The organism is Labrenzia sp. ATLA3 (assembly GCF_057180185.1).
Map to the genome: position 1 here is coordinate 1 of NZ_JBXUKV010000015.1, position 55,604 is coordinate 55,604.

The 55,604-nt window shown below is 59.6% G+C and carries 55 protein-coding genes and 1 tRNA gene (1 of these 56 running past the window's edge); 31 read left to right on the forward strand and 25 right to left on the reverse strand.

Annotated features, from left to right (window positions below; all coding sequences use genetic code 11):
* Positions 1-306: 306 nt before the first annotated feature.
* The 3 genes from AC2A6O_RS28535 to trhO all read right to left on the reverse strand — a co-directional run bounded on the left by AC2A6O_RS28535 (position 307) and on the right by trhO (position 2,139).
* Complete coding sequence (locus tag AC2A6O_RS28535; protein WP_148586139.1) at positions 307-537, reverse strand: hypothetical protein; 231 nt, start codon at positions 535-537, stop codon at positions 307-309.
* Between the two features lie 82 nt (positions 538-619).
* Positions 620-1,207, reverse strand: a complete 588-nt coding sequence (locus AC2A6O_RS28540) for a hypothetical protein (RefSeq protein WP_148586138.1) — start codon at positions 1,205-1,207, stop codon at positions 620-622.
* 119 nt (positions 1,208-1,326) lie between these two features.
* Positions 1,327-2,139, reverse strand: a complete 813-nt coding sequence (trhO, locus tag AC2A6O_RS28545) for an oxygen-dependent tRNA uridine(34) hydroxylase TrhO (protein ID WP_148586137.1) — start codon at positions 2,137-2,139, stop codon at positions 1,327-1,329.
* 463 nt (positions 2,140-2,602) lie between these two features.
* Here trhO and AC2A6O_RS28550 point away from each other — a divergent pair, with 463 nt between their 5' ends.
* From AC2A6O_RS28550 to AC2A6O_RS28560, 3 genes are all read left to right on the forward strand, one after another.
* Positions 2,603-3,130 carry a PAS domain-containing protein gene (locus AC2A6O_RS28550; RefSeq protein WP_148586136.1) on the forward strand — a complete coding sequence of 176 codons (528 nt, stop codon included), beginning with the start codon at positions 2,603-2,605 and terminating at the stop codon, positions 3,128-3,130.
* Positions 3,105-4,436: a methyl-accepting chemotaxis protein gene (locus tag AC2A6O_RS28555; protein WP_498932100.1), complete on the forward strand. Its 1,332-nt coding sequence runs from the start codon at positions 3,105-3,107 to the stop codon at positions 4,434-4,436. Before AC2A6O_RS28550 ends, AC2A6O_RS28555 begins: the two co-directional genes overlap by 26 nt.
* Positions 4,437-4,568: 132 nt before the next feature.
* A complete protein-coding gene (locus AC2A6O_RS28560) occupies positions 4,569-5,843 on the forward strand; it encodes a malonyl-CoA decarboxylase (RefSeq protein WP_498932101.1) in 1,275 nt (424 codons plus the stop codon).
* A gap of 22 nt (positions 5,844-5,865) precedes the next feature.
* Here AC2A6O_RS28560 and AC2A6O_RS28565 read toward each other — a convergent pair whose 3' ends face one another.
* The 3 genes from AC2A6O_RS28565 to AC2A6O_RS28575 are packed head-to-tail and all read right to left on the reverse strand — an operon-like array spanning position 5,866 to position 9,545.
* Entirely contained in the window at positions 5,866-6,849 is a 984-nt protein-coding gene (locus AC2A6O_RS28565) for an FAD:protein FMN transferase (RefSeq protein ID WP_498932103.1), read from the reverse strand.
* Entirely contained in the window at positions 6,849-9,068 is a 2,220-nt protein-coding gene (locus tag AC2A6O_RS28570) for a PepSY domain-containing protein (RefSeq protein WP_498932104.1), read from the reverse strand. Before AC2A6O_RS28570 ends, AC2A6O_RS28565 begins: the two co-directional genes overlap by 1 nt.
* Before the next feature lie 15 nt (positions 9,069-9,083).
* On the reverse strand, positions 9,084-9,545 hold the full coding sequence (locus tag AC2A6O_RS28575; protein ID WP_006932831.1) for a DUF2271 domain-containing protein: 462 nt from the start codon (positions 9,543-9,545) through the stop codon (positions 9,084-9,086).
* A gap of 146 nt (positions 9,546-9,691) precedes the next feature.
* Between AC2A6O_RS28575 and AC2A6O_RS28580 the strand changes: the two genes are divergently transcribed.
* The 3 genes from AC2A6O_RS28580 (at position 9,692) to AC2A6O_RS28590 (ending at position 12,232) form a co-directional block, all read left to right on the forward strand.
* Positions 9,692-10,348 (forward strand): response regulator, encoded by a 657-nt coding sequence (locus AC2A6O_RS28580; protein ID WP_148586131.1) that lies wholly within the window; start codon positions 9,692-9,694, stop codon positions 10,346-10,348.
* The gene (locus AC2A6O_RS28585) at positions 10,345-11,691 is read left to right on the forward strand and encodes a sensor histidine kinase (protein WP_498932106.1); all 1,347 of its coding nucleotides are present in this window, start codon (positions 10,345-10,347) and stop codon (positions 11,689-11,691) included. The genes AC2A6O_RS28580 and AC2A6O_RS28585 overlap by 4 nt, the downstream gene beginning before the upstream one ends.
* Positions 11,692-11,968: 277 nt before the next feature.
* Positions 11,969-12,232 (forward strand): hypothetical protein, encoded by a 264-nt coding sequence (locus tag AC2A6O_RS28590; protein WP_498932108.1) that lies wholly within the window; start codon positions 11,969-11,971, stop codon positions 12,230-12,232.
* A 437-nt stretch (positions 12,233-12,669) separates the two neighbouring features.
* Here the strand turns inward: AC2A6O_RS28590 and AC2A6O_RS28595 are convergent, their stop codons facing one another.
* Positions 12,670-13,386 carry a hypothetical protein gene (locus AC2A6O_RS28595; protein WP_148586128.1) on the reverse strand — a complete coding sequence of 239 codons (717 nt, stop codon included), beginning with the start codon at positions 13,384-13,386 and terminating at the stop codon, positions 12,670-12,672.
* A gap of 420 nt (positions 13,387-13,806) precedes the next feature.
* Here AC2A6O_RS28595 and AC2A6O_RS28600 point away from each other — a divergent pair, with 420 nt between their 5' ends.
* Positions 13,807-14,226 (forward strand): toxin-antitoxin system YwqK family antitoxin, encoded by a 420-nt coding sequence (locus AC2A6O_RS28600; protein WP_498932110.1) that lies wholly within the window; start codon positions 13,807-13,809, stop codon positions 14,224-14,226.
* 128 nt (positions 14,227-14,354) lie between these two features.
* Here AC2A6O_RS28600 and AC2A6O_RS28605 read toward each other — a convergent pair.
* Positions 14,355-14,430, reverse strand: a tRNA-Lys gene (locus tag AC2A6O_RS28605).
* 706 nt (positions 14,431-15,136) lie between these two features.
* Between AC2A6O_RS28605 and AC2A6O_RS28610 the strand changes: the two genes are divergently transcribed.
* The 4 genes from AC2A6O_RS28610 (at position 15,137) to AC2A6O_RS28625 (ending at position 18,983) form a co-directional block, all read left to right on the forward strand.
* A complete protein-coding gene (locus tag AC2A6O_RS28610; protein WP_498932111.1) occupies positions 15,137-16,912 on the forward strand; it encodes an acetolactate synthase 3 large subunit in 1,776 nt (591 codons plus the stop codon).
* Positions 16,913-17,100: 188 nt separating this feature from the next.
* The gene (locus AC2A6O_RS28615; RefSeq protein ID WP_498932112.1) at positions 17,101-17,379 is read left to right on the forward strand and encodes a hypothetical protein; all 279 of its coding nucleotides are present in this window, start codon (positions 17,101-17,103) and stop codon (positions 17,377-17,379) included.
* Positions 17,376-17,948, forward strand: coding sequence for an acetolactate synthase small subunit (gene ilvN, locus AC2A6O_RS28620; RefSeq protein ID WP_148586123.1), 573 nt, complete (start codon positions 17,376-17,378; stop codon positions 17,946-17,948). Before AC2A6O_RS28615 ends, ilvN begins: the two co-directional genes overlap by 4 nt.
* Positions 17,949-18,170: 222 nt before the next feature.
* The gene (locus AC2A6O_RS28625; RefSeq protein WP_498932113.1) at positions 18,171-18,983 is read left to right on the forward strand and encodes an arylamine N-acetyltransferase family protein; all 813 of its coding nucleotides are present in this window, start codon (positions 18,171-18,173) and stop codon (positions 18,981-18,983) included.
* 61 nt (positions 18,984-19,044) lie between these two features.
* On the opposite strand, the gene AC2A6O_RS28630 is transcribed toward AC2A6O_RS28625, so the two are convergent.
* Positions 19,045-19,788 (reverse strand): hypothetical protein, encoded by a 744-nt coding sequence (locus AC2A6O_RS28630; RefSeq protein ID WP_498932114.1) that lies wholly within the window; start codon positions 19,786-19,788, stop codon positions 19,045-19,047.
* 276 nt (positions 19,789-20,064) lie between these two features.
* On the opposite strand from AC2A6O_RS28630, the gene serA reads away from it, so the two are divergent.
* On the forward strand, positions 20,065-21,309 hold the full coding sequence (gene serA / locus AC2A6O_RS28635; protein ID WP_148586120.1) for a phosphoglycerate dehydrogenase: 1,245 nt from the start codon (positions 20,065-20,067) through the stop codon (positions 21,307-21,309).
* 115 nt (positions 21,310-21,424) lie between these two features.
* On the opposite strand, the gene AC2A6O_RS28640 is transcribed toward serA, so the two are convergent.
* Positions 21,425-22,684, reverse strand: coding sequence for a GGDEF domain-containing protein (locus tag AC2A6O_RS28640; protein ID WP_498932116.1), 1,260 nt, complete (start codon positions 22,682-22,684; stop codon positions 21,425-21,427).
* Positions 22,685-22,892: 208 nt separating this feature from the next.
* Here AC2A6O_RS28640 and AC2A6O_RS28645 point away from each other — a divergent pair, with 208 nt between their 5' ends.
* From AC2A6O_RS28645 to AC2A6O_RS28670, 6 genes are all read left to right on the forward strand, one after another.
* Positions 22,893-23,384 (forward strand): thiol-disulfide oxidoreductase DCC family protein, encoded by a 492-nt coding sequence (locus AC2A6O_RS28645; protein WP_498932117.1) that lies wholly within the window; start codon positions 22,893-22,895, stop codon positions 23,382-23,384.
* Complete coding sequence (locus AC2A6O_RS28650; protein ID WP_498932118.1) at positions 23,377-25,086, forward strand: DUF4166 domain-containing protein; 1,710 nt, start codon at positions 23,377-23,379, stop codon at positions 25,084-25,086. Before AC2A6O_RS28645 ends, AC2A6O_RS28650 begins: the two co-directional genes overlap by 8 nt.
* A gap of 117 nt (positions 25,087-25,203) precedes the next feature.
* Positions 25,204-25,953 carry a pyridoxine 5'-phosphate synthase gene (locus AC2A6O_RS28655; RefSeq protein ID WP_498932119.1) on the forward strand — a complete coding sequence of 250 codons (750 nt, stop codon included), beginning with the start codon at positions 25,204-25,206 and terminating at the stop codon, positions 25,951-25,953.
* Positions 25,953-26,537, forward strand: coding sequence for an HD domain-containing protein (locus AC2A6O_RS28660; RefSeq protein WP_148586116.1), 585 nt, complete (start codon positions 25,953-25,955; stop codon positions 26,535-26,537). Before AC2A6O_RS28655 ends, AC2A6O_RS28660 begins: the two co-directional genes overlap by 1 nt.
* Before the next feature lie 46 nt (positions 26,538-26,583).
* Positions 26,584-27,207, forward strand: coding sequence for a LysE family translocator (locus tag AC2A6O_RS28665; RefSeq protein ID WP_498932120.1), 624 nt, complete (start codon positions 26,584-26,586; stop codon positions 27,205-27,207).
* Positions 27,208-27,297: 90 nt separating this feature from the next.
* Entirely contained in the window at positions 27,298-27,846 is a 549-nt protein-coding gene (locus AC2A6O_RS28670) for an NADPH-dependent FMN reductase (RefSeq protein ID WP_498932122.1), read from the forward strand.
* Between the two features lie 9 nt (positions 27,847-27,855).
* On the opposite strand, the gene AC2A6O_RS28675 is transcribed toward AC2A6O_RS28670, so the two are convergent.
* The 3 genes from AC2A6O_RS28675 to AC2A6O_RS28685 form a co-directional block, all read right to left on the reverse strand.
* Positions 27,856-28,488, reverse strand: a complete 633-nt coding sequence (locus tag AC2A6O_RS28675) for a DUF1826 domain-containing protein (protein WP_498932123.1) — start codon at positions 28,486-28,488, stop codon at positions 27,856-27,858.
* A complete protein-coding gene (locus AC2A6O_RS28680; protein WP_148586112.1) occupies positions 28,485-29,699 on the reverse strand; it encodes a GTP-binding protein in 1,215 nt (404 codons plus the stop codon). The genes AC2A6O_RS28675 and AC2A6O_RS28680 overlap by 4 nt, the downstream gene beginning before the upstream one ends.
* A 244-nt stretch (positions 29,700-29,943) precedes the next feature.
* Positions 29,944-30,423: an Lrp/AsnC family transcriptional regulator gene (locus tag AC2A6O_RS28685; protein ID WP_148586111.1), complete on the reverse strand. Its 480-nt coding sequence runs from the start codon at positions 30,421-30,423 to the stop codon at positions 29,944-29,946.
* Between the two features lie 142 nt (positions 30,424-30,565).
* On the opposite strand from AC2A6O_RS28685, the gene AC2A6O_RS28690 reads away from it, so the two are divergent.
* Positions 30,566-31,582, forward strand: coding sequence for a 1-aminocyclopropane-1-carboxylate deaminase (locus AC2A6O_RS28690; RefSeq protein ID WP_148586110.1), 1,017 nt, complete (start codon positions 30,566-30,568; stop codon positions 31,580-31,582).
* A 72-nt stretch (positions 31,583-31,654) separates the two neighbouring features.
* Here the strand turns inward: AC2A6O_RS28690 and AC2A6O_RS28695 are convergent, their stop codons facing one another.
* From AC2A6O_RS28695 to AC2A6O_RS28715, 5 genes are all read right to left on the reverse strand, one after another.
* Entirely contained in the window at positions 31,655-32,269 is a 615-nt protein-coding gene (locus AC2A6O_RS28695) for an MliC family protein (protein ID WP_498932126.1), read from the reverse strand.
* Positions 32,270-32,437: 168 nt separating this feature from the next.
* Positions 32,438-33,235, reverse strand: a complete 798-nt coding sequence (locus AC2A6O_RS28700) for a siderophore-interacting protein (RefSeq protein WP_498932127.1) — start codon at positions 33,233-33,235, stop codon at positions 32,438-32,440.
* Between the two features lie 234 nt (positions 33,236-33,469).
* Positions 33,470-33,964, reverse strand: coding sequence for a YHS domain-containing (seleno)protein (locus AC2A6O_RS28705; RefSeq protein WP_498932128.1), 495 nt, complete (start codon positions 33,962-33,964; stop codon positions 33,470-33,472).
* Between the two features lie 151 nt (positions 33,965-34,115).
* Entirely contained in the window at positions 34,116-34,724 is a 609-nt protein-coding gene (locus tag AC2A6O_RS28710) for a TetR-like C-terminal domain-containing protein (RefSeq protein WP_498932129.1), read from the reverse strand.
* Positions 34,717-35,085, reverse strand: coding sequence for a darcynin family protein (locus AC2A6O_RS28715; RefSeq protein ID WP_498932130.1), 369 nt, complete (start codon positions 35,083-35,085; stop codon positions 34,717-34,719). The genes AC2A6O_RS28710 and AC2A6O_RS28715 overlap by 8 nt, the downstream gene beginning before the upstream one ends.
* Before the next feature lie 156 nt (positions 35,086-35,241).
* Between AC2A6O_RS28715 and gatC the strand changes: the two genes are divergently transcribed.
* From gatC to mdoH, 7 genes are all read left to right on the forward strand, one after another.
* The gene (gene gatC / locus AC2A6O_RS28720; RefSeq protein WP_148586104.1) at positions 35,242-35,529 is read left to right on the forward strand and encodes an Asp-tRNA(Asn)/Glu-tRNA(Gln) amidotransferase subunit GatC; all 288 of its coding nucleotides are present in this window, start codon (positions 35,242-35,244) and stop codon (positions 35,527-35,529) included.
* 13 nt (positions 35,530-35,542) lie between these two features.
* Positions 35,543-36,016, forward strand: a complete 474-nt coding sequence (locus AC2A6O_RS28725; protein ID WP_498932132.1) for a GNAT family N-acetyltransferase — start codon at positions 35,543-35,545, stop codon at positions 36,014-36,016.
* Between the two features lie 12 nt (positions 36,017-36,028).
* Complete coding sequence (gene gatA / locus AC2A6O_RS28730) at positions 36,029-37,513, forward strand: Asp-tRNA(Asn)/Glu-tRNA(Gln) amidotransferase subunit GatA (RefSeq protein WP_498932133.1); 1,485 nt, start codon at positions 36,029-36,031, stop codon at positions 37,511-37,513.
* A gap of 396 nt (positions 37,514-37,909) precedes the next feature.
* Positions 37,910-39,040, forward strand: a complete 1,131-nt coding sequence (locus AC2A6O_RS28735; RefSeq protein WP_498932135.1) for an NAD(P)/FAD-dependent oxidoreductase — start codon at positions 37,910-37,912, stop codon at positions 39,038-39,040.
* 180 nt (positions 39,041-39,220) lie between these two features.
* Positions 39,221-40,813 carry an OpgD/OpgG family glucan biosynthesis protein gene (locus AC2A6O_RS28740; RefSeq protein WP_286192719.1) on the forward strand — a complete coding sequence of 531 codons (1,593 nt, stop codon included), beginning with the start codon at positions 39,221-39,223 and terminating at the stop codon, positions 40,811-40,813.
* Complete coding sequence (locus tag AC2A6O_RS28745; RefSeq protein ID WP_148586098.1) at positions 40,810-41,178, forward strand: hypothetical protein; 369 nt, start codon at positions 40,810-40,812, stop codon at positions 41,176-41,178. Before AC2A6O_RS28740 ends, AC2A6O_RS28745 begins: the two co-directional genes overlap by 4 nt.
* A 1-nt stretch (position 41,179) precedes the next feature.
* A complete protein-coding gene (gene mdoH / locus AC2A6O_RS28750) occupies positions 41,180-42,934 on the forward strand; it encodes a glucans biosynthesis glucosyltransferase MdoH (RefSeq protein WP_498932136.1) in 1,755 nt (584 codons plus the stop codon).
* Between the two features lie 99 nt (positions 42,935-43,033).
* Here the strand turns inward: mdoH and AC2A6O_RS28755 are convergent, their stop codons facing one another.
* The 4 genes from AC2A6O_RS28755 to AC2A6O_RS28770 form a co-directional block, all read right to left on the reverse strand.
* Complete coding sequence (locus AC2A6O_RS28755; protein ID WP_498932138.1) at positions 43,034-43,384, reverse strand: ribbon-helix-helix domain-containing protein; 351 nt, start codon at positions 43,382-43,384, stop codon at positions 43,034-43,036.
* Between the two features lie 244 nt (positions 43,385-43,628).
* The gene (locus AC2A6O_RS28760) at positions 43,629-44,222 is read right to left on the reverse strand and encodes a DJ-1/PfpI family protein (RefSeq protein WP_162530091.1); all 594 of its coding nucleotides are present in this window, start codon (positions 44,220-44,222) and stop codon (positions 43,629-43,631) included.
* A 473-nt stretch (positions 44,223-44,695) separates the two neighbouring features.
* Entirely contained in the window at positions 44,696-45,466 is a 771-nt protein-coding gene (locus AC2A6O_RS28765) for a class II aldolase/adducin family protein (protein ID WP_498932140.1), read from the reverse strand.
* Entirely contained in the window at positions 45,463-46,593 is a 1,131-nt protein-coding gene (locus AC2A6O_RS28770; protein ID WP_498932142.1) for a TauD/TfdA family dioxygenase, read from the reverse strand. The genes AC2A6O_RS28765 and AC2A6O_RS28770 overlap by 4 nt, the downstream gene beginning before the upstream one ends.
* Before the next feature lie 169 nt (positions 46,594-46,762).
* On the opposite strand from AC2A6O_RS28770, the gene AC2A6O_RS28775 reads away from it, so the two are divergent.
* Positions 46,763-47,677, forward strand: coding sequence for a LysR substrate-binding domain-containing protein (locus AC2A6O_RS28775; protein ID WP_498932144.1), 915 nt, complete (start codon positions 46,763-46,765; stop codon positions 47,675-47,677).
* A 342-nt stretch (positions 47,678-48,019) separates the two neighbouring features.
* Positions 48,020-49,699 carry a methyl-accepting chemotaxis protein gene (locus AC2A6O_RS28780; RefSeq protein ID WP_498932146.1) on the forward strand — a complete coding sequence of 560 codons (1,680 nt, stop codon included), beginning with the start codon at positions 48,020-48,022 and terminating at the stop codon, positions 49,697-49,699.
* A gap of 277 nt (positions 49,700-49,976) precedes the next feature.
* Here the strand turns inward: AC2A6O_RS28780 and AC2A6O_RS28785 are convergent, their stop codons facing one another.
* The gene (locus AC2A6O_RS28785; RefSeq protein ID WP_498932148.1) at positions 49,977-51,104 is read right to left on the reverse strand and encodes a transporter substrate-binding domain-containing protein; all 1,128 of its coding nucleotides are present in this window, start codon (positions 51,102-51,104) and stop codon (positions 49,977-49,979) included.
* 132 nt (positions 51,105-51,236) lie between these two features.
* Positions 51,237-51,677, reverse strand: a complete 441-nt coding sequence (locus tag AC2A6O_RS28790; protein WP_148586090.1) for a L,D-transpeptidase — start codon at positions 51,675-51,677, stop codon at positions 51,237-51,239.
* A gap of 270 nt (positions 51,678-51,947) precedes the next feature.
* Between AC2A6O_RS28790 and AC2A6O_RS28795 the strand changes: the two genes are divergently transcribed.
* From AC2A6O_RS28795 to AC2A6O_RS28805, 3 genes are all read left to right on the forward strand, one after another.
* A complete protein-coding gene (locus AC2A6O_RS28795) occupies positions 51,948-52,598 on the forward strand; it encodes a TetR/AcrR family transcriptional regulator (protein WP_148586089.1) in 651 nt (216 codons plus the stop codon).
* Between the two features lie 99 nt (positions 52,599-52,697).
* Positions 52,698-53,717, forward strand: a complete 1,020-nt coding sequence (ilvC, locus tag AC2A6O_RS28800; protein WP_498932150.1) for a ketol-acid reductoisomerase — start codon at positions 52,698-52,700, stop codon at positions 53,715-53,717.
* 321 nt (positions 53,718-54,038) lie between these two features.
* Positions 54,039-55,202 (forward strand): GGDEF domain-containing protein, encoded by a 1,164-nt coding sequence (locus AC2A6O_RS28805; protein WP_498932151.1) that lies wholly within the window; start codon positions 54,039-54,041, stop codon positions 55,200-55,202.
* Positions 55,203-55,240: 38 nt separating this feature from the next.
* Here AC2A6O_RS28805 and AC2A6O_RS28810 read toward each other — a convergent pair whose 3' ends face one another.
* Positions 55,241-55,604 carry the end of a D-alanyl-D-alanine carboxypeptidase family protein gene (locus AC2A6O_RS28810; protein ID WP_498932152.1) on the reverse strand. The gene runs 524 nt beyond the window's last position, so 364 of the gene's 888 nt are visible here — the last part of the coding sequence; its start codon lies beyond the right edge, outside the window — the gene reads right to left on this strand; the stop codon is at positions 55,241-55,243.

Below are 55,604 nucleotides of genomic sequence, written 5' to 3' on the forward strand. Positions count from 1 at the left end.
CCCATCCTTCGAGACGGGCCTGATCGGCCCTCCTCAGGATGAGGTCGAGGGAGTGGCCCGGTTTGAACTGCAGGGAAGGAATGCCGGGGTACAACCGACTTGCTTCGGTGCACCGCCTTCCTATCGCAAGACCAGCTTCCCTCACCAAGTCTCTCCCCTCAGCAACCACCCTCCCTCATCCTGAGGAAGCGCTTCAGCGCTGTCTCGAAGGATGGGCGGCAAACTCCGGCGGATTCGGCATATCCATCGAGGCGGAGGGATCGGCTCGGGTGGGACTTGGGGGATGAATCGTATCTTCCGTCCCCGCTATTCAACGTCCGTCTCTGGCTTGCAAGACCTCAGAGCTTCGATGATCTGCTCGGCCTTCACGCCCGGCACCGGGATCTTCGTTTCCCCGTAGAGGTGAACGACGGCCCCCTCGCCCTTTGCCGATTGCTCGTTAAAGATACGCACCGACTGGTTCTCGGGAATGAGCACAGCCATGGAACCGTCCTCCATGCTGAGAAGGATGGAAGACGCAATCAACGTGCAGATCATGTTTAAGCCCCACAACTGGTCAGGTAACCGGCTTTCAACCCGTTTCGAAAAACGGGCCAGCGCCTGATCTTGACCCAGCCACCTAGTAGCGGCAACCCCGAACCTTGACGGGCTTCCAGACAGTCTGCGCCGGCTGAACAAGAACCCGGCGGCTGACTGTTCGGTAGACCGCAGGTTTCTGCACCCGGTAACTTCTTGCCGGTTGCACCAGAACCTTTTCCTTCACGGAGCTGTAGAGGGCCGGTTGCCGCACGGCGACGCGGGAGGCCGACTGCACGAGCACCTTCTGGCTGACGGTGCGATAAACGGCAGGATTTTGCACCTTGCACAGGATCTTGCGACCGTTGAGAACCCGGTATTCCCATCCGATGCTGGCAGGCTGCACCAGAACCCGGCTCTGCCGAGTCTGGTAGACGGCTGGCGATGTGCGATAGCTGACCCGTTCGGGCTGCACCAGAACACGCCGTGTCTGATAGCTGTAGACAGCCGGTTTCTGCACCGTGTAGCTCGACGCCGGCTGCACGAGGACCCGTTCGTTGACCGTCTTGTAAACGGCCGGCACTGTCGCCTGTTCATAGCAGGATAAGGCATGTCCCCCCGCGAGCACGGACGTGCTGACCAACGGGGCGACGATCAGCGCGGCAAGCGCGCTCCAGAAGCTGTGACGCATGTACTTTCCCCCAGTCTGGCGCAGGAAGATCCTGCAACCATGACTTTAGGGAAGTTCCAAAAGGGGTTAAAGCCAAAAAGTTAATAAACGTTAAGAAACACCCGAGCCTCAGATGAGCCTCAGACCTTGTTCTCCGTCTCGGAACGGGCAGTCGTTTCGTAGTCAGTGTCCTCGTTGATGATGTGGCGTGCTTCTTCCGGCACCCACTCTCCCCAACGCGGCTGAAGCTGGTGGTCGACGGACACCCTGTCGTCGAATACGAAACATTCGCCTTTCCAGAGGCTGTCAGCCTCGGGCACCTTTTCCAGATAGTTCAGAATGCCGCCTTCCAGGTGGTAGACTTCCTCAAAGCCATTCTTCAGCATCCAGGCCGTTGCCTTTTCGCAACGAATGCCGCCGGTGCAGAACATGGCCACCTTCGGCTTTTTCTGAAGCTCGTCTTCGCCTTCCACCCAGTCGGGAAACTCGCGGAACGACTGGGTTTTCGGATTGAGTGCCCGCTCGAAAGTGCCAAAGGCAAATTCGTAGTCGTTGCGCGTGTCGATAACGACGACGTCCGGATCGGAAATCAGTGCGTTCCAATCCTCCGGCTTGACGTATTCGCCAACGATTTCGTTCGGATCGATCCCGTCGACGGCAAGCCGCACAATCTCCTGCTTCAGCCTCACCTTCATGCGCTTGAACACATGCCGGTGGGTCCAGGCCTCCTTGTGCTGCAGACCAGCCAGCCGCGGGTCGGACCGCAGATGCGCCAGCACCTCGCGTACACCGGCTTCCGGCCCGCAAATGGTGCCGTTGATGCCTTCGGCTGCCAGCAGCAAACTGCCGCGCACATCTCGTTCCTCACAATAGGCCTTGAGCGGGCTGCGCATCGCTTCGAAGTCATCGAGCGGTGTGAACATATAAAGGGCGGCAACGAGAAATTCGTTCATGGAGCTTGTTCTGTTTCTTGAAGGACGCCGGATCCCAAGGTGCGTCCCCTGGAGGCAAAGGCCATCACCCGGCTGATTGCGCCCTCTATACAGCCTAAGGGGCCTTGATGGAAAGTCCGCAGTTTCTCGGACCCGGCACGCGTTCAACCAGAAGACACCCCTCCGGGCACTCGCCGGAAAGGAAAAACGCTTCGCGAACCGGACATTCGTGAACCGGCGAAAGGAAGAACCAAAAAACTGAGGCGCTCAAGTCTTCAAGCGAACGCAAAGTCAGCTCTGAAACTTTATGACAGAGGCAAAAATCACCACCGGCAATCAGGTCTCAAAGAAAGACGAGATCGTGAGATATACGTCTGAATGCACAAGGTCAAAAAACGATCCCCATCCGCATTTATTTAAGGATCATTAAGCACACAACCGTACCCTTAACCTGGAATTGCCAAGTGGAGCAGGCGCACCAATAATGACCCAGTACAAGGTCACCCCGACAGGGGTGGAACGGTTCTTTTCCGAACGGGACCTGATCGTCTCGAAAACAGATACGCGCGGACGTATCACCTATGCCAACGACATCTTCCGGGATATTGCCGGGTTTGACGGTAAGGCCCTCGAGAATGCGCCACACAGCCTCATTCGCCACCCGGACATGCCCCGGTGTGTCTTCAAGCTGCTTTGGGACACCATCGAGGCCGGTGGAGAGATCTTCGCCTATGTGGTCAACATGTCCGCCAACGGCGATCACTACTGGGTGCTTGCTCACATCACACCGTCCTACGACGAGACTGGCAATATTATCGGCTATCACTCCAATCGCCGCGTGCCCAACCGGCGCATTGTCGACGATGTCATCACCCCGCTTTATGCCCAGCTAAGGCAGACAGAACAGCAGGCAGACAATCGAAAGACCGGCATGCAGGCCGGTCACGAACAGCTTGTATCGATCCTTCAATCGAAAGGCGTGAGCTATGACGAGCTCATTCACACTCTTTAACGCCACGCTCGCCTCTGGTGCCGCGATGGCTGCCGGTTCGGCGGCCATGGTCAGTGCCTTGCTTGAGCAGACGGCGGCAACCGTGGTGTGCGGTTGCCTCGTGATCCTCACCACGATGTTTGCGCTCACCGCTTTGCACCGGGCCCGGCGGGGTCTCAAAGCTGCGACGGAAGTCTGCAGCCAGGTCGGCTGGGGCAACTTCGAGGCGCGTGCCAGGGACTACACCGAAGTTGGCGAAGTTCGCGACCTGATGACCGCCATGAACCACATGATCGACCGGACGGACGCCTTCCTGCGCGAAGCCGCCGCCTCAATGACCGCGATCGAGAACAACCGCTATTACCGCCGCATCCAGCCCGGTGGCCTCAATGGCAGCTATCTGCAGAATGCGGAGATCATGAATACGGCCATCGAGACGATCAAGGGCCGTGTCGGCGCCTTCCGCCAGTCGACCGATTCCTTCGAGAGCCAGATCAGCGCGATTGCCCAAAGCCTGATGACGTCCGCTGACCAGATGACCGGAACGGCGGAAGAAATGGAAACCTCTGCCGTTTCCAACTCCGAAGTGGTGACCGCCATCGCCGACGCGGCCGACCTGACGGCGGAAAACGTGAACGCTGCAGCCTCGGCTGCAGATCACCTGTCGTCAACCGCCAGCGAGATCAGCGGTCAGATCCAGCGCTCCATCGAGATCGCACGCGCTGCCGTCGCCCAGGTCGCGCAAGGCCAGGACAAGGCAAACAGCCTGCGCACCTCGGCTGAAGCCATCGGCGAGATCATCAGCCTGATTTCTTCCATTGCCGATCAGACCAACCTGCTGGCCCTGAACGCGACCATTGAAGCTGCGCGCGCAGGCGAGATGGGCAAGGGCTTCGCCGTGGTTGCCGCCGAAGTGAAGGAACTGGCCACGCAGACAGCCAAGGCGACACAGGAAATCACCCAGTCTCTGGAAGAAGTCGACGCTGCAAGCCGCGATACGGCACAGTCCTTCGATACGATTTCCAAAACCATCACCGAGATCGAGTCGATCACCACGACGATTTCCACCGCATCTGTGAAGCAGGCCGAGGCGACGCAAGCCATTCAGGAAAACGTCACCAACACCGTAGCCTGTACTAACAGGGTCACCGGCATTGTCGACGGTGTCGCCCAGAACGCGGCAACCACCCACGCGGCCTCCAAGACGGTTCTCAGCTCGGCCGAAAGCATGTCTTCAAACGCCGGACAGCTTACCGAAGCGGTGACAGCCTTTTTCAAGTCGTTGAAAAAAGGCCCCCTCGACCAGCAGGACAGCGAAGCCGCCTGACGGCGACCTCTTGCAGGCCAACAGTCCGGGCGGTGCCGCCCGGATTGCCTCTTTTGGGGAGTTGGGTCGACGCCTCGTCCAACCTATCTTCAGGACAGAGCCCACCTCTCACCAGTTGTTCTGGAGGCCCCTATGACCATTCTCGGCGATCTGCTGTCGACCATCTTCGAGCGCCGATATCGCACGGCTACGCCCGCCCGTCGCGACAACCGGCCGACGGAAGAACTCGTAGACGCACTTGCCGGCACGGCCGGCGAAAGCACGGTCGCCGCGGCTGCCAGCACGCTCCTGCAACGGTTTCAGGATATGGAAGACGGCGAGAAGCTGCAGCTCTTCCATCACCTTGCCCACGACATGAATATCGATTCCGTTGCCGTGCGCACCGCGCTGGATGCTTACGAGGCAACGCCGAACCGGAAAACCTACACAGCCTTCATGGCAGCGGTTGAGCCCAAGCGTCAGGAACTGATCCGGCGGCTGAACCAGATCCCCGGCGCCACCGAGCAACTCGTGCGTATGCGCGCCAACCTCTTGCGCCTTGGCGGCTCCGATCCGGAACTGCAGGCACTCGACCAGGACTTTCGCCACCTGTTCATCTCCTGGTTCAACAGGGGGTTTCTGGTGCTGCGGCCGATCAGTTGGGAAAGCCCGGCGCACATCCTGGAGAAGATCATCGCCTATGAGGCCGTGCACGAAATCACGAGCTGGGAAGATCTGCGCAGCCGGCTTGCTCCGGGGGACCGGAGGTGTTTCGCCTTCTTCCACCCGTCCATGCCCGACGAACCGCTGATTTTCGTGGAAGTCGCGCTGACGGACGGCATTCCCGGCTCAATCCAGGATCTCCTGGCAGGCGAACGGGAACCGATCACGGCCGCCACGGCGCGCACTGCCGTCTTCTATTCGATTTCCAACTGCCAGGAAGGGCTGGCCCGCATTTCCTTCGGCAACTCGCTGATCAAACAGGTGGCCGCTGATCTTGCCGCTGAACTGCCGAACCTGAAGACCTTTGTCACCCTGTCACCGATACCGGGTCTAACGAAGTGGCTTTCGGCCGAAGGCATTGCCTATGAAGACGCGGACCCGAAGCAGCTGCGCACCCTTGCCGCGCATTATCTTCTGTCGGCCCGCCGCCAGGATGGGCAGCCGGCTGATCCGGTCGCCCGTTTTCATCTTGGAAACGGTGCCCAGGTGCATGCGGTCCATGCGGATGCCGATACATCGGCAAAGGGCCGGGCCCAATCTGCCGGTGTGATGGTGAATTACCTCTACGATCTCGGCAAGGTTGCCCAGAACCATGATCGCTACGCCGCCGACCGGGAGATTGCCGCGTCTTCGGACATCAAGGCCCTGGACGCAGGCGCAAAGAAACTGGATCTGCGCCCCAAGCAAACCGAACAGCAGGCCTGATCCGGTCCAGCCTCCCTTCGCATCAGGCAGCCAGCAGCTCCGGATCCGTTGCCAGGACGTCCACCGCTCCAACGGGCGTGCGCACCACGAAAATGGCGTCGAGACCGGCGTGCTGTGCGTGCGCCAGCGCTTTTTCACAGCCCATGACCATATAGGCCGTTGCCCATGCGTCGGCCGTCATGCAGCTCTCGGCAATCACCGAGACGGATAGAAGTTCATTGTTGACCGGCGCTCCCGATCGCGGGTTCATCGTGTGTGAGACCGTGCGCCCACCGGCGTTCCGGCTCTTGCGATAGGTGCCGGACGTCGCGATGGCGACATCGGAAACTTCAAGCCTCAGCGCCTCGCGGCGAACATTCGCTTCCGGCGCCTCCAAGGCCACCTGCCAGCCAACGCCACCGGCCTTGCGCCCGCTGGCCCGTATCTCGCCATCGATGCTGACCAGATGGTCCGGAAAGCCCCAGCGATGCATCACCTGGCTGAGGCGATCGACCCCGTAGCCCTTGGCGATACCGCAAAGGTCCAGCCGACAGGTCGCCGGACGGCGCAAACGTCGGTTTTTCCGGTCGAATTCCACCTCTCGCTTGCGGCTATTCCAGTCGCCTTGCAACTGCTTGGCCTTGCTCAGGTCCGGGGCGTCCGTTTCCGGTCCGAATCCCCAGGCGGACACGAGGTCGCCGACAAACGGATCGAATGCCCCCTCGGACTCCACGCATGTCAGAAGCGCAGACTCACAGACCTCGAAAGTTTCGTCCGGCAGATCGATCCAGCTTGCCGGCTCCATGCGATTGATTTCACACAGGATCGAATCCGCTTTCCAGGGCGACATCTGCCCATCCACCCGGTCGACCGCTTCTTGAAGCTCGCGCTGAAGGGCTTCGGCGTCAAAGTCGAACTCGGAATAAAAGACCACCGAATAGCGGGTTCCCATGGTTTCTCCGCTGATGACATGCCGTCCGGGAACTGAATTGGACGGGATTGCCGGAGTGCCAAGCATCTGAAACATCAATAGACATCCTCCTGATAACGACCGTCGGCCCGCAGTTTCTGAACGGTCAGGCCGAGCGGACCCAACACATCGTCAAGCGCCTTGCCCACGCCCTCGGCCATGCTGGTGCCACCACAAATCATGATGTCCGCTCCTTGCCGGACCATCCGGCGCAGCTCCTCCGCATTGGCGCGCAAAGCGTCCTGCACATAGGCGCCGCCCGGAACACGGGAAAAGCTGTAGCTGACGTTCCGGACCCGGCCGGATTTTCTGAAAGTGTCGATCTCTTCCCGGTAAAGCTGATCGGACTGCGGATCCCGGCTTCCGGCGAACAGATAGGCAGGTTTGAGAGCGTCATTTGCCCGCACCATGCCGACCAGTGGCGCAACACCCGTGCCTGCTCCGATGAGGATGACCGGAGCTTTGCCCCTGGGCATGTTGAAGCGTGCATTCGGCTGGATGAAGCCCGCTATCCGGTCGCCGGGACCAAGATCGCACAATTGCCCGGAGCACAATCCGCCCGGGTGCTTGCTGACGGCGATTTCAAGGAAACCGTCGCTGGCGCTGGAGGCGAGCGAATAAAAGCGCGGCACGTCGGATCCCTTCGGCAGGATGCCGATCAGGTCGCCAGCCTTGAAGGACGGCCCTGCTGCGCGGGAAAGACCGAACTTGCCGGGCTTCGTCTGCACCGCGCGAAATCTCAGGATGGATTTCGGCGTCTGATAGGCTTGGCCGAAGTCCTTGCGGGCAACACATTCCCATTCCTTCAGATCCGGCAGATCTGCCGTGTGCTCCACATGAAGGTCGATGCCGATCGCCTTGCCCAGATCGTGGCTCCAGGCGGCAAATTGCTGCGTTGACTGCCGGTCGACCGTGGCCATCGGCAGCAGTTCTGCGACACCCATATCCTTCAGAGCTCCCTCGACCTGTCTGGCATAGGCGCAAAACGCCGGGAAGCTTCGATCGCCGAAGCCGACGACACTGACGGCCAGATCCGTCTGGCTGCTGAACCCGGTCAGACGCGACAGAAAGCGGGAAGCAGACGCAGGTGCATCACCGTCTCCGTAAGTCGCAGCAAGGACGATCAACCGCCTTGCGGAGGGATAGGAACCGGCAAGATCGTTCATTGACGCGGTATGGACCACCAGCCCCTGCGCCTTTAACGCCGCATGAAGGCTGCGGGCGAAGCCCCAGGTGGAATTGCCTTCGCTGCCAACCAGGATGACCGTGTCCGCCCGTCCGGCAGGTACATTACCGGCAATGCGAACACTGCGCCGCACGCGGCGAACCCACGTCGCCATGCCCGAGACGAAAAGCACCGGCACACTGAGCCCGGCAATTCCCAGCACAAGCGCATAGCCCCAGGCCCCCTGCCCCGTGTGAAGCGTGTAGGCGAGCTGATAAAGGCTTTCCGCAGGCGTATTGGCACTGAAGCTCAGAAAGTCACCAGTTGCCTGGTCGATAAAGCCCGACCCTTGAGCGACCGTCAGGCCAAAGACATCCAGGGCATCGCCCTTTGCCGGAAAGACCAGTTCGCGAAGATCCGCAATGTCCACGTTTTGCAGCGCCGGCATGTCGGCAACGGCAAGGGCCGGCCCACCGGAGGATTCGGCAAATGACAGGAAGCTGTCCTCAGCCGGTGCACCGATCAGCCCGAAAGACGTCAGGGACATGAACAGACCCGTAACAGCAAGAATGCCCAGCCCGGCAACGGCAATACGGCCGGCTTCAACATGAAGACGCTGAGCAAATGTGCCGCTCGACGGTTTCAGGAGTTTGCGCCAGCCGCCGTTGCGCGTCACCAGAAGCAGGACACCGCCGACAGACAGCAGGATCATGACAGCCGCGCCGATACCAGTCGCAATCCGCCCGGTTTCACCAGCAAACAGCGAGCGGTGCAGTTCGGTAACCGTCTGGAAAAACGCTGAAGGCTGATAGGCCCCAAGGCTCACCCCCGTCGCCGGATCGACCAGATCTGCCGCAAAGCCATCGGCGTTTTCGTGATAGACAACAACCTGCCCACTTGCCCTGCGCACGATCTTCTGCGGATCGCTGAAATGCGAAACCACCCCGCTTGCAAGCGACGCGACCGTCGTGTCCTCGGCGACGGTCTGGCCAGCTGGCTGGGAAAAGCGTGCCACGGCGGGTTCCAGAGACAGAACAGCGCCAGAAATGGCCATGACTGTCACGAGAACGCCCGCAAGCAGCGTCGGCCAAGTGTGAAGGATCCTGAGCATGGGCGGTAGCCTCCGTTACATCTTGACCGACAGCTTGCCAACGAAGCCGGATCCGCCAGCACTGGCACCATTGACCAGCGGCACGGCGGCATCGTGTGGCCGGTCGCCCCAGTCTTCGACCGCGGAATCGACGACAACCTGATAACCGGCATTGATGAGCGCATCGGCGATATTGGCCCGGACCGTCAGCGAACGTCCGCTGCCGACGCTGGGTCCGGTCAGGCCGTCAATCGATCCGCCTGTGCTGGAAACGCCGCGCGCCCAGCCTTTCAGGTGGCGGTAGTATTTCGACTTCCTTCCGGCGACCCAGAGGGTCTGCTGGAACTGGCCCGCTCCGTCGACCAGATAGACGGCCAGATAGGCACCCGGACCGCCATAGGACTTCATGTCGACGGTCACATTGACGTCCTTGGCCATCGCGGTGGCGGGCATCACCAGGGCCGTTGAAAGCAGGAGAGCGCAGGCGATATTCTTCATGGCGAGTTGATCCTCGTTGCGTTAGACGCCACAAGAAGACGGGATCAAACTGACAGGCACCTGAAGCCAACCCGGAAATCCGTTCAGGCTGGTGTCAGGTTTCCATGTCAGGTGCGCCTGTCGGATGCCTAAAACGGGAGAGCGCCTTGCGCGTATTGCTGATCGAGGACGATGCCATTCTGGGCGAAGCGATCCACGACCATGTGGTCATGCAGGGCCACGGTGTGGACTGGGTCAAACGCCTTGACGAAGCCGCGCTTGCCCTCGACGCCGTGCCCTATGAACTGATCCTGCTCGACCTGAACCTGCCGGACGGGCTCGGCTTGAATTTCCTGAAGACGTTGCGCCGCGGCGGCAACCAGGTGCCGGTCATCATCGTGACGGCTCAGGACCAGGTGGCCATGCGCATCGAAGGCCTCGACAGCGGTGCGGACGATTATCTGGTCAAGCCGTTTGATCTTGCCGAACTGCGGGCCCGGCTTTCCGCCGTCGCCCGCCGCTATGCCGGCGCCCCCAATCCCGAAACGACACTCGGCGACATCACCCTGGATCTGACGCGCAAGAGCGCTGAACGGGCCGGCAAGCCGGTGGACCTGACCGCTCGTGAATGGGCTGTTCTGGAACGCTTGCTGCGTCACCGCGGCGGCATCGTCTCGAAATCCGATATCGAGGAAAGCCTCTACGCGTTCGGCGCGGAAGTCGAAAGCAACACTGTGGAAGTTTACGTCAGCCGCCTGCGCAAGAAGATCGGTGCCGATGCCATCACCACCGTGCGCGGGCTCGGCTACAAGGCCGGCGCATGAGACGGCCGCCTTCGATAACCTTCCGGCTGGCGCTGCTGCTTGGCCTGTCGACACTGCTGCTCTGGCTGGGCGCCGCCGCCATTGCCGCGCTCGTGCTGAAGCACGAGTTGACGGAAACCTTCGATGACACCCTGCGTCAGAGTGCGCTGCGCCTTCTGCCCCTTGCCGTCCATGACCTGCGCGAAAAGGAAGACCACGAGGAGCGCGAAGAATTTCGCGTGCCGGGCTTTGACGGGTTCGAAACCGAAAAATTCGGCTACCTCATTCGCGACAGGCGAGGCCGGACCCGGCTGGTCTCCGGCAACATGCCGCCTGAAAGCGCCTTTCCCGACCCGATCCCCAGCGGGTTCTTCGAAGTGGACGGCAGACGCGCCCTGTCGTTGCGCGAACGCAAGCGGGGCTACAGCATCGTGCTGGTAGAAACCGGTGATCACCGAAAGACAGTCCTGATGGACGCAGCGGGGGCCCTGCTCCTGCCGCTTGCAGCCCTGCTGCCGTTGATTGGCCTCGGCATCTGGCTGACCGTTCGGATCGCCATGCGGCCGGTTGAACGCCTGCGCCGCGAAATCGCCGAGCGCGGTCACACCAATCTCGATGGGATCGACATCGAAGGGCATCCTAAGGAACTGGCCCCGATTGCCAACGAGGTTGCCAGCCTGCTCGATCGGTTGCGGTCTGCTCTCGACGCGGAACGGGCATTTTCCGCCATGAGCGCCCATGAATTGCGAACCCCGATCGCCGGTGCTCTTGCCCAGGTGCAACAGCTTTCCGAAGAACTTGCGAACCTGCCGCAACGCGCCAGGGCACAATCGGTAGAAGCTGCGCTGAAGAATCTGTCGGCGCTTTCGGAGAACCTCCTCCGTCTCGCCCGTCTGGAAGCGGGCTTTGCTCGGGCCGACCGGGAAACAGACCTCATGCCGATCCTGAAGTTCCTTCTGCGCGATGCGCAAGATGTGAGCCTTTCGATCCATCCGAACGCCGATCTCACCATCGCAATCAATCCGGATGCTTTCAGCATCGTGATCTCGAACCTCGTTGAGAATGCTCGCCGGCACGGCGGCGATAAGGCCCTCATCACCGTGATTGCGGGGCCAGGCAAGAAGCTCGCCGTTGCCAATACAGGCACGGTAGTTGCCGCTGAAACCCTTCGAAAGCTTGGCGAGAAATTCGTCCGCGGCGAAACACAGGCGCGTGGAACCGGCCTCGGACTTGCGCTGGTAAAGACAATTGCCGACCAGACCGGCGGCACATTGGCGCTGGCCTCCCCGCGGCAAGGCCACACAGACGGTTTCGAGGTGATCTTGTCCTGGCCGGGACCTTCCGTAGGGTCAATCCACAAGTGATATGGGGCCAGACCATAGGCTTCCCGGTTCACTACTAAGGGAAGTTGAAGAAGAATACTCGCCTGCCGCGAATTTGTTTGATAATCTGAGATTGGCGAGAGGAGATCCTTGCTATCCCGGATTGAAGCGGCCTCTGCACATTTGGGGACGCCCGGAGACCATTGCCGGTGAAAAAGCCAGCAACCTCCAGGCGCGCAGACCGCTTATGGGACCTCGTCACGCCGGAAATTGTCCGAAAGGCAAAACAAAAATGACATGTTATGACAAGGCGACTGGGATGAGCGAAGACCAATATACAAAAGAGCAGCTCGAATTCCTGGAAATATTTGAACTTGCAGCAAGATATGACTGTCTGTTCCTGCTGGACTTCCATTGCTTCGATCTCTTCGATCACGACCAGACCAGTCGGCTGAGTGACGGCGAACGTGCCCAGTTGGCGGCGGCGGCAAGATATGACATTTATGCCGAAGCCATTCAAAAAGGATTTCTCCCGAAATCCAGTCCCTTCGGAGGCGTCCATGAGCAACAACGCTTTTGTTGAGCCGCTCCCCTTCTCGCTGATCGAAAACGGATTGGCGGGAGAAAAAACGCAGTTTCTGTTTCGGGTCTGGCGCGACAACGAAGGCATCATCGCGCAAGACAGCGGGATGACGCAGCTGAGCCAATACCTGCTCATGACCCTGCCAAGCGCGGAACCAGGCGACGTGCCACCGCTGACCTTTGCGGGCAAAAACAGCACTTTCCGCCGGTTCTTTCCGCATGCGCTGGAACCTGAGACCCCACGCCCGCCAACCAGCTTCCTTCCCTCCGTCTACCGCAAGGGCGTCGCGGATGCCTATCAGGTCGTGATGGATGGCGACCCGTGGTTCGACATGCAGCGCACCGGCAACAGGCTGGGAGACGGTGTTCCGGACATGACCCTGCAGCGGCTTTTAGTGAAATTCCGCACCAGTGCAGGCTTTACGCGGATCTTCTGCCTTATGACTTTGCTTGAAGTCCATTCGCGATCCTATCAATCAGATCGCACACATCGTCAGCTGAATTCGCAACAAAAATCAGATTGGCATCCAGCGTACCAGGCAAGGGTTCAACCCAGTTCAATGCATGGAAATGTGCCCGGGTGAAGCCGCAGTCGCGCCAGAAGCCATCCATGAAATTGAAGCCCTGCACCCAGCCGTAGTAAAAACCCGCGCCCCACTCGTCCAGAGCCTCGATCTGCGCCATCTGGTTCAGCAGACCGCCAAGCTTTGACCCCCGCCACTCCTTGGCGACTTCCGTCCCTCCGAGATAGACCACATCTCCGGTAATCCGCCGGCCGACGCGCGGCTGCTTGTCGCTCAAGACAACCTTGCCGCCTTCCGCGTTCGGATAGCAGCGGTGAAAATACTTGCGCCAGAAGTCCGTCAGGGTCATCGGATAGGCCATCCTGTCGAAGCGCGCACACACGCGCCCCACCATCCGGTCCTCCTCATCCACCAGCACCAGCCAGAAAGCCTGAGACGGCGTGTAGGTGTTGAGACTGGGGGTGAAATGCCCCTCCAGGCGCTTCAAACCACTCGCAGCCGCCATCGCTTCGACCACGTCGAAATCCGACCCGCGGCGCAGCGTCAGCCCCAGGCGTTGAAACTCCCTGTCTATAACGCCCCAGGCACGTTTGAGCTGCGCCTTATCCAACTCGAAATCCAGTTTATGCATGGATGTCCTGTCTGATGTCGCCCTTCATCCGCATCCCGCAAACAGCCGCCGCGCCAAACGCGGCAATCGCCTTGTTTGCTACTAGATTAGATAGGCACCGATTTTCCCTGCTTGGCTGCACGTTAAGTTGTCTGCCAAGGCGGTCAAACAAGAAAAAATATCAAGGTTAAAACTTGCGGGTACGGGACTGAAAGAATGAGGGTTTTCAACCGGAGATTCACAACCTTGGCAAAGGCCTGATTATCCAGTGCACTGCAACTTCCGCTCCGGCTGTCTTGCGTCAGCAGCGCGGAAACCGATCTCAAAGGCATCGGAGCCGCGTTTCAATACACATCCTTTGATCAAGTTGTACGCCTCACCAGACGCAAATATAATGCCCGAGTTACTGCGAAATGACTTGTTGATCGACATTGATCTTGATTGGAGAGTGCGATGATAAAGCAAATCTTCCTGCTTGCTACCGTGTGCGCAATTTCAACTACCGCAATTGCCAAAGATCTTCCTGCGTCAGCCAAACCGATGACGGAGGCGGAACGGATTGACGTCTTGAGCGGCAAAAAGATCGAAGGAATTTTTTACGGCAAAAACGGCAAAAAAGCCGGAGAATGGGTCGTTGAGTGGAACGACAACGGCAACAAGATTGCGGTCGTCATCGTGAACGGTAAAAAGCCTGCAAAGAAGACACTGAAATGGGAAGTGAAAGACGGCCAGCTCTGTGAACAGGGCTTCCGGGACGAGACAATGGTCTGCGGCCATGAAAACACCTACTTCAAGGACGGCAACACCTGTTTCACCACCTTGAAAGATTCGAAATTCATCACAAACGAGTTTCCCTGCTGATCGTAGCGGCACCGCAACAAATGTCGTGGCCGTCGACCGGCGGCCGCAAGTTTCCGCAAAATGCGCAACAAGCCGAATGGCGCGCAATCGCAACGCACCAGCAGTTTCAGATTTCAAGGAGAAGAAAATGGTGGGTGAGTGGGGGCTCGAACCCCAGACCCGCTGATTAAGAGTCAGCTGCTCTACCAACTGAGCTACACACCCAAAGCGACAGGACCGCGAGAACCGCACGGCACGTCGGATGGCGGGTGTATATAGTGCGATGTCCTTTCGCGCAACGGTTTTTATGACAATTTTTTATCACGGCAGCCGTGCAGCAAATGCAGGCTTTTGAAAAACGGGCGTAGCCGGAAGGAAAGCTCGCGAAAGCCGCCCAAAAGGCAACTTTCAGAAACATCTATGTTCTTTTGCGCAATTTTCGAAATTAAGGCTTGACCGGTCATATCCGCCTTACTAGGGTGCGGCGCATCAAGACCGGGGCAGACGTCACGGGCTTGAGCCAGTTCGTTGACGCCGCTTTCTTAGCGGCTTGCCTCAGACTGGCGGGACATTCCCGGTTCCGGGGAGTTTCTGAACGACGTCGAACCAGGCCAGACGGCCTGCAGCATCAAAGGACCGGGACGACATGGCTATGTCGCTCATTCTAGTAGTAGTAGGAAAGCGCGCCTCCGCGGCGGGATAACCCCGTACGGACAGGATGGCGCGCGACCAAGGCTCCCAAAGGGGCCTTTTTTTGTACCCGCCTCCTGACGTTGCCTCTTCCACCACTGCCCGGATCTTTGACGCCGCATGCGTCGGGCCAGACAGACAGTTTTGATTCAGTTGGCCCATTTGGGCACGGCTGAAAGAAGAACAGACAGTAAGTTGAGCCAAAGCCTGACGAACAGGCGAGAATGCAAGGACGAAACGAATGACACGGGAAATGACCGGCGCCGAAATGGTCATCCAGGCGCTGAAAGACCAGGGAGTTGACACAATCTTCGGCTACCCGGGCGGTGCTGTGCTTCCCATTTACGACGAGATCATTCAGCAGGAAGGTCTGGAGCATATTCTCGTACGGCACGAACAAGGCGCAGGTCATGCCGCGGAAGGCTATGCCCGCTCCACCGGCAAGCCCGGTGTTGCCCTGGTCACCTCCGGCCCCGGCGCCACCAATATGGTGACCGCCCTGACCGACGCCATGCTGGATTCCATTCCGCTGGTTTGCATTTCCGGTCAGGTGCCGACGCATCTGATCGGCAACGATGCGTTTCAGGAATGCGACACGGTCGGCATCACCCGCCCCTGCACCAAGCACAACTGGCTGGTGCGCGACGTCGACGACCTGCCGCGCATCCTGCACGAAGCCTTCTATGTCGCAACCTCTGGCCGTCCGGGCCCGGTTGTTGTCGACATTCCGAAGGACGTTCAGTTCGCGACCGGCACCTATCAGGGCCCGACGCCGAACCCGGCCGCCGCGCACAAGAGCTACCGTCCGCAGATGAAGGGCGATGCCGCCAGCGTCCGCATGGCCGCCGAAATGATGGCAGCCGCCAAGAAACCGGTTCTCTATACCGGTGGTGGCGTGATCAACTCCGGCCCACAGGCCTGCCAGTTGCTGCGTGAACTGGTATCGCTGACCGGGTTCCCGATCACCTCGACCCTGATGGGCCTCGGCGCTTATCCGGCCTCCGGTGACAACTGGCTCGGCATGCTGGGCATGCATGGCACTTACGAAGCCAACATGACCATGCACGACTGCGATCTGATGATCTGCATCGGCGCCCGTTTCGACGACCGCATCACCGGTCGGACCGACGCCTTCTCGCCGAATTCCAGGAAGGTCCACATCGACATCGATCCGTCCTCCATCAACAAGACGATCAATGTCGACCTGCCGATCATCGGCGATGTCGCCCATGTGCTGGAAGACCTGGTGCGGATCTGGCGGTCTTCATCGCTGAAGTCCGACGCCAAGGCGATGAAAGACTGGTGGACGCAGATCGATCAGTGGCGGGCCCGCAACTCGCTCGCCTACAAGCCGAACGGCGACGTCATCATGCCGCAGTATGCGATCCAGCGGCTCTATGAACTGACCAAGCACCGCAAGACCTTCATTTCCACGGAAGTCGGTCAGCATCAGATGTGGGCGGCCCAGTTCTATGGCTTCGAGGAGCCGAACCACTGGCTCACCTCCGGTGGCCTCGGCACCATGGGCTATGGCCTGCCGGCCGCCATCGGCGCCCAGACCGCCCATCGCGACGCGCTGTGCGTGGACATTGCAGGCGATGCCTCGATCCTGATGAACATCCAGGAAATGTCGACCGCCGTTCAGTTCGGCCTGCCGGTCAAGGTGTTCATCCTGAACAACCAGTACATGGGCATGGTGCGCCAGTGGCAGCAGCTGCTGCACGGCAACCGCCTGTCCCATTCCTACACCGACAGCCTGCCGGACTTCGTCAAGCTGGCCGATGCCTATGGCGGGGTTGGGTTCCGGGTCGAAAAGCCGGGTGATCTGGACGGGGCCATCGAGGAGATGATCGCCGTCGACAAGCCGGTACTGTTCGACTGCCGCGTCGCCAATCTGACCAACTGTTTCCCGATGATCCCCTCGGGCAAGGCTCACAACGAAATGCTGCTGCCGGACGAAGCCAATGACGAAGCTGTTGCCAACGCGATCAGCGCTGAAGGCAAGTCGCTGGTTTGAGTAAACAGATGTCGCTAGCCCTAGTCATTTGCGCCTTGATACTCGCATGGCCCCTGCTGCTTCTGGGGAGCCACACGGGTACCTGTACAATGGGCGCCAATGGTCCAGCGACGACAGGGGCGCTTTTAAGCATAGTCCCGCTCACGATTGCGGTCGGTGGAAGCTATGCAGTTGCGCGGAGAAGCCGGATGGCGCTCCAAGCAACTGGAACTTCCCTCTTGCTTTTTCCGATTTTGCTATCGGTGGGCATAATCTCGACCGGCATCCAGACTTGGTGGTTTGTTCTGCAGTTCGGAACACCTTGCGGAGAAGACTATGCGTTCTACGGTGCCCCGCTCTCTAACCCAGCAAATTTGCTCATCCTGTTTTCGTACCTTGTCGCACCAACCGTCGTCGGAGCGATTTTGGTAACAGCCGTTACAATCTCAAGGACAAGCCGAAATACCTTCGGAGAAACAAAACAATGAACGCACAGAATGTTGATGCGCCTTCCGCCTACTTCCTGGCCGAAGTCAGCAATGAAATCGAAACCCACACCCTATCGCTCCTCGTCGACAACGAGCCGGGTGTTCTTGCCCGCGTGATCGGCCTGTTCTCCGGCCGTGGCTACAACATCGATAGCCTGACCGTGTCGGAAACCGAACACGAGAAGCACCTGTCCCGCATCACCATCGTGACCACCGGCACGCCGATGATCATCGAGCAGATCCGCCACCAGCTTGACCGGCTGGTGCCGGTGCACCGCGTGACGGACCTGACCGTTCGTGCCAAGCGGGCCAACCAGGACAAGCCGCTGGAGCGCGAACTCGCCCTGGTGAAGGTGGCAGGAATGGGTGAAAAACGCCTGGAAGCCTTGCGCCTTGGCGATGCTTTCCGCACCACCGTGATCGACGCGACGACGGAACATTTCGTCTTCGAGATCACCGGCCGGACTTCCAAGATCGAGCAGTTCATCTCCATCATGAAACCGCTCGGTCTGGTCGAAGTGTCCCGCACCGGCGTCGCCGCCGTTCAGCGCGGCCCGGAAGGCCTTTAAGAGATCGACATCTGATCGGAAGCCCGTCGCACCCTTTGCGGCGGGCCTTTTTTTGTTCTTTTTCCTGTTGCAGAACAGCGCCCTTAGGTGCGGACCGTTCCTGACACGCAGCAGTCTTCCTTCACGGCGATAAACTGCCCTGCTCCGCCCCCCTGTCCCTTGGCAACGGCCAAGGCTTTGCCTACATGCAACCAGCCCCCGAAACCCAAAGAGAGCCTGCCCTTGCCCTTCGACCTCCCCACCTATCTTGACCGTATTGGTCTGGAGACGTGCCCGGCGACACTCGACGGTTTGCGGGCCCTTCAGACAGCCCAGATTGGCGCTATCCCGTTCGAAAATGTCCTGCCTTTTCTGGGCAAGGTCCCGGATCTTGACCGTGACAGTCTCTGGCAAAAGCTCGTGCAAAACCGCTGCGGCGGATACTGCTTCGAGCTCAACCTACTGCTTGGCGACGCATTGGCAGCCATCGGATTTTCCGCCCGGCAGGTGCTCGCCCGGGTGCGCATGGGAGCGCCCGAAGGCGGAGCACGCACGCACCTTGCCCATGTGGTGACCTTGAATGGCGCCGAATGGCTGGTTGATGCCGGCTTCGGCGGCCAGGCTCCTGCCGAACCGGTGTGCATTTCGGCGGAGGACCAGCAGATCCGCGACCGGATCTACCGGATCCGCTTCGAAGCAGAATCAGGAGAGCATGTGCTGGAGCGGCAGACCGACGAGGGCTGGTTTGCGCTTTACGGCTTTGACCGGGTCGACGTCCGCCCTGCCGATATCGAAGCTTCCAATTTCCTGTGCGCCGCCTCACCCAGGCAATCCTTTGCGGGCAGCATGAAATTCTACCGGCTGACAGATCGCGCTTCCATCAGCTTCCTGGACGGTCGGGCCCGCTTTGTCGGCGGAGGAAGCAAGCGGGAGTGGCTGATTGAAGAAGCCGAAGACCTTGGCCGTTTCATGCGCAACGACCTGGGGCTCGGGTATGACGACGACACGGTTCGCGCCATCGCCCAGCGTTTGAAGGATCTGCACCTCCTCGACTGAGGTCGGCGCGGCAAAACGCTTTGTCAGGAGGCCTGCCGGATATCCGCAGGCCTCTCCTGTCTTAAAGCTTGCTTTCGATGTTGATGGTCAGCGTCTTGCGCAGCGGCGCATCGTCCGGCCCTGTCATCGGCGCAACATGGTGCCAGGAATTGTAGGTCTTCACGAACAGGACACACTGGTTTTCCTCGAAGGGGAAGGTCTTCAGTGTCTCGACCTGATCGAGCGGCATGGCCTTGTTGATGTGGTTGAAGATCCTGGACCGGTCTTTGGGCAGACAAACCGCTGTGCCGCCGCCCCATGAATGATCCCAGGCGCCCGGCTCCATCATCGACAGAACCAGCGTGATCAATTTATGCGGAGCATCGGTGTGCGGAAGGATCTGCCCGCCATTGGCGGGCATCATGGAAAACTCGAACCGCGCGCTGACTTCGGTTTTTCGCCGGATGCGGCTCAGCAAGCTGGCCTTCCGCTGGCCGTCCTTGGAAATCACTTTCAACCGCCGAAGACCGAGATCGACGTTGTTGGCAGACAGCATGTCCAGAACATTTTGTATGAAGTCTTCAGACTTCACATGATCGTAGAAAGCCTTCCAACCCGGCGTTTTCGACAGGAATGCGTAGTAGTTGTCCGGATTGTTGATATCGGACAAGGAATACTTGTGCCCAAGGTTCGGCATGTACTTGAAGAGCGCCTTGTCCGGATAGCTCTCGACGAGTTCTCGATAGGTATCGGATGGTAGAACGTCTTTTACATAGCAGACGGGATACGGCTCATAATCAAAATGAGGCCCGTTCAATTTCAACATGGATTTGGGGTCCCTGCTCTCGCTTGGTACTGGATTACAATCAGGTAGCCGGTTGGAGATCCGGCCAAAACGCGCCCCTCCTCGCTATGTGGCACAGGCTGCCTCCGGTCAGCAACCAGTTTCCTTGGCACCGGGGAACAAAACGCGCGGGGACGCCATACGTTTCGACGGAACGGCACCCTAGACGCGACGTGAACGAGCGCGTATACGACACCCGCGCTGTTAGCGCCCACCCGGCGCGATTCAAAAACCAATCAGACCAAAAGGCATTTCGCCATGATTCACGGTCTCTCCCGGCCGAAAAACCAGATCCGATGGCTGCTGCTGGAAGGCATTTCGCCGACCGCGCGCGCGGTTCTTGAAAAACACGGTTACACAAATGTGGAAGTCCTGTCCGGAGCCCTGGAAAAGGACGCGTTGATCGAAAAGCTGCAGGGCGTGCAGATACTCGGCATTCGCTCTCGCACCCAGGTGACGGATGAGGTTCTGGAAGCCGCCAAGAGCCTTGTGGCCGTCGGCTGTTTCTCCGTCGGCACCAACCAGGTCGACCTCAAAGGCGCATTGACGCGCGGCATCCCGGTCTTCAACGCTCCCTTCTCGAACACGAGATCCGTGGCCGAACTGACCGTCGCCGAAATCGTCATGCTGATGCGCGGTGTCTTCCCCAAATCCACCGCCGCCCATGAGGGCCGCTGGATGAAAAGCGCTGTCGGCTCTCACGAAGTCCGCGGCAAGACGCTCGGCATCGTCGGCTACGGCAACATCGGCACGCAGTTGTCGAACCTGGCCGAGGCCATGGGCCTTCGGGTGATCTATTTCGATCTGGTCGACAAGCTGCAGCACGGCAATGTGATCCCTGCGGACAGCCTCGACGGGCTGCTGGCAGAATCCGACGTTGTGTCCCTGCATGTTCCCGACACGGCGGAAACGCGCAACATGTTCGGCGCGGACCAGATTTCCAAGATGAAAAAGGGCTCGTTCCTGATCAACAACGCCCGCGGCAAGGTCGTCGATATCGACGCTCTGGCCGCTGCGTTGAAATCGGGCCATCTGGCAGGCGCGGCTATCGACGTGTTCCCGGTTGAGCCGAAATCCAACAAGGACGAGTTCATCTCACCGCTGCGCGGTCTCGACAATGTGATCCTGACGCCGCATGTGGGCGGCTCGACGGAAGAGGCACAAGACCGGATTGGCGAAGAAGTCTCCAAACGGTTGGTGGAATATTCCGACGTCGGCTCCACCATCGGCTCGGTCTCCTTCCCCCAGGTTCAGTTGCCCAAGGGCACGGAAGCAACGCGCTTCATCCAGGTGCATCACAACGCCCCCGGCGCCATGCGCACGCTGAACGACCTCTTCACCCGGCACAACCTCAACATCTGTGCCCAGTACCTGCAGTCCCATCTGGACATTGGTTACGTGGTGGTGGATGTCGACAGCCCGGTGGAAGATCCTGTCAGCATTCTGGAAGAGATCCGCAGCCTGCCCAACACCATCCGGGCAAGACTGCTCAACCGGGTGTGATCGCCCCAACCACCAGAAACACAACAGCCCTGGAGCGTTTCCAGGGCTTTTTCTTTGTCAAAGGCACGGGTCTACCTGACGCTCACCGCCACCAAGCCCTAGCCAGATTCCACACCTAGTCCGTCAAGACCGGACTAAAGACCTGGTTGCGGCCCTGTTTCTTGGCCTCATAGAGCCTCAGGTCTGCCTGCCGGAACAAGGCTTCCATGGTGACACCGTCTTGCGGCGCGCTGGCCAGACCGATGCTGACCGTCACCTTTTCCGGTAGATAGATCTTGCTGAAACTCTCGATTGTCTTGCGCAGACGCTCGGCCAGGGTTGTCGCGCCCTCAATCGGCAGTTTCTCGCACAACAGCACGAATTCCTCACCGCCGACCCTGTAGAGATGGTCGTCCGTGCGCAAATTGTCGGCCAGAAGCCGGGCGACTGTCTTCAGGATCTCGTCACCAGCCTGGTGCCCGTGCCGGTCGTTCACCTGCTTGAAATGGTCGATGTCGATCACGAGCAGCGACAGGGCCCGCTTTTCCTGCATGTTCTTCGCGAGGATCTTGGGCGCATTCTCGTCGTACTGGCTGCGGTGCAGAGCACCGGTCAGGTGGTCGCGAATGGAAGATTCCAGGAGCTTGTGATAGCGCTCCCGGTAGGTCAGCACCTGAAACACGTCCTTGAAGGACCGGTTGGTGAGCCAGCTGCTCTCATCATCGAAATATTTCAGGTAGAGGATGAACAGCCCCGAATAGACCAGCGCCGCCACCAGCTTCGCCACCCAGCCACCGACGAACACATGCCAGGGCGCGCCGGAGACATAGTGCAGCGCCAGGAAAAACCCGGCCTGATCAAAGGTCAGCACCACCGCCCCGCAGATCAGAAAGCGCAGGCCAAGATGACGTCCGCCCCAATTGCCGATCCGTTCATAAAGCACGATGATCGCGATGGCATCGATGAACAGCAAGATGGTGCCCCAGACCATCAGCATTCCCATTTCATCGATAAACGCGATATCCGGACTACGGCCATCGGCAACGGAGATCGTCTCGTGGTTCCGCAGGATCATCACCAGAGCGACAATCAGAAAATTACCGATCAACAGGCCATAGATGGGCTGACGCGCAACCAGTGCATCTTCCCGGATGTACAGCAGAAGGATCATCAGAAGCTTGCCGGAAAAAAGCACCGTCGATCCTGGCGAGACAATGCCGAACGGCAATTCGATGTAGAACACACTGGCGAGATAGGTTTCCAGGAAGTGCATCACGCCGAGAGCGCACATGAACACGCCAATCCCGATCACCTGACGCGCCCTGAGCAGGCTCATCATGACGACAAAATAAACGGCTGCCTGGGCCAAGAGGAGGAGCGCGTTGGTGATGGCCATGAATTATCCGGTACTTTTCTCGTTCAGAAATCTCGATGTAAGCATTGATTCTCGTCCAGTTCGAGATCGAAATTGGTTTCGACCTTGAACCTGAAACATCAGATTCGCCAGTCCCTTGCGCTTTTTCTTAGAGGAATCGGCAGGACCTGAAAACCTCGTCGTAATACTCTCCTGCGACCTTGTGCGGGTTCGCCAAGGTGTGCATTCCATGCCTAAGTCTCAAGCGAAATACGTCATTGCCTGCGAAAGCACCAAGACAATGGAAACCAGATCAAGCCACAGGCAGCCCCCTCCCGTTATGACGGACCTGCCCGATAACCTGATTGTCTTCGATGGCATCTGCGTTCTGTGTTCAGGCTTTGCCCGGTTCGTCGCCCGGCATGACCGGACAGTTGGCTTTCGCTTTGTCGATGCCCATTCGCAAACCGGACAGGCACTTTATCGCCGACACGGGCTCGACCCGCAGAAGATGGAAACCAACATCGTCATCCGTCATGGCAGGGCCTACACCAAAATGGCGTCCTTCACCACAACAATGAGAAGCCTTGGCTGGCCCTGGAAAGGACTTGCGATCCTGGAGCTTCTGCCGCGCAGCTTCGCGGACTGGACTTACGACAGGATTGCCGGAAACCGCTATCGGATCGGCAGGCGCACCTGCCCTCTGCCTTCGTCGGCCCTGAAGGAGCGGCTCCTTGACTGAGCCCTCGTCTAGGAGGCGGATCGTCGTTCTGGGCGGCTATGGCGTTTTCGGCGGCAAGCTGGCCGAAGCTCTGCTGAGGCAACAGCCTCTGGAGGTAATTATCGCCGGCCGCAGCCTGCAAAAGGCCGAAGCCTTCTGTCGTCAACATGGCGGCACGGCCGCCGTTCTGGATCGAACCGCGCCGGATTTCGCAGCAGCCCTTCAGGCCCTTCGCCCCTTCGTAACCGTCGACGCGGTCGGACCCTTTCAAGCTTACCATCAAGCCCCCTATGCCGTTGCTGAAGCCGCGCTGGCGGCCGGAAGCCATTATCTGGACCTGTCGGACGACGCCGGCTTCACCAGCGGCATTGCCGCTCTGGATGAGCAGGCACGCGCAGCTGGACTGACCGTGCTGTCAGGTGTCTCCAGCGTCCCGGCCCTTTCGTCCGTTGCGGTTGAGGCTCTTCAGGATAATTTCTCGCAACTCGACCTGATCGAAAGCGCCATCCTGCCCGGCAACCGGGCTCCGCGCGGCCTGTCGGTGATCGAGGCGATCCTGGCCCAGTCCGGAAAGCCCGTTGACGTCTATCGTTACGGCAGGTGGACGCAAGTCATCGGCTGGTCCGGTCTTTCCCGACGCCGGATCGGACCAGACGGCGGCAACGGCCTTACCCGGCGTTGGTCAAGCTTCATCGGCGCGCCTGATCTGGCGCTCTTTCCTGAAGCCTATAAGGCCCGAACGGTGCTTTTCCGGGCGGGTCTGGAACTGCCTCTCCTGCATCTGGGCCTCTGGGCCCTTTCCTGGATGGCTCGTCTTCGTCTTGTGAGATCTCTTCAGGCTGCTGCCCCGCTCCTTCGAACCGTCGCAGGCTGGTTTGAACACTTCGGCTCCGACCGCGGCGGCATGGAAGTCCGGCTTGCCGGGCTGGGTCCGGACGGTATGCCCCTGGCGACAAGCTGGACGCTGATCGCAGAAGCTGGCGACGGCCCGCATATTCCGGCTGTTCCGGGTGCCATCATGTGCAGGCACTTGTGTGAAGGTGCTGTTCCAGCGGGCGCACGGCCCTGCCTGGGGGAATTTTCCCTGTCAGATATCAAGGATGCCACCGCGCATCTGAACGTCCACACCTATACGGCAACGCAGTCTGCACCGGTCCTGTTCCAGCAGGCGCTTGGCGCAACCTTCAAGGAATTGCCGGAACCAGTCCGGTCCCTCCACACGGTCTTCGACCGACGGCAGTGGTCCGGAGAAGCAAGGGTCACCCGCGGCACATCGCGGCTTGGCCAGTTACTCTGCCGTATCGTCGGCTTCCCGCCCGCGGCGGATGCCACGCCGGTGACGGTGACAATCGAACGGCAGGGCGACAAGGAAATCTGGTTACGCAATTTCGGCGGCAAGACATTCCGGTCCGTGCTCAGTCTTGCCGGAGCGCCCGGCTCCGGTGTGGTTCAGGAACGGTTTGGGCCAACCACGTTCGATATTCATCTGAACCTCAAGGACGGCGCCCTCGCCTATCCCGTGCGCAGCGGCAGGCTGTTTGGTCTGCCCTTGCCGCGCTGGCTGCTGCCCGTCAGCAACACCACCGAGATCGCACCGGACGGCATCTTCCGCTTCGACGTTGAAATCTCGCTCCCCGGCCTCGGCCGGCTCGTGCGATATCAGGGCTGGCTGAAACCCTCTCCGCGGCAATCTGCCGAGGAAAACCGGAGGAACAGACGCTGAAAACATTGTCTCTAGTGACAATTCCTCGTTTGACTTCAACGGCTTTTGACACAATCTTGCAACCCTGACCCAGTCTCTTAAAGCCAGATCAGAACCGTTTTCACCGGACTATCAATCATGCCTGCCGTTTCGCGCCTTTCCGTCAATGTCAACGCCATCGCCATGCTGCGCAACCGCCGGGACCTGCCCTGGCCAAGTGTGACCGGACTGGCCACCATCGCGATGGAAGCCGGCGCCAAGGGCATCACCGTGCATCCACGCCCGGACGAGCGTCATATCCGCAAGACGGACGTGTTCGAGCTCTCCGAGCTGATCGAGGACAGGTTCCCGAACAAGGAGCTGTGTCTGGAAGGTTTTCCGACCCCCGATTTCATGAAGCTGGTGGAGGAGGCGCGCCCCGAACAGGTTCTGTTCGTGCCGGACGACCCGCAGCAAACCACCTCGGACCACGGCTGGGATTTCTCGAAAGACACTGGCGCCCTGGAAACGGCGATTGCCGCCGCCAGGGAATGGGCGGTCACGGTCTCGCTCTTCTGCGATCCGGACCCGGCCGCGCCCGAACATGCCGCAAGGCTGGGCGCCGAGCGGATCGAGATCTACACCGGGCCTTATGGCGCCTGCTATGACGATCCGGGACGCGCTGAAAAGGAACTCGACAAGATCGTCGCAACGGCGGAAGCCGCAAAGGCCAACGGGCTCGGCGTCAATGCCGGGCACGACCTGACCGTGGAAAACATCCCTGCTCTGATGGCGCGCGCGCCCTTCATTCGGGAAATGTCGATCGGCCACGGTTTCACCGCCGATGCACTGATCTACGGTTTCGCCGAAAGTGTCGCCCGCTTCCGCAGGGCCATGGGCGAGATCTGATGAACGACACCTTGCAAAGGCAGGTCGCGTTTCTTCTGGAAACCGACAAGCTGAAGGAAGTGGTCCGGCTCAACCAGCTCACGGGCGGCGCCCGGCGGGAGACGACGGCCGAACATTGCTGGCACGTGATCCTGCAGACGCTCACCCTCGCCGAACACGCCCCGGCCGGCACCGACATCAACCATGTGGTCAAACTGCTTGCCGTTCACGACCTGGTGGAAATCGACGCGGGCGACCACTGGGTTACCGACGACAACCGGGCCGGAATCAAGGAGCTGGAACAAGCGGCTGCCAGCCGTCTGTTTGCCCTGCTTCCAACGTCCCAGGAACTGGACTTCAAGGGCCTGTGGCTGGAGTTTGAGGCCAACGAAACACCGGAAGCCAAATTTGCCAATGCCATGGACGCCCTGCATCCGATGGTTCTTGTCTTTGCTTCCGGCCTGGACGATCCGACACACGAGCCAATCTCTGCCGAAGCTCTGAAGCTGACGAAGGAATCCCGCCTGTCTCCCTTCCCCGGTCTATGGGATTTTGCCCAGGACCTTCTGAACCAGGCCGTCAGCGACGGCCGGCTTCTGCCCTGAAACACCCCTCCGGCTGCACTCCGCGGCCTTTTTCTTGAGAACACACATGCCGATAGATCTTTGGCTCGTCTTCATTGCCGTCTCGCTTCTGCCTGCCGTCAGCCCCGGCCCGGCGGTCATGTTGGCCATTTCCAACACGCTCCGGTTCGGGCGCAACGCGACCCTTGCCTCGGCGGCTGGCAACGCCACGGGACTGGTGATCCTGGGCTACGCTGTCGCCCTTGGCTTTGGCGCCCTTATGACGACCTCCGCCGTGGCCTTTACCGTGCTGAAAGTCATCGGTGCGGCCTATCTGATTTTCATCGGCATCAAGATCTGGCGCGACAAGTCGGCCTTTCATGTGGAAGAAGGCGTCCTGATCGCCCGCAAGAGCCCCAGAAAACTGTTTCTGGAAGCGCTGCTGGTTTCCATCACCAATCCGAAAGCCATTCTGGTCATCACCGCGCTGTTCCCCCAGTTCATGCGGGCCGACGGCATCGATCCCTTGGAAATCTCGGTGCTGTCCTTCACATACGCAGCCCTGTGTTTCGCCAACCATGCAGCGATTGCCTATGCAGGCGGCCACATGCGCCGCTTCCTGACCTCCGCAAAACGAATGCTCTGGGTGCGCAGGGTCACAGGCACGCTCTTTGTCGGCTTCGGTGCGGCCCTGGCAGCCGCCAGCCGCTAAGGCGGCACAGGCCAGAAGTCTCTTGGGGGATCACGCGGCGGGGCGAATCCGATAGGCTCGCCCCTCGCCCACCTCAAGCGGACCAGTTCCTTGCCCCTGAAGATCCTCACATTTTGCGGCAGTTTGCGTGCTGCCTCGTCCAACCTGGCTTTGCTGAACGCAGCAGAACGGCTGGCTCCGGAGGGGCTCGTTCTCAGCCACTATGACCGCATCGGCGATCTGCCGCATTTCGTGCCGGATCTCGACGTCACCGATAGCCTGCCGGAAATCGTCGCCGATCTGCGCGCGCAGGTGGCGCGCGCGGACGGGCTGCTCTTCGCGGTGCCGGAATACATGCATGCGCTGCCCGGCAGCTTCAAGAACGCCCTTGACTGGATGGTCGGCTGCCAGAAGTTCCCCGGAAAACCAGTCGCCCTTGCCCATGTCACCTCCCGCCATGCGTTCGCCCCTCCCCAGCTGGAAGAGATCCTTCGAACCATGTCTGCAGAAATCGTCAGTGAAGCCGGATTTTCCCTTGGCCTCACGAGCAATGCGATTACGGTAGAGACGATCTGTGACGATGCCCGTCTGGCGACCATCGTCACGCAACACCTGGACCGATACCGCTCCTGGCTCTCTCGTCAGCATGGGGCAGACTGAGCCTCCGACCTAATCCGCCGGATCAATCACCAGAAGAAGCCGCGGACCACTTTCCGGTGTCGCGACGGGTGAGCGGTGCAGAAGCGCCGTCCTTTCCTCGCTGCACCATTTCCGGCCCCGGAAAAGAGCAACGCCACCGGGCGGCACCTGACGGATGCGGCCGCTCTCCTGGGCCACATTTTCCAAAACGTATTCCGTCCCCGCCCCGCGGTAGCTGCACAACAACCGGGCCCGGACATTGTCCAGGTGGAACTTCGGACACATGACGTCTTCCGAAACATCCAGCCGTAATCGCACCAGACGCACCGTCAGGGACTTTGCCAGCATTAGGGCGAGTGCGCCGACATCGCTCGCCAGCGTTTCCCGCATTTCGCACGCCGGGACGCCATGGCTTTCGCAGGCCGCCATGACAGCCGCTTCGGCCAGATGCACCGGCACCACCGTCCGCAGCTCCGGCAGGCTGTCTGGCGGCAAAGCATCGATCCACTTTTGAAATTCGGGCTCCGGAGTCCGCCGCCAGATGGCGGCGGCGACGCCCGGTTCACAAATGTCGGCGAGGATGTCCGGATCCCGGCCGATGATAACGTCCCGAGCGGCGGGGCCGTTCGAAAAGGCCTCAGCCTTCAGCTCCAGCGCCGTCATGCTGCGCGGTCCGCGTGGCGAAAGGCCGGAAAGGGATCGGGCAGATGCGCAAAGCTCGCCAGATCATCACCCGCCTCTTCGCCGATCAGACACGCGTCGAGCCGAGATTTTAGCAGCGGCCAGTCTATGCCCGCGCCGATGAAGACAATTTCCTGCCGCCGGTCGCCGAAAGGCTCAACCCAGAGCGACTTTGCGTAGGCCCGGGCACGCTCGTCATCCGGCCAGCGTTCCTGTGGCACCGACGCCCACCATGTCCCCAGCGGGCTTACGCTGGAGAGCGCCCCTGCCAGTGAAAACTCGATCACCCACTGCGGCCGGCTCCCGATCCAGAAATGCCCCTTGGCACGGATGACACCAGGAAGCTGCCCGTTGAGCACCTCGTGGATCTTTTCCGGATCGAATGGCCGTCTTGCCCGGTAGACGTAGGAGGCAACACCATATTCCTCCGTTTCGGGAACATGATCGGCAAATCCGTAAAGTTCCTTCGCCCACATCGGATGCTCATGAGCCTTCTCGAAGTTGAAGAGCCCCGTATTGAGGATTTTGGAAGGCGAGACGTCCGAAAAGTCGGTCTCGATGATCTTCGCATCGGCATTGAGACTGCGGATGATCTTGCGGGCGGCATCGACCTGCCCCGCTGTCGCCGCGCCCACCTTGTTGAGAACCACCACATCGGCAAACTCGATCTGGTCGGTCAGGAGGTGCACCAGCGTGCGCTCGTCCTCTTCGCCAAGCGTCTCGCCCCGGTCGCTCAGGAAATCATGGCTGGAGAAATCTCCCAGAAGATTGACCGCATCGACCACGGTCACCATCGTGTCGAGCCTTGCCACATCGGACAGGCTGTTGCCGGTTTCATCACGGAAATCGAAAGTCGCCGCCACCGGCAAAGGCTCGGAAATCCCGGTTGATTCAATGAGCAGGTAGTCGAACCTGCCATCGCCGGCAAGACGGCGCACTTCGTTCAGCAGATCATCGCGCAAGGTGCAGCAGATGCAGCCGTTGGACATTTCCACGAGGGTTTCCTCGGTCTTGCTCAATTCCGCACCGCCAGCCCGAACCAGGTCAGCGTCGATATTGACCTCCGACATGTCGTTGACGATCACGGCCACCTTCAATCCGGCACGGTTGTTGAGAACGCGATTGAGCAAGGTGGTCTTGCCGGCTCCCAGGAAACCGGACAGAACGGTTACGGGCAGACGTCGATCAGACATAGGGCCTCCAGTCGATGCGATATGTTACGCTACATCATGTTATGTTATTACATATCGGATCTGTACTGTAATGTTCCCGCCCGATGCAACCGTTTTTTGGTCACGGACGCTCAAGGCTTCCTGGCGGCAGGACTATGGCAAGGGATTTGGAAGCACGCATCCGGGGCATTCATCCGGGACGCTCATCAGCCCCCCCGGTCTGAGAAGCCCCGTCCGGCAGGTCAGGCTTGGTGTCCGGGGAGTTTTAGAAAGGTAGCGGTGCGTTGTCGGTCACTTCCTTCATGACGAAGAACGTACGCGTCTGGCGCACGCCCGGCAGCACGATCAGTTTTTCGCCGTGAAGCTTGTTGAAATCCGTCATGTCCCGCGTGCGGATCTTCAGAAAATAGTCAAAGTCGCCCGCGACAAGATGGCAGTCGAGAATGAAGTCCGCCTTTCGGACGACCTCTTCAAACTCCTCAAAACTTTGCGGTGTCGACCGGTCCAGCACGACGCCAACAATCACCAGGGCCGATCTGTCGACCTTTTGCGGGTCGATTTGCGCATGGACGCCCTGAATGAACCCCTCGTCGAACAGGCGTTGTGTGCGTCTGTGGCAGGTGGCCGGGCTAACGTTCACCAGACCGGCAAGCTCGGCGTTGCTCAGGCGGCCATCTTCCTGCAGCAGTTTCAGAATCTTGCGATCAATCCGGTCCAATTCATCAGCCATGGAAGATTCTTTCATTTTTCTGGCGTCAATTGATTCAAATACGAACTCTTATCCATTCACATATCTCGAGAACAGAAAAAATTCATAAAAATTTGAAAGCACCTTTCTGGAAATTTCTGCGAGGATTTACGCATCAACAACCTATCCGGTGCGCTCCATGAACCTCAGCAAATTTGAACGTTATCCCCTCACCTTCGGCCCGACGCCTATCGAACACCTGCCCCGGCTTTCCGAAGCCCTTGGCGGCAAGGTGGAGATTTATGCAAAGCGCGAAGACTGCAACTCCGGCCTCGCCTTTGGCGGCAACAAGCTGCGGAAACTGGAATACATCGTACCCGACGCCATCGCATCCGGCGCCGATACGCTGGTTTCCATCGGCGGCGTTCAGTCCAACCACACCCGCATGGTCGCAGCGACCGCCGCCAAGATCGGCATGAAATGCGTCGTGGTGCAGGAAAAGTGGGTGCCCCACTATGATGCCGTCTACGACCGGGTTGGAAACATTCTTCTGACCCGCCTTATGGGTGCTGACTCGCGCCTGGTCGAAGATGGTTTCGACATCGGCATTCGCCAGAGCTGGGAAGACGCCATGCAGTCCGTTCGCGATGCAGGCGGCACACCATACGGCATTCCCGCCGGTGCATCTGTGCACAAGTTCGGTGGTCTGGGTTATGTGCGCTTTGCCGAGGAAGTGAAGCAGCAGGAAGAAGAGCTCGGCTTCAGTTTCGACTATATCGTCGTCTGCGTGGTGACCGGCTCAACACAGGCAGGCATGATCGTCGGCTTCGCCGACCAGAACCGGGCCGACCGCGTGATCGGTATCGACGCTTCCGGCACCGTGGAACAGACCCGTTCGCAGGTTCGTCAGATCGTCGACAACACGGCCTCCCTCGTGGAGCTTGGCCGCACGGTGCGGGACGACGAGATCGTGATCAACCCGGACTACGCCTACCCGGCCTACGGGGTTCCTTCTGAGGAAACCAACGAAGCCATCCGGCTCGCCGCCAAGACCGAGGCAATGATCACCGACCCGGTCTATGAAGGCAAGTCGATGCAAGGCATGATCGATCTGGTCAAACTGGGCAAAATTCCTGCCGGATCAAAGGTGCTTTATGCCCATCTCGGCGGCGCTCCTGCCCTCAACGGCTACAGCTACTACTACAAGGACGGCTAATTACGGCCAGACCGGCCGCTGCTCACAAGGCATCGGCCGGTTTTCGCAGCCTGACAGGCCGAAACGGGCCTGTCAGCCTCGCGCCTTGCAATCGAATGACGTACCTTGTGGCCAATCGACCATGGCCTCGTCACCCTTGATCCAGAAAAGAATGCCGAAGTCGCCCTCGTAACGCGCACCGGACCCGCTGGGCCCCTGCACGACAATCTCGGTCGTGTCGCCACGCTCCAGCCGCGCTGACGGTGGTTCGGTATCAAAGAAAGTCGCTACGATCTCGTCGGCCGGGTTATCGTTGCAGGTGTAAAAGACCGGGGCCTGTCCCTTGATCAGCTGATAGCGCGCGGTCAGTTCCGCAATCCGGCGTTCATAGGCTGAGCGGACGCAGGCGAGTTCGTCGTCACTCTTCCAGCATTCATCGCGCCCCTTCACCCAGCCACGTTGATAGGCCTTCAGCGTGTTGAGTTCTTTTTCCGCACCCGCATCCAGCGACTTCACGACGCCGACCGCGCCCTCGTAAACATCCGCCAGTTTCTGATCCAGCGCCGCAAGGTCGTCATTCGAACAGACCAGCTTCTCCGCTGAACTTTCCGCCTTCGCGCAATCGAAAGCCGGACCGGCAGCCCATGCAGCCGGAACAAAGGCAACGCCGACGGAAACGAGACCAAGAACAACTGCCAAACCACGCATGAAACCACCTCCCGAAAAACCTGTAGCAACAGATCTAAGGGATCTCAGGTTGATGGCAAGATTTGGGTGGCCCGAAGATATACGACCGCACAGTCAGACCGGTGACCTCAGCCCCCCCGGTTGGAGCGCTACCAACCGGTGAGAAGTGCGATATTCCAGCGAAAGGCCTCAGGCGGCTTCCGCCCTCTTGAGCTGCTGATGTTCGTCCTCGACAAGTCCGATTTTCCAGTAACCGGAAATATAGGTGTCCGCCTTGGGGACTTTCCGCTCGTTATGAAGATGGTCCCGAAGCGCCCGAATGACGGAGCTTTCACCGGCGATACAGGTCTGAACAGGTCCGGAAGGCCATTCCAGGGACTTCACAAGGTCCACCTGCGCTGTCGAAGGCACATGCGGCCGCTCCTGAATCAGCCACCTGATTTCGACGCCCTCGGGAGCCGCAATGTCGCGCTTGTCGTCCTCAGAGGGAACTTCGAACAGCACAAGCCCGCTTGCATCGCGCGGCATTGCCTCAAGCGTCGTTTCCACCACCGGCATTGCGGAAAGGTCTGCCGCCAGGAGATACCAGTCGGCATGAAACTCGGTAATCTTCGGCTGGCTTGGGCCAAGAAAACCGAGGAAATCGCCTTCCCCAGCCCGCTGCGCCCAGCGTGTTGCCGGTCCTTCGTCGCCGTGCGCTACAAAGTCGATATCGAGTTCCAGCGCGTCTTTGCGAAAGGCACGGACCGTGTAGGTGCGGATCGGATGCACGCGTTCGGAAGGTCCGTCCGGTGCATAATGCGCTTCAAAGGCCTCGCGGCTTTCGCCGTCACGCGGCAGCAGCAACTTGCAGTTCGCACCCTCGTGGCCTTCGGGAAATCCCTGCAATTCCGGCCCGGCAAAGGTGACACGGACGAGATTGGGGCTGAGGTAGCGCGTCGACCTGACGGTCAGAAAGCGGGGTTGGCGTTTCGCAGACTTGGCCAAGAGGCACCTCATAATTCTTGAGTAATATTCTCAAGATTTAACATCCACGAAAGCCGATTTAAAGATCTGCCGCCCGGAAAAATGTCTCTGTGTCTCGCAGGACGGGGTTTTGCCTCCCCTCTCCCGGCCGACACTGCGCTTGTCCGGTGCAATTTTAGTCTACATCACGTTTTAGCGACGAGGCCTGAGCCCGCCTGTTGGCGGGCTTCCGGCTGAGATACAGGAACAACAGCGTCACTCGCGGATGATCGGATCCGTCAGTTCGCCCGGCTCCTTGTCCTTGATGATGTCCCAGTTGAGGGTCGCCTTGCGGATATTGCCCGGCACATCTTTTTCGAACCGGTCCTGAACATTCAGAGAGTTGTTCAGATAAAGCTTGCCGTCAACAATCGACCAGGCTTCCGGAACCACCGGCACCTTGAAACCCATAGAGGCACCGAAGGCGCAAAAGCCGCCAAATTGAGGGGCATATTTCGCCGGGTTGGCAACGAATTTGTCGCGGTTTTCGGCAGACGAGAACTTCCAGGTAACCTCGTCATATTCGGCCGTATATTCGTCAGAGCCGGCAACAGGTTTGCCGACCGTGAAATAGGCAACAGGATCGGTTCCGCCGATTGCAGCCCCGCCTTTGGTGAAAGTGGTGATGTCGTCGGCGGAAGCCGTGAAGGCGGCAGCGGAGAAGAGCGCGGTCAGTCCCAGCAGAACCGATTTGGACGTATAGAGCGGCATGAGCGTCTCCAATGGAGTGTGAAACGGATTGATGACCTGGAGCCTGTCGCTCCAAGCATGAAAACCATGTCTTCTGCTGCAGAAATTGGCCAATCACCCTTGTTCACAGAGCCGCTAACGGAAAGCGAGAAAATCGTGATGGCAGATACCTTCACACTCCCGGGAGGCCCGGCAGTTCCTGACGGGGCGCAGGCTCTCGCGGCGCTACAAGGCCCAGCACCAGATAGATAGCCGTCTCGATGTCTCTGGCCTCGATCCTGATATTGCGGATGAGCAGACGGAAATAGATGAGGCCGAGCAGCAAATCGATCCGGGTTTCCATATCGGCTTCGAACGGTGTCGCGATGAAGATCTGGCGCAGAACCAGCCGCCGGGCGGCCTCGGCCTCGTCCAGAACACCTGCGAGGTCCGGCCTGTCGCGATACGGCACCAGCGCCTGAACCGCAGCGCCCAGCGCGGTATCCTGCAAGGCCGCAACGGTGTTGGAAAGACATTGCCGAAGATCCTCGGCGACGCTACCCCGCTGAGGCGGTGCCGGATTGACGCTGGCGAGAGCTGCCTCGACAGCCGCCGCAATCAACGCGCCCTTGTCCGCGTAGCGCCGGTAGACCGCCTGCTTGCTAGTCCGCGCGCGTGCGGCGATTGCAGCAATGGTGGTCTTCTCGTAGCCGTTCTCGGCCAGCTCGGTGAGCGTTGCCTCCAGAAGCGCCTTGCTGACCCTCTCCTCCTGTGGTCGTCCGGCTGTGCTTTCCTCAGGCATCGCCAGTTTCTTCAGGGGCTGTTTCGTAATCCTGGAACCCGTTCTCGATTCCGGTCGTCACGTTGACGATCCGGGCATAGGGCTTTGAGAAGATCACCGTGTCGCGCAGTTCCTCCCACAGGTGGTGATAGGCGCGCATGTCGAAAAACCGGCAAATCGTGAAATCGGAAAAACCGCCTGCCAGCGCATCGGCATCGAACCACTCGAACGTCACCTTCGGGTGACGCGCCAGGATCTCGCCGATCTGACCGGCAATCGCCCCCCGCTCCTGGCGATCAAGCGCCAGCCAAGCCGGTTCGAAGGCCAGATAGACGATGGCTGCCATTGGCAACGGACGGATCGTTTCGGGGGACTGTGTCATGCGCAGACCTCTATTTCGGTTACCATTGGTACCGATTTATTCCGAATTCAGCTGTTGCGCAAGTCCGTACGCTTGCCTTCGCCGGTCTGCCGCCGCAAGAAGAGCACAAGCCTGGAGCGAAAATGCGCTTCGGGCACCTGCAAAGACGAGGAAAACATGTCTGTTGATACCGATACGGTGAAACGCGTTGCCCGCCTGGCACGCATCAAGGTGAGCGAAGAAGACGCAACCCGCATGACCGGCGAACTGAACGCCATTCTCGGCTTTGTCGAGCAGCTTGACGAAGTCGACATTTCCGGCGTCGAACCGCTGACGTCCGTGGTCGAGCAGACCATGAAAAAACGCACGGACGGCGTCACCGACGGCGGCAAGGCTGCCGACATCACCCTGAACGCACCGGCCTCCGAAGATAACTTCTTCATGGTGCCGAAAGTCGTCGAATAAGCGGACCACCCGGATGATTGCACCTGTTCCAGCTATCGCCATCGAAACGCCCCTGTCTGCCGACATGGGCGAGATGATTGCCGAGCTGAACGCCCTGCTGCTGACGCTGAGCCCCCCTGAGGCCTGCTACCACATGACAGCCGAAGAAATGGCCGGCGAGACAACGACCGTCTTCGTCGCCCGGATTGACGGCAAGGTGGCTGCCTGCGGTGCCCTGCACCGGCACCCGAATGGCGTTGCTGAAGTCAAGCGCATGTATACCAGGCCGGCCTATCAGGGTCTTGGTCTGGGCGGCAGCATTCTGGACCGGATCATAGCGCTGGCAACCCGGGAGGGCCTTTCCGAGCTCGTTCTGGAAACCGGCGACAAGCACCCGGCGGCCTGGCGCCTCTACGAACGTGCCGGCTTCAGCCGCTGTGGACCCGTGCTTGATTATCCCGACAGTCCCTATTCCATTTTCTATTCCCGGCCGCTGGCGGCCGCCTGAGAGCTCAAATCCATGACCGATCTGACCAAACTGACCATTGCCGAAGCCCGTGAAGGCCTGAAGAACAAGGACTACACGTCGCTGGAACTGACCGATGCCTTCATCAGGAACATCGAGACAGCCAATGAAAGCCTGAATGCCTATGTGACCGTGACTGCCGACAAGGCGCGCGACATGGCAAAGACATCCGACGCCAAGCTTGCCAAGGGCGAAGGCGGCGCGCTGGAAGGCATACCGCTCGGCATCAAGGACCTGTTCGCCACTCAGGGTGTGCACACCCAGGCCTGCAGCCACATTCTGGACGGCTTCAAGCCGGCTTACGAATCCACCGTCACGTCCAACCTCTGGGCCGACGGCGCGGTCATGCTCGGCAAGCTGAACATGGACGAGTTCGCCATGGGCTCTTCCAACGAAACCTCCTATTACGGCCCGGTGATCAACCCGTGGCGGAAGAAGGGTTCCAACCAGGATCTGGTTCCGGGCGGATCTTCCGGCGGGTCCGCTGCCGCTGTTGCCGCCCGCATGTGCATGGGGGCCACCGCCACCGACACCGGCGGCTCCATCCGTCAGCCGGCGGCCTTCACCGGCACTGTCGGCATCAAGCCGACCTATGGTCGCTGCTCCCGCTGGGGCGTTGTCGCCTTTGCCTCCTCGCTCGACCAGGCCGGCCCGATCGCCCACACCGTGCGGGACAGCGCGATCATGCTGAAGTCGATGGCGTCCGTCGACGCCAAGGACACCACCTCCGTCGACCTGCCGGTGCCGGACTATGAAGCTGCCATCGGCAAATCCGTGAAAGGCCTCAAGATCGGCATTCCGGCAGAATATCGCCTGGAAGGCATGCCCGCCGAGATCGAAGCGTTGTGGCAGAAAGGGATCGACTGGCTGAAGGATGCCGGCGCGGAGATCGTCGACATCGCCATGCCGCACACCAAATACGCCCTGCCGGCCTACTACATCGTGGCACCGGCGGAAGCCTCCTCGAACCTTGCCCGTTACGACGGCGTGCGCTACGGCCTGCGCGTTCCAGGCAAGGACATCGTCGAAATGTACGAAAACACCCGCGCCGAAGGCTTCGGGGAAGAGGTCAAGCGCCGTATCCTGATCGGCACTTACGTTCTGTCGGCCGGTTACTACGATGCCTACTACCTGAAAGCCCAGAAGGTTCGCACGCTGATCAAGCGCGACTTCGACCTTGCCTGGGAAAACGGTGTCGATGCCATCCTGACCCCGGCCACCCCGTCTGCCGCCTTCGGCGTTGCCGACCAGGACCTTCATTCCGATCCGGTGAAAATGTACCTCAACGACATCTTCACCGTGACCGTGAACATGGCCGGCCTGCCCGGTATTTCCGTTCCGGCCGGCCTCGACAACAACGGCCTGCCGCTCGGTCTTCAGCTGATCGGCAAACCTTTCGAAGAGAGCACGCTCTTCCAGGTCGGCCAGGTCATCGAAGACGCCGCCGGCTCCTTCGCACCGGAAGCCTGGTGGGGCTAACACTCACGAAAAACGCCCCCCGGACCGCACAGGTCCGGGGGAGCACTTGACGATCTCAAGGCAATTCCACACCTGGTCACGGTCTGACCATGGTATCGCAGCCTCCGGTTCCCGACAGCGGCTTGTTAGAATGCTGCGAGGCGTGAGACGGGACCGCCCCCTCAGCAGCCTCCACCAGCGCTTGTTACGGGGCAACGGAATGGCATGAATTGCCTTGTAAAGCCCGGCAATGACGGAGAGATATGTTCAGGGCACTCTCGGTGGCGCAGTGACAGCCCATTCGTTTGCCTGTTCGTCCGCTGGCCCATGCGCAACTTCAGCATCGACGCTGAAGGCAAGCCATGGCATGACGGGCGGATGAGTTAAAAGCGCACAATCAGAAACACCCGCGACACCATGCATGACATCGAAACCCTCGTAATCGGCGCTGGAGCCGTTGGGCTCGCCATTGCGCGAGACCTGGCCCTGAGAGGCCGTGAGGTGATGGTTCTGGAACAGCACAGCCTCATCGGATCGGAGACCAGCGCCCGCAACTCGGAAGTCATCCACGCAGGTATCTATTATCCGGCCGGCAGTCTGAAGGCCCGCCTGTGTGTGAAGGGCAAGGCGCAGCTCTACCGGTTTTGCGCCGAGAACGGCGTCGGTTACGAGAGAATTGGCAAACTGATCGTTGCGACCAATAACGATCAACTGGAACAGCTTCAGGCAATCCGGCGCAAAGCCGCTGAAAACGGGGTCTCTGATCTCGAATTTATGGACCGGGACAGCCTGAAACACGCCGAACCGGAACTCGCTTGCACTGGCGCCTTAAAGTCACCCTCCACCGGCATTGTCGACAGCCACGGCTTCATGCTCGCCCTTCAGGGCGGGCTGGAAGCAAACGGCGGCCAGGTCGTGCTGAACACCAGGGTTGCACGGCTGGAACGTCTGACGCGGGGCGGTTACCGGGTCCACGCGGAGACGGACGGTACCGACACCTACGCCCTGACATGCAAGGAACTGATCCTGTCGGCGGGCCACAGCGCCCCTGCACTGGCTTCAGCACTGGAAGGCGCCAATCCTCCGGCTGCCTATCTCGCAAAGGGCAGCTATTTCAAGCTTCAGGGAAAGGCACCGTTTTCCAGGCTCATCTACCCCGTGCCGGAGCCAGGCGGGCTCGGCGTTCACCTGACGCTCGACCTGCAACATCAGGCACGCTTCGGACCGGATGTGGAATGGGTGGAGACGGTGGACTACCGGGTAGACCCGGCCCGCGGCGAGCGTTTCTACTCTGCTATCCGCCGCTATTGGCCAGGCCTTGCCGACGGAGCCCTGATACCTGATTATTCCGGCATCCGGCCCAAGATATCCGGCCCAGGCGAACCCGCCGCAGACTTCCGCATCGATGGACCTTCTGACCACGGGCTCGAGGGCCTTGTCGCGCTTTACGGAATCGAATCCCCCGGCCTGACCTCGGCGATGGCAATCGCTGATTATGTTGCCGAAAGGATTGCAACCGGCATCCAGGGCGCATCTTTTTCAAAATAATTTTGAAACCAACCATCGGCTCGGGCGTTTGAAAGTCAATCAAACAGGCCTACGATGCTGCGCTGCACACGATTGCCATTTTTTGGTCCGTATTTCTCCTTAAAAATGCTTCAGTGCGCGTGCTCATACAGAAGAAGAACCACAAAGAACACTTAAATTTCAACAAGGTGACCAATCGTCGTGATCAATCGACGCACGTTTTTATCGGCAACGGCCCTTGCGGCAGGCGCTCTGGCAGGCACGGATCTGCGCACTGCATTCGCTGCAGAGAATACCGCACCTGCGCAGTCAGGCGGTTCCTTTGCGGCAGGTGAAGAGTTTAACTTCCCGGCACTCGTCGAGCGGATGAAGGAAAAGGCTGGCAAGGCCTATTCCCCCGATATCCCTCAACTGCCCGAAATTCTTGCCAAGCTCGATTATGACCAGCACCGTGCCATTCGCTTCAATCCTGAACGTTCAGTCTGGAAGGATACCGGCAGCAACTATCAACTGCAGGCGTTCCACCCGGGCTGGCTCTACAAGGAACCTGTCGAGCTCTACGAAATCGTCGACGGCAAGATAAGTGAACTGCACTTCACCGGAGCGGACTTCGAATACCGTGACCCGCTGGATCCGGAGAAATTCAAAGACGTGAACCTGCCGGGCATCGCCGGTTTCCGCCTGCACCATCCGCTGAACACGCCGGAGTATTTCGACGAACTGGTTGTGTTCCTGGGGGCAAGCTATTTCCGGGCACTCGGCAAGGGCAACGTCTATGGCCTGTCCGCGCGCGGACTTGCGATCGACACCGCCATCGCCGGACCGGAAGAGTTCCCGCGCTTCACGAAATTCTACCTGGAGCGCCCGACGGACGGGGCCGCCGAATTGCGGCTTTTTGCCGAGCTTGAAAGCGAAAGCGTTGCCGGGGCCTATCAGTTCACGATCAAGCCGGGCATCAACACGGTGATGGAGGTGGATGCTCGCATTTTCCTGCGCGAAGATGTCGAACGTCTCGGCATCGCACCGCTGACATCGATGTATCTGTTCGGCGAGAACGACCGCACCAACTTCGATGACTACCGCCCGGAAGTTCACGACAATGACGGGCTGCTGATCCTGCGCCAGAACGGTCAACGTCTGTGGCGCCCGGCCCGCAATCCGGATGAGCTTGCGCTCTCGTTCTTCAGCGAAGAGAACCCGGCCGGCTTCGGCCTGCTGCAGCGAGACCGGAATTTCGATCATTACCAGGACACAGAAGCCAAATATCAGCGCCGGCCGTCACTCTGGATCGAGCCGATCAACGACTGGGGCAACGGCCAGGTGATGCTGGCGGAGATCCCGGCCGAAAAAGAGATATACGACAACCTCGTCGCAAGCTGGGTCCCGAAGAACGGAACCAAGGCAGGTTCTGAACACCGTTTTGCCTATCGGATGATCTGGGGCCGGGAACCGGAACCGGGCACCCAACTGGCACAGGTGATTGCGACCAGCACAGGGCATGGGGGCGCGGCCGCCTCAGATCCGGATCCGAAACTGCGCAAATTTGTCGTGGAATTTGCCGGTGGCAATCTGGCCGACCTGGGAGCGGAAGCTCCTTTGACACCGAAGCTGAACCTGCAGAACGGCAAGGTTCAACACCAGTTCGTCCAGCGGCTGGAAGGCGGCAGCTGGCGAGTTGTGCTCGATATCGAGCGCGACGACGAGGAAGTACCGGTCGAGTTCATTCTCGCCCTGCAACTGGATGGGACGGATGTAACGGAAACCTGGATGTATCAGTGGAGTGGGAACAGATGACACAGCATGTGAGTATCGATCAAACGGCCAGTCCGGCCCTTTTCGCCGACAGCGATCTGCTTGACGAAGTCCGGTCTGTCCTGAAGCGCCCCGACCTTGGCGATGACGCGCTCTTGTCCGCTCTCGCAAATGCGCCGGCCGCTCGTGGCGGCATTGCACATGTCTCCGCCACGCCGCAGGACCGGGCAGACTTCATCAGGACCTTGCCGGTGCCCGCCCCACGCCACGGGCTGGAAATGCCGCAGCATGACCTCAACCCGCCGCTGGCCGTCCGCTTTGCGCCGCTTGTTGCCCTGTGGCATCGGGCCTTGCATCCGCTGGCACCACAGATGAAACGCGTTCCGGTTCCAGCCAAGGACCGCTGACATGAAGTTGGCCAGCTCCGGAGCCTGGTCGACAGCCTTTCGGCGGCTGGCCATGGCAGTGATCGCCCTTTGCCTGACCACAGGGGCGTCCTACATGTTTGCCATCGTCGTCCAGTCGGACGGGTTCGACTGGCTGGACATAGTCCGCATCACGCTCATGGCAATCGCCTCCTTCTGGCTGGCCTGGGGCGGATGTATTGCCCTTTTCGGCATCCTGTTTCCGCCTGAGGAAAGATCAACGACCGACGATCTTCCGGAAGGCCGCACCGCCATTCTCCTGCCCATCTACAACGAAGCCACCGGACCGGTGTTCGCCCGTCTGGAGGCCATCATGAAATCGGTCGCAGCCCTGCCCGAGGCCGACCGGTTCGATTTCTTCGTGCTGTCCGACACCACCAAAGCGGACGTCGGCGAAGAGGAACAGCGTGCCTATGAACAGTTGCTGGTCCGCCAGAATGCCGGCGGACGCCTGTTCTATCGGAGACGCGAGCAGAACATCGGCCGAAAGGCCGGAAATATCGCCGACTTCCTGACGACATCCGGTGGCGCCTACGAATATATGCTGGTGCTCGATGCCGACAGCCTGATGGACGGAAAGACCATCCTGGAGATGGTTCGGCGAATGGAAGCCGATCCGCGCCTCGGTTTGCTGCAATCGCTGCCGCAGATTATCGGGCTGTCCACCTTGTTCGGCCGTTTGCTGCAATTCGCGACCGGTCTTTACGGACCTTACTTCGCGCGCGGACTGGCCGCGGTTCAGGGCGAGCAAGGAACGTTCTGGGGTCACAATGCGCTGATCCGCACCCGCGCTTTTGCTTCGGCTTGCGGCATGGCCCCCCTCACCGGAAAACCGCCCTTTGGCGGTCATATCCTCAGCCACGACACTGTCGAAGCCGCGCTTCTGGCACGTGACGGCTGGAAGGTACGACTCGACCCGGATCTGACCGGCTCCTACGAGGAAGCACCGGCAAATATGGTCGACTACGCCAAGCGCGACCGGCGCTGGTGCCAGGGCAATCTGCAGCACAGCCGCATTCTGGCCGCTCCTCGCTTCCGTTTCTGGAGCCGGATTTCGATCCTGCAAGGCGTCTTCGCCTATCTGGCCTCGCCGATCTGGTGCATCTTCCTGCTGGCAAGTCTTGCCGCTCCGCTGGTGGCGCCGCCTCCGGTCTATTTCGACGGCCATTCGCCCTTCCCGGTCTTTCCTCACCCGGAAACGACCACGGCACTTGCCCTGCTGTTCGGTCTGGTGGCCCTGCTCATCCTGCCCAAGCTCCTGCTCGTGGCACGCGCGCTTCTTGGCGGCAATTCGGCAGATTTCGGCGGCTCTGTACGCCTGCTGATCAGCTTCCTGCTGGAAATCCTGCTGACATCGATCCTGGCGCCGATCCACATGATGTTTCACTGCCGCTCGGTGTTTCAGGTGCTGACGGGGGCAGACAGCGGCTGGCCTACGGCCGATCGGGACGACGGCTCCCTGCCAATCCCGGCCGCGTTTTTCGCCACCTGGTGGATGAGCATTGCCGGGGTCGGTGCTATCGCCTTCTCGCACACCTACGCGCCGGAAATGTTCTACTGGCTCCTGCCCGTAGCCCTGCCGCTGGTTTTCGCCCCCCTTCTCGTCTGGATGACGGCGTCGGTGATGCTGGGCAAAGTTACGAAAAAACTGGGGCTCTTTCAGGTTCCCACAGAAGCAGCCCCGGTCGACGTTGCCGAAGACATGCGACTTGCGCTTGCTCAGAACGCCGCAGCCTGAGGAAGGGTTCCACCTGTTTCAAATACCCATCTTTCCATCGTCGTTCCGGCTGGCCGGGATGGCGATGGAGAAATGAATGCGCTCACTCCGCCGCTTGCCTCAGTGCATACGGCCGGTCTCGGCTTCCAGAATGCCCTCTGCATCGAGGCCTGCAATGGGCAGTCGCTTGTCGGTCGGCACATCGCCGGACAATTGCAGCGCCAGATAGCGGCCGCAACACACCCGCAGAAAACTCGTGAAGTTCCCGAGATCGTGTCCTGCGTCGATGCTTTCATGATGGAGCTTGGTGATCAGTTGCACCACGTTCATGCGGTCGCGTACGGCAATCTCGTCCAGAACCTTCCAGAAGAAAGTTTCCAGCCGCACCGATGTCACCATGCCATCGATGCGCAACGACTTGGTCGTGCTTTCCCAAAGCGTGGAATCTGCCTCGATGAAGAGTTTGCACATGATGCTTCCTCCGGTTCGTCAGGGTGCAAGCAAAAACACGGGAGCTGCTGAAGGCGCTTCGACGTCCCTTACTTGGCCTAAAGCCTAGCCCTCTTCCATCATTTGAGGAAGACGGGTCAGGATCAAATGGACAGCGCCGCGGAGCCTCCAATCTCACCTTCTGCAGAGAGCTCCGGCGCTCTCTCAAACCGACTGCCATGGGAATTGGCGGTGCGACCCAGTCGGCTGGCCCGCACCTTTTGCCTCAGGCAGCCAAGGAGCCGGCGGCTGCACCGCTCAGAACCGCATGGAACTGCGACAGCCATGCAGGATGGGCCGGCCAGGCCGGAGCGGTGACAAGGTTGCCGTCGGTCACGGCACCATCGATTGCAATATCAGCATAGGTCGCACCGGCAAGTTCCACTTCCGGACGGCAGGCCGGATAGGCCGATACGGTGCGGCCCTCGATAACCTTGGCAGCTGTCAGGATCTGCGCTCCGTGGCAAATTGCGGCAACCGGCTTGTCCGCTTCCATAAAATGCTTCACGGCATCAAGAACAGCCGCGTCGAGGCGCAGATATTCAGGGGCCCGGCCACCCGGGATCACCAGAGCATCATAACCGGCAACGTCAACCTCGGCGAAGGTGGCATTCAGCGTGAAGTTATGGCCGCGTTTTTCCGAATAGGTCTGGTCGCCTTCAAAGTCGTGAATGCAGGTGGCAACCGTGTCGCCCGCCTTCTTGCCGGGGCAAACCGCATCGACCGTATATCCCATGGCCAGCAGCGTCTGAAACGGCACCATGGTCTCGTAATCTTCGGTGAAATCACCCGTGATCATCAGGATCTTCTTCGCACTCATGCTTCGTCCTCCAGCGTGGCAAATAGCGATGAAGGAAGGCTAGCAGGCAGCAGGTTCCAACGGGTATTAGGTCGCTACTACAGGGCGAATTTCTGCTGTTCTGGTGATCTTGGCGGGAACGTTTGCCCGGCCGTTATTCCGGACAGATCAGGTAAAAGCCGAACGCTGATCCAGAACCCGGACATATTTTGCGACATAGCTCCTCCTTCTCAAAATTGGACGGATGTCCAATGATTGAAGGCTCGCTGAAGCTCGCGCTGACATCTGGTTTTCGGCTCAAGCGATGCCGATATGTAGCCCTATGTCCGGAATGGCGGCGAGCTGTTGCCTCAATGTCACCCCGTTCTGGCGGCGCGAGACCTTGGGCCTACTCATTTCCAGAGAGACGATTGAGGAGGATTGCCTGGCTTCGCCCAAACGCATTTCGCCTCCCCTAACCGGAGAGGCGAAAAACAGATGGCTGTGCGCAGAGATCAGTCCCGGTAATCGGGCTCGCTCCGGTCGAGATCGCGTTTCCAATAGTCGAAATGGGCATAGCCCATGCCGACATAGGGTTCCCATTCAGCGGCTGTCTTGGCAGCCAGATTGTCCGACATGATGGCCAGTGGCTGACCCGTGGCATAGGCTTTCAGCAGCGTTTCGGCGGCCCGCTCGAAGAAATAGAGATGCTCGAAGGCTTCGGCGACCGTCACGGCGGAGATTGAAACCCCGTGATTGCCCATCACCAGAACCGGCTTCTCACCCAGAGTTTCGGCAATCCGCCTGCCTTCCTCCGCCTCGTCGGCCATACCGCCAAAGCCGAGATCGACCGCGACCTTGCCGAAGAAGCGGGCCGTGTTCAGGTCGATCGGCTTCATGGAGGGGTCCTGCAGCGTCGCCAGCGCCGTGGCATGGGGCGGATGACAGTGAAACAGCACCCGTGCCTTGGGGTTGACCCGGTGAACCGTCCCGTGAATGCACCAGGCGGACGCGTCGGGCGCATTTTCGCTCGCCATCACCGCGTCGTCGTTGGCATCCAGCAGCAGCAGGTCACTGGCCCGAATTTCTGCAAAATGCCGCCACTTCGGGTTCATCAGGAACTTCGACCCGTCGTCGGAAACCGCCGCACTGAAGTGATTGCCGACGGATTCGCTCCAGCCGAATTTTACCGCTAGGCGAAAGGCAGCTGCCAGATCCTCGCGCAGAGCCTGTTCGCTCTGCCGGTCCGGAGCAGTTCCGAAGCTCACATCCGTGACAACACTCATTTGAACCGTCCTTCCCCGGACAGGATCCGGTATGTGGAGCGCAATTCGCCCCGGTCGGTGTAGCAGCCGCGCAGGTGCCGTTCGCCGCTGGTTGCCGAATAGGCGACCCGGCCATGCACGATACGATGATTGTCGAAGACGATACATTCGCCCGCGTTCAGGCGGAACTGCATCAGATACTTCTTGTCCCGCATCATCCGGCCAAAGCGGCAAAACGCCGGATAGTAGCGGTCCAGATCATGCTGCGGCATGTCGAATATATCGGCATGGTGCTGGCTGATCGTGACACCGGAAATATTGCCGTACTCGTCCAGCTCGATCACCCGCTGGCGGGAGCGCATGTCGAATGTGTCATGCTCACAGAAATAGGGCACATCCACATTGACCAGCAGTTCGAAGTCTTCCGGATAGGCCTTGCGGAAATCTTCTGCGACCGCCAGCCCGTCGACAAAGATGCTGTTGCCGCCCTCCACCGTATTGGCCCGGCAATGCAGGAACTGCACGCCCGGTGCCAGGTCCTCGTCCGGCAGATCCGTGTGAAGCGGTAGCGCCTTGGAGGTGAAGGCAAGATTGGTTGGCTTGATGTGGGTTTTCACCTCAAACGTCAGACCGAAATAACTCGGCCGCACATGCCCGATGAGGCCCGCCGTATCGGTAAGCGCCGCGTCCGTATCCGGCAAGCCGGTGAGAAGCGCGACACCATCGGTCAGCATGGCCCGGCTCCAGTCGCGCCGGCGTTCGGTATCTTCCATGACCTCATCATAGGAAAAACGCGCAATCTTCGCGTAGTGATCGCCATACCACGGCTCACGCGGCAGGTTCGCGATGTCCGGACGCTTTTCGCCGGCGGAGTAAGCGGAGAGCAGCGACAGCGGCAGACGGGAAACATCGTTGGTGCCGGCCCAGGAGATTTCGAGATGGCCGCCAACAATGGCCGCCGAAGCAGCCTTCGGCGCTTCGTCCAGAGCGAAAATATCGTTGACCCGCTCACGGGTTTCCGGATCAAAGGAACTCGGGCAATTGTCACGCAGCCAGTAGTAGTTGAAGTAGGCAGTTTGCCCGTTGCTCAGCGGTACATCGAGTCCCTTTTCCTGAAGCAATACACCTGCATCACCTGTCCCAAGCATTGGTTCCGTCCTTTTAAGTTTAGTTCAACAGCCCTTCAGACGCTTCTCACGCATCACTGAAAGTGGCAGCTTTTCGAATGTCTTCAAAGAATCTGCTCTTGCACCGGTGATTTGAAAAGACGATAAAATCGAAACTTAAATTAAGCCGACACTTAAGTTGGGAGAAGAAATGCTCCGGATTCCACCGCTCAGGCTGCTCTCCGTTTTCGAGACGGTTCAACGGGCCGGTGGCACCAAGGCCGCGGCGGCTGAACTCAATGTGTCCATGTCGGCGGTCAGCCAGGCCCTGCGCCAGCTGGAAGAGCATATCGGCGCACCCCTGATCGACCGCAGCACGCGCCCCTCGGGTTTGACGGAAGCCGGCGAAATCCTGCTGAAGGCCGTTGTCGAGAACACGGAACGGCTGAGTGAAGCGCTGAACGACATCCGCGCACTCACCGATCCGGCCAGCGCCTCCGTCACCGTTGCCTGCACCATCGGCTTTGCCACCTACTGGCTGATGCCGCGGCTGGAAGCCTTTTACATCGACCATCCGGATATCGCGGTGAACGTCCACACCACGCAGCAGGAAGTGCCCAGGCTCGGCCAGGGTACGGATATCGCCATGCGCTACGGTGACGGCCGCTGGGACGATGGCACGGTGGATCTTCTGTTCCGTGAAACCGTTGAGCCTGTCTGCTCCCCCTCCCTCGCCGAACGGATCCGGAGTGACAGCGGCAGCCTTGCCTCGGCCTTTCTGATCCATGTGGACACCAGCGACCGGCGCTGGATCTCCTGGCCCGACTATCTTGTCCGTACGCACCAGAAAGCGGCAGGCTCCGCCAAGGGACTGAGGTTCTCCAACTACGTTCAGGCCACCCAGGCGGCAATCTCCGGACACGGTGTCATGCTCGGCTGGCGCTCGATCACCGGCGATCAGGTCGAAAAAGGCCTGCTGGTCTCCGCCGGCCTGCCACCACTGCAGCCGGATAACGCCTATCACTACGTGCTGTCGCACCAGACCCGGAACCGGGAGCATGCAGCCGTTGTTGTCGACTGGCTAAGGGCTGCGGCCGAACCACGGGTCCAGGGCGTAAACCCGTAATTCAAGACAAGATGGTTTGAGGCGGAGAGGTCTTCGTCAAGGTGCCAAAGCGCAGGAAACGCGGCTCAATCTCGAGCTTTCGCAACGCCAGGGGAAACCAAACCGATCGGCGCTTAAGCTTGTTGAGGACGGCAGTGAGAACCGTGGCATTGCCCCCCGCCCAAAACACGAGAGCGCTCTTTCGACACCAAGCACTCAAAACGCGCTTAATATGAAACTTTTACGACAAGTTGTTTTGTTGCGGCGCACATAAACCATTTCGCAACGCACCATAGATCTAATTATCGATAATGGGGTCGCAACAAGGGCAACCCCGGCTCTTCATCTTCGGAGATTGGTCAGATGCTTAAGAATATTTCGATCGTCAAGAAAATGCTTGGCGTTATCATGTTGTTAAGTTTCGCAGCTGCGGGAACCACCTGGCTGGCTTACAGTCAGTTGACCGGTGTCACGCACACATTCAACAGAGTTGGGCTTTCGGAAGAAGCTGCCCGCGAGGCTATGGATCTGCGCATCGATATCGTTGACATCAGCCGCATGACCTATCAGCTTGCAGTCGACACGGAAAATGCCGCCAACTATCGCAGCCAGAACGACGACCGCGTCAAAGAAATGCTTGATCGGCTACCGAAGCTGGAAGCTGTTGCCGACGCAGAAGAAGTCAAACAGCTCGACACGATACGAACCTCGCTCAACTCCTACTTCTCCAAGATTGAGCAGATGATTGACGTCGCAGAACGCTCGCCGAATGACAGCGCGGCCATCAATGCCGCACTCGACGTTGCGCTTGAGGGCCAGAAGACGGTTACCTCAAATGTGAAGGTCTACAGCAAATACTCTTCCGAGAAGATGGCAAACCTGCGGGAGACCGCCAGCGAGAACGCCCGGGAGGCGGAAACCAGCCTGATGATCATCGCGGCGTTGTCAGTCATCTTGTCCATCGCCCTTGGCGCCTGGATTTCCCACTACGGTATTGCAAGACCGATTTCCCGCATCGTGGAGACCTTCAAGGAGCTCGCAGAGGGCAGACTCGACATTGACATCGAAGGCACCGAACGGACCGACGAAATCGGTGATCTCGCCAAAACGGCTGACTATTTCCGGGAACAGGCCCGGGAAAACAAACGTCTTGCCATGGAAGCGGAAGACGAAAAGGCGCGTGCGGAAGAATTGCGCCAACAGGAACTGAACCAGATGGCAGCCCAGTTCGAGGAAGCCGTCGGCAGCATCGTCCAGTCGGTATCCGCGGCAGCGTCCCAGCTCGAAACCTTCGCCCAGGAGATGTACGACACCGCAAACGTAACCTCCGAACGCAGCGGCACGGTGGCAAATGCTTCCGAAGAAGCCTCCTCCAATGTTGAGACCGTCGCCTCGGCAACCGAGGAACTGACGGCGTCGGTGCAGGAGATCTCCAGTCAGGTCGACCGCTCCAACGAGGTTTCCGACGACGCGGTGCGCGACGCGGATTCCGCGGCCAGCAAGGTGCACGGCCTGTCCACCGCCGCTCAGAAGATCGGCGACATCGTCGAGTTGATCAACGGCATCGCCGCGCAGACGAACCTTCTCGCCCTCAACGCCACCATCGAGGCCGCTCGTGCCGGAGATGCCGGCAAGGGCTTTGCCGTCGTCGCTGCCGAGGTCAAGGAACTTGCCGATCAGACCGCCCGTGCAACCACCGAAATCGCTGACCAGATTGCAGAAATCCAGAGCTCGACCGACGAGTCTGCAACTGCCATCAACGGCGTTGCGACGACGATCGGCAAGGTCAAGGAAATCAGTGCTGCGGTTGCCGCTTCGGTAGAGCAGCAAGCCGCGGCAACAAAGGAAATCGCGCATAACATCCAGCAGGCCGCCATCGGCACCACGGAAGTCTCGCGCTCGATCACGACCGTCACCGAGGCCGCCATGAAATCAAGCGCGACCGCGAACGAAGTCCTTCAGGCTTCCGGCGACCTCGCCAAGCAGTCGGAGTTCCTGCAGTCCGAACTGAGCAGGTTCCTGGCCACGATCCGGGCCGCCTGATCCGCGACAAGACGATCTTTCAGGTCTTTATCAGGCGATGGCGGCCCGGCTGCCATCGCCTTTTTCGGCTCTGTCGCTTATCTGGTCCGGAACCTGATGCTTGCGACTTGATCAAGCCGAGGATGGTCTGGACAAGCTCATCGTATCGGGTAGCGATGCGGTGCGATTGTTTGAGCTTGGCAAAGATGCTCGGAGCCGGCAGGAACAACACCGCTTGGCGGTCAGAAAAGAACTGAACCGATCCGCCCGCAGGTCACGCCAACGCATGCCCGAACACCTAGCGTTCGTCTCCGAAATAGCGAACGCGCAGGTCTTCGATCAGATTGGTTTCATGCGCCGAAAGCAATTCCAGCGTCAACGGCCGTGTCCAGCGGCTGTCTTGGGCAAGTCCAAAGCCGTATTTGTCGGGTTCGAAGATCGGCCCCACCACCTCAACGTTCGCCCGCGGGTTATTGTGGGCGTAATACTCAAGCACGGGAGCATCGCCCACAACGGCATCGATTCTTCCGCTGCTCAAGGCGGCAACAGCCCCCTGGATATCGTCAAAGGGCTGAAAGGACCACCCGGTCTCTTCAGCATATTCTTCGGCCACACTGCCAGAGAAGACGCCCACACTCTTGCCTGGCAGATCACTGGCATCATTGATCTGGTTGGTCAGGGACAGGGTGGTCATGACGCTAGTGACCGACGAGGTGACATAGGCCATCACAGCGATGCCGCAGACGAGCCAGAGCGCCTGCCAGATCCGGCCGGGCCAGCCAAAGAGGTTCTTGCGCGAGGGCGACCTGCCGGACGTGACGACGGACATGACCGAATAAAAGCTTTCCGAAACACCTTCCGGCCACCCCTTCGGAAAGTTCTTGTCGAAGCGCCGGTCAAAGAGTGTCATCAGCACGGTCGCGACGACGATAACCAGCGCGAGCCAGCCATAAGCCCTGAGATAGCCGGAATCGCTGAGGCCGGTGAGGACTTCGGAGAAGGTTGCCCCCTGGTTGTCGGGCACAAGAATACGCAGGCCCGCGTCGAACCAGGGCTGGGTAAAATCGATCCGGTCCGCACGCTTGCGGGTGATCGTCAGGTTGGTGACGGCGATCTCGATGGACTTGTCGGCGGTCGCATCCACAAGACCGCGGATTGTGGGAAAAACCCTGTAGTTGAACGATATGTCGTTCTGCTGCGCCAGCGCTTCCCACAAATCGATCGCCATGCCGGAATAGACGCCGGGCTCGTCCTCCATGACGAAGGGCGGACTGATGTAAAGACCGACCGGCACCGGGTTTGCTGGCAGCTGCGGATCGCCGCCTTCATCGGCTGTCTGGCCCATCGCCGGAACGGCGAGGAAGATGGTCAGACACAGCAGAAGAACACGAGAAAGAGATTGACGGGACTTGGAGCAGGCGATCATGGCTGCCTCCGCAGGGCAAATCGGGAATCACGCAGAAAGTGTCCCAAAAAGTAAGCTGCCCTGCAGTGGCCATGCAACCTGTGAACGAAGGAAAACAGAGCCAGGATGCGCGGTGGCAGGAGAAAACTCCGCTTACCGCTTGATCACGATCCGTGTGTCGGCCCGGCCCACCTTGCGCACCAGATTGTAAAGATGAGCAGCGTTCTTGGGATGGAGGCGGATGCAACCGTGCGAGGCCGGACGCCCCAATCGCTTGAGATCATTGGTACCGTGGATGGCATAGCCACCCAGGAAGAAGACCGAATAGGGCATCGGCGCCCAATTGTATTTGCGCGAATGCCAGTCGCGTTCCAGCCGGGTCGGCCGCCAGCTTCCGGTCGGCGTGCGATATCCCTTGCGGGCCGTTGAAACAGGCCATTTGTTTCGCAATCGACCGTCGACGTAGAGGTAGAGCCGCTGTTCGGAAAGATCTATCTTGGCGGTCACACGTGGCGCTGCGCTCGCACCAACGGCAGTCAAGGCAAGAAAGGCCAGCAACAACGGCCCGACTATGAGTTTTCTGATCGTCAACATTTCAAAGCCATCCAGCAAAAAACAACACATAAAAATTTAATACGAAAATGTAATCCGCAAATTCTTCGCATTGCAAGCAGGACCTAAAATAAGCGTAAATTTCTACTCCGGCCACGTGCTCGAACAGGCGTTCGAATGACCTCCCCCAGGCGTGAGGCCTCGCGGAAAAGGTGCGAGATTACTCTTGACCTGCCCCTTTGCCGATGTCATAACCACACCCGAACCGTACCGTACGGTTCCCAGAGTTTCATCAACGATCCGACCAGACAAATGCCAGCGACCGCTTACGATATTGCCACCTCCCGCCCGGATGCCGCGCCCGAATTTTCGCCGCGCCAGCAGGTGGTGTTGCAACATGCGCTGACGCTGCTTGTCGAGGGTGGCGAAAAGGCGCTGACGACGGCTGGGCTTGCCCGCACGGCGAGCTGCTCCAAGGAAAGCCTTTACAAGTGGTTCGGCGACCGGGACGGCCTGCTGGCCGCCGTTGTCGCCTTTCAGGCCAGCCAGGTTCAGTTTCCCTCCGAGGCCGGGGCCACGGCCGATGCGGAAACGTTCCGCGCTCATGTAACCGCTTTCGTGGAAGCCCTGCTGGGCGTTCTGTTTTCCGAAACGTCCTTGGCGTTGAACCGGCTGTCGATCGGCCAGTCCAACACCAACTCGAACCGCCTTGGCCAGCTCCTGCTGGTGCGTGGCAAACACATGATTTCCGCCCGTGCGCGCGCCATGCTGGACACCGGCCGCCGCCACGGACTTCTGAAATTCGATGAATCCGAAGACGCCTACCAGGTGCTTTATGGCCTGGCCATTCGGGACGTCCATATCCGCCTCCTCCTCGGTGAGACCGCCGGTCCCGCCGAGACGGATCTGAAATCGCAGGCCGAAGTGGCCGTCGACCGCTTTTACCGTCTGTTCGGGGCCTGACAGCCGCGAACACCCGGGCAAACTGGAAACGACCAGAACCAATCAAGACCGGAAAACCGGCCTTTCAAGTGACAAAATGTAGACGGGAGAAAGGAACCCATGCGCGTTTATTACGATCGTGATGCTGATCTTAACCTGATCAAATCCAAAAAAGTCGCCATCATCGGCTACGGCTCTCAGGGCCGCGCTCACGCGATGAACCTGAAAGACAGCGGCTGCACCGAAATCGCGGTTGCCCTGCGCGAAGGGTCCACGACCGCCCTGAAGGCAGAAGCCGACGGCTTCAAGGTCATGAATGTGGCAGACGCTGCTGCCTGGGCCGACCTGATGATGATGGCCACCCCGGACGAACTGCAGGCCGACATCTACAAGGACCACATTGCAGCCAACATCCGTGACGGCGCCGCAATTGCCTTCGCACACGGCCTCAACGTTCACTTCGGCCTGATCGAAGCGAAATCCACCATCGACGTTCTGATGGTCGCTCCGAAGGGCCCGGGCCACACCGTGCGCGGCGAATACCTGAAGGGTGGCGGCGTGCCGTGCCTGATCGCTGTTCACCAGGACGCTTCCGGCAATGCCCATGACCTCGGCCTGTCCTACGCCTGCGGCGTCGGCGGCGGCCGTTCGGGCGTCATCGAAACCACCTTCAAGGAAGAGTGCGAAACCGACCTTTTCGGCGAACAGGCTGTTCTGTGCGGTGGTCTCGTGGAACTGATCCGCGCCGGTTTCGAAACCCTGGTCGAAGGCGGATACGCTCCGGAAATGGCCTATTTCGAGTGCCTGCACGAAGTGAAGCTGATCGTCGACCTGATCTACGAAGGCGGCATTGCCAACATGAACTACTCCATCTCCAACACTGCGGAGTGGGGTGAGTATGTGACTGGTCCGCGCATCGTGACGTCGGAAACCAAAGCCGAAATGAAGCGCGTCTTGACCGACATCCAGACCGGTAAGTTCACCTCCGATTGGATGCAGGAGTACCGTGCAGGCGCTGCCAAGTTCAAGGCAACCCGTCGCCTGAACGACTCTCACCAGATCGAGGAAGTTGGCGAAAAGCTGCGCGGCATGATGCCGTGGATCAAGTCCAACGCTCTTGTCGACAAGACCAAGAACTAAAGACCTTCGCCCCATCGGCCCGACACCAAACCCCGCTGGCAACAGCGGGGTTTCTTTTTACCCGCCTTGGCGGTCAGCCACCGAATGAATGACCGGGTGCCACGTGCCACGCCCCAAAAAACGACGACATGATGACTGGTTGTCTGCGAAAAAGACCCGATGCCTTCGCAAATTTCCCATGCATCGCAAACGGTATCGAAGCGGCGCGCACCCGATTTTGTAAAAGTTTCTTCATCAAGGCCAACTGGATTGCAAGAGCCATTCCCATAACGTAATGAATACGTTGTAGGAGAATGAGTATCCGGCTCCGGAGTCCCCTTGATGGATCTATCGACACTCTTTTCAGCAAATGTGCTTCTGCTGTCGATATTTGCCATCTGCTTCCTTGCCATTTCTCTGCAGACGCATCCGCGAACGCACTGGCTCAGCTGGGCTGCCGCCAACACCCTGCTGGCATTGGCTTTGATCTGCTTTGCGGTCAGACACATGCTGCCGCCGCTGGCCGCCTATCTGCTTCCCAACACGCTGCTGCTGCTTGGCTTCGGCTGTCACTGGCATGCCGCGCGCCTGCTGGCAGACATGCCGAGCAAAATCAGCAATGTCGTTGCTCCGGCCTTCGCCTATGTCATCGCCGCAAGCTGCGCCTATCTGCTATCCGACTATGCCCTGGCCTATCTGGCGGCTAACGTGGTGTTGATGCTGCTGTCCGTTGCAACCATCACCGTTTATGCCTCAAAGCCCTTACGGGGCCTTATCTCCAGCACAGGCCTCATCCTTGGGTTCTTCTTTCTGGCCGCAGAGGGGGTGCTGCGCACAATTCACGGTTTCGTATCTGTCGGTTCGCAGGAACCTTTCATGATCGACAACCAGAGCGCGGACATTCACCTGATGTGCAGCCTGGTCTTCGTCAGCCTGACAGGTGCTTTCTCCCTCGCGCTCTCGTTCGAACTCATGGCCGACCGGAACCGGGAGGACGCCCGGCGCGATCCTTTGACCGGTGCTTTCAACCGCCGGGAATTCCAGGCTCGTCTGGAAACCATCTTGAAAGACACGCGGAAGGACGACTTCGGCCTGGTCCATTTCGACCTGGATCATTTCAAACAGGTGAACGACCGGTTCGGCCATGCCGCTGGTGACGAGGCGCTTGTGAGGGTCTGTTCGGAAGTGAAAGCGCATCTGCGCCAGCACGATTGTTTCGCACGACTGGGCGGCGAAGAATTCGCCGTGCTTCTGCCATCCATTTCGCGGGAGAACGCCTACCGTGTCGCCGAGCGCCTGCGCGAATGCATCGCCGGACTTCAGTTCGAGTTCGCGCCGCGGGATTTCAACGTGACGGCTTCGGCGGGCGTCTATCACGGCAATGGCGGCGAGCTGCCATCAGACGAACTGCTCAAGACTGTCGACCAGAGCCTCTATCAGTCCAAGCGAACCGGACGGAACCGGATTTCCATTGTCGAGCCGGTCTCCGGTGCAGCCCCTTCCTGAGCCCCTGAGAGACTGAGAGACTGAGAGCCACGTCCCACTCAGGAGTAGGCTTCGATGAGCCTTGTGACTTCCTTGTCCCGTGCCCCTTCGCTGGCCCCACCCATGACGACCACGATCAGGCGCTTGCCGCCACGATTGGCTGTCGCGACAAGGTTGTAGCCCGACATGCGGATATACCCCGTCTTCAGGCCATCCACGCCAGCCACCTTGCCGACCAGGTTGTTGGTGGCCCGGAAGGTCCGGCCGTTGTAGGTAAAGGACCTCGCCCGGTAATAGCTGGCATATTGCGGGAAGCGCCGCTTGAGTGCGAGGCCCAGCACCGCCATGTCGCGAGCCGTGGACACCTGCGCCGGATCGGGCAGGCCGGTGGCATTGACGAAGCGGGTACGGGACAATCCCAGA

What these genes read in the sequence shown, in the direction of transcription:
- AC2A6O_RS28535 (WP_148586139.1), bottom strand. Translation starts at nt 537, where the DNA reads ATGATCTGCACGTTGATTGCGTCTTCCATCCTTCTCAGCATGGAGGAC.
- AC2A6O_RS28540 (WP_148586138.1), bottom strand. Translation starts at nt 1,207, where the DNA reads ATGCGTCACAGCTTCTGGAGCGCGCTTGCCGCGCTGATCGTCGCCCCG.
- trhO (WP_148586137.1), bottom strand. Translation starts at nt 2,139, where the DNA reads ATGAACGAATTTCTCGTTGCCGCCCTTTATATGTTCACACCGCTCGAT.
- AC2A6O_RS28550 (WP_148586136.1), top strand. Translation starts at nt 2,603, where the DNA reads ATGACCCAGTACAAGGTCACCCCGACAGGGGTGGAACGGTTCTTTTCC.
- AC2A6O_RS28555 (WP_498932100.1), top strand. Translation starts at nt 3,105, where the DNA reads ATGACGAGCTCATTCACACTCTTTAACGCCACGCTCGCCTCTGGTGCC.
- AC2A6O_RS28560 (WP_498932101.1), top strand. Translation starts at nt 4,569, where the DNA reads ATGACCATTCTCGGCGATCTGCTGTCGACCATCTTCGAGCGCCGATAT.
- AC2A6O_RS28565 (WP_498932103.1), bottom strand. Translation starts at nt 6,849, where the DNA reads ATGTTTCAGATGCTTGGCACTCCGGCAATCCCGTCCAATTCAGTTCCC.
- AC2A6O_RS28570 (WP_498932104.1), bottom strand. Translation starts at nt 9,068, where the DNA reads ATGCTCAGGATCCTTCACACTTGGCCGACGCTGCTTGCGGGCGTTCTC.
- AC2A6O_RS28575 (WP_006932831.1), bottom strand. Translation starts at nt 9,545, where the DNA reads ATGAAGAATATCGCCTGCGCTCTCCTGCTTTCAACGGCCCTGGTGATG.
- AC2A6O_RS28585 (WP_498932106.1), top strand. Translation starts at nt 10,345, where the DNA reads ATGAGACGGCCGCCTTCGATAACCTTCCGGCTGGCGCTGCTGCTTGGC.
- AC2A6O_RS28590 (WP_498932108.1), top strand. Translation starts at nt 11,969, where the DNA reads ATGAGCGAAGACCAATATACAAAAGAGCAGCTCGAATTCCTGGAAATA.
- AC2A6O_RS28595 (WP_148586128.1), bottom strand. Translation starts at nt 13,386, where the DNA reads ATGCATAAACTGGATTTCGAGTTGGATAAGGCGCAGCTCAAACGTGCC.
- AC2A6O_RS28610 (WP_498932111.1), top strand. Translation starts at nt 15,137, where the DNA reads ATGACACGGGAAATGACCGGCGCCGAAATGGTCATCCAGGCGCTGAAA.
- AC2A6O_RS28615 (WP_498932112.1), top strand. Translation starts at nt 17,101, where the DNA reads ATGGCGCTCCAAGCAACTGGAACTTCCCTCTTGCTTTTTCCGATTTTG.
- ilvN (WP_148586123.1), top strand. Translation starts at nt 17,376, where the DNA reads ATGAACGCACAGAATGTTGATGCGCCTTCCGCCTACTTCCTGGCCGAA.
- AC2A6O_RS28630 (WP_498932114.1), bottom strand. Translation starts at nt 19,788, where the DNA reads ATGTTGAAATTGAACGGGCCTCATTTTGATTATGAGCCGTATCCCGTC.
- serA (WP_148586120.1), top strand. Translation starts at nt 20,065, where the DNA reads ATGATTCACGGTCTCTCCCGGCCGAAAAACCAGATCCGATGGCTGCTG.
- AC2A6O_RS28640 (WP_498932116.1), bottom strand. Translation starts at nt 22,684, where the DNA reads ATGGCCATCACCAACGCGCTCCTCCTCTTGGCCCAGGCAGCCGTTTAT.
- AC2A6O_RS28645 (WP_498932117.1), top strand. Translation starts at nt 22,893, where the DNA reads ATGCCTAAGTCTCAAGCGAAATACGTCATTGCCTGCGAAAGCACCAAG.
- AC2A6O_RS28655 (WP_498932119.1), top strand. Translation starts at nt 25,204, where the DNA reads ATGCCTGCCGTTTCGCGCCTTTCCGTCAATGTCAACGCCATCGCCATG.
- AC2A6O_RS28660 (WP_148586116.1), top strand. Translation starts at nt 25,953, where the DNA reads ATGAACGACACCTTGCAAAGGCAGGTCGCGTTTCTTCTGGAAACCGAC.
- AC2A6O_RS28665 (WP_498932120.1), top strand. Translation starts at nt 26,584, where the DNA reads ATGCCGATAGATCTTTGGCTCGTCTTCATTGCCGTCTCGCTTCTGCCT.
- AC2A6O_RS28675 (WP_498932123.1), bottom strand. Translation starts at nt 28,488, where the DNA reads ATGACGGCGCTGGAGCTGAAGGCTGAGGCCTTTTCGAACGGCCCCGCC.
- AC2A6O_RS28680 (WP_148586112.1), bottom strand. Translation starts at nt 29,699, where the DNA reads ATGTCTGATCGACGTCTGCCCGTAACCGTTCTGTCCGGTTTCCTGGGA.
- AC2A6O_RS28685 (WP_148586111.1), bottom strand. Translation starts at nt 30,423, where the DNA reads ATGAAAGAATCTTCCATGGCTGATGAATTGGACCGGATTGATCGCAAG.
- AC2A6O_RS28690 (WP_148586110.1), top strand. Translation starts at nt 30,566, where the DNA reads ATGAACCTCAGCAAATTTGAACGTTATCCCCTCACCTTCGGCCCGACG.
- AC2A6O_RS28695 (WP_498932126.1), bottom strand. Translation starts at nt 32,269, where the DNA reads ATGCGTGGTTTGGCAGTTGTTCTTGGTCTCGTTTCCGTCGGCGTTGCC.
- AC2A6O_RS28705 (WP_498932128.1), bottom strand. Translation starts at nt 33,964, where the DNA reads ATGCCGCTCTATACGTCCAAATCGGTTCTGCTGGGACTGACCGCGCTC.
- AC2A6O_RS28710 (WP_498932129.1), bottom strand. Translation starts at nt 34,724, where the DNA reads ATGCCTGAGGAAAGCACAGCCGGACGACCACAGGAGGAGAGGGTCAGC.
- AC2A6O_RS28715 (WP_498932130.1), bottom strand. Translation starts at nt 35,085, where the DNA reads ATGACACAGTCCCCCGAAACGATCCGTCCGTTGCCAATGGCAGCCATC.
- gatC (WP_148586104.1), top strand. Translation starts at nt 35,242, where the DNA reads ATGTCTGTTGATACCGATACGGTGAAACGCGTTGCCCGCCTGGCACGC.
- AC2A6O_RS28725 (WP_498932132.1), top strand. Translation starts at nt 35,543, where the DNA reads ATGATTGCACCTGTTCCAGCTATCGCCATCGAAACGCCCCTGTCTGCC.
- gatA (WP_498932133.1), top strand. Translation starts at nt 36,029, where the DNA reads ATGACCGATCTGACCAAACTGACCATTGCCGAAGCCCGTGAAGGCCTG.
- AC2A6O_RS28735 (WP_498932135.1), top strand. Translation starts at nt 37,910, where the DNA reads ATGCATGACATCGAAACCCTCGTAATCGGCGCTGGAGCCGTTGGGCTC.
- AC2A6O_RS28745 (WP_148586098.1), top strand. Translation starts at nt 40,810, where the DNA reads ATGACACAGCATGTGAGTATCGATCAAACGGCCAGTCCGGCCCTTTTC.
- mdoH (WP_498932136.1), top strand. Translation starts at nt 41,180, where the DNA reads ATGAAGTTGGCCAGCTCCGGAGCCTGGTCGACAGCCTTTCGGCGGCTG.
- AC2A6O_RS28755 (WP_498932138.1), bottom strand. Translation starts at nt 43,384, where the DNA reads ATGTGCAAACTCTTCATCGAGGCAGATTCCACGCTTTGGGAAAGCACG.
- AC2A6O_RS28760 (WP_162530091.1), bottom strand. Translation starts at nt 44,222, where the DNA reads ATGAGTGCGAAGAAGATCCTGATGATCACGGGTGATTTCACCGAAGAT.
- AC2A6O_RS28765 (WP_498932140.1), bottom strand. Translation starts at nt 45,466, where the DNA reads ATGAGTGTTGTCACGGATGTGAGCTTCGGAACTGCTCCGGACCGGCAG.
- AC2A6O_RS28770 (WP_498932142.1), bottom strand. Translation starts at nt 46,593, where the DNA reads ATGCTTGGGACAGGTGATGCAGGTGTATTGCTTCAGGAAAAGGGACTC.
- AC2A6O_RS28775 (WP_498932144.1), top strand. Translation starts at nt 46,763, where the DNA reads ATGCTCCGGATTCCACCGCTCAGGCTGCTCTCCGTTTTCGAGACGGTT.
- AC2A6O_RS28780 (WP_498932146.1), top strand. Translation starts at nt 48,020, where the DNA reads ATGCTTAAGAATATTTCGATCGTCAAGAAAATGCTTGGCGTTATCATG.
- AC2A6O_RS28785 (WP_498932148.1), bottom strand. Translation starts at nt 51,104, where the DNA reads ATGATCGCCTGCTCCAAGTCCCGTCAATCTCTTTCTCGTGTTCTTCTG.
- AC2A6O_RS28790 (WP_148586090.1), bottom strand. Translation starts at nt 51,677, where the DNA reads ATGTTGACGATCAGAAAACTCATAGTCGGGCCGTTGTTGCTGGCCTTT.
- AC2A6O_RS28795 (WP_148586089.1), top strand. Translation starts at nt 51,948, where the DNA reads ATGCCAGCGACCGCTTACGATATTGCCACCTCCCGCCCGGATGCCGCG.
- ilvC (WP_498932150.1), top strand. Translation starts at nt 52,698, where the DNA reads ATGCGCGTTTATTACGATCGTGATGCTGATCTTAACCTGATCAAATCC.
- AC2A6O_RS28805 (WP_498932151.1), top strand. Translation starts at nt 54,039, where the DNA reads ATGGATCTATCGACACTCTTTTCAGCAAATGTGCTTCTGCTGTCGATA.